This is a genomic window from Pseudomonas sp. GW823-FHT05G12 (assembly GCF_058795575.1).
Genome location: NZ_CM179501.1, coordinates 513,707 through 562,500, shown reverse-complemented (window position 1 = coordinate 562,500; position 48,794 = coordinate 513,707). Strand labels below are relative to the sequence as shown.

The 48,794-nt window shown below is 61.9% G+C and carries 46 protein-coding genes (2 of these 46 running past the window's edge); 24 read left to right on the top strand and 22 right to left on the bottom strand.

The features are described from left to right. On the bottom strand, positions 1-1,099 hold the 5' portion of the coding sequence (gene tyrS / locus AC3RCM_RS02500; RefSeq protein WP_104960687.1) for a tyrosine--tRNA ligase. It extends 101 nt beyond the left edge of the window; 1,099 of the gene's 1,200 nt are visible here — the first part of the coding sequence; the start codon lies at positions 1,097-1,099; its stop codon lies off the left edge, out of view. Between the two features lie 213 nt (positions 1,100-1,312). Between tyrS and AC3RCM_RS02495 the strand changes: the two genes are divergently transcribed. Beyond that, complete coding sequence (locus AC3RCM_RS02495) at positions 1,313-2,734, top strand: peptidoglycan DD-metalloendopeptidase family protein (protein ID WP_003255509.1); 1,422 nt, start codon at positions 1,313-1,315, stop codon at positions 2,732-2,734. Between the two features lie 3 nt (positions 2,735-2,737). After that, complete coding sequence (locus tag AC3RCM_RS02490; RefSeq protein WP_064491032.1) at positions 2,738-3,829, top strand: anhydro-N-acetylmuramic acid kinase; 1,092 nt, start codon at positions 2,738-2,740, stop codon at positions 3,827-3,829. A gap of 59 nt (positions 3,830-3,888) precedes the next feature. On the opposite strand, the gene erpA is transcribed toward AC3RCM_RS02490, so the two are convergent. Further along, the gene (gene erpA / locus AC3RCM_RS02485; protein WP_003255511.1) at positions 3,889-4,239 is read right to left on the bottom strand and encodes an iron-sulfur cluster insertion protein ErpA; all 351 of its coding nucleotides are present in this window, start codon (positions 4,237-4,239) and stop codon (positions 3,889-3,891) included. A gap of 147 nt (positions 4,240-4,386) precedes the next feature. Then, the gene (gene argC / locus AC3RCM_RS02480) at positions 4,387-5,421 is read right to left on the bottom strand and encodes an N-acetyl-gamma-glutamyl-phosphate reductase (RefSeq protein WP_019472953.1); all 1,035 of its coding nucleotides are present in this window, start codon (positions 5,419-5,421) and stop codon (positions 4,387-4,389) included. A 142-nt stretch (positions 5,422-5,563) separates the two neighbouring features. On the opposite strand from argC, the gene hemJ reads away from it, so the two are divergent. The 6 genes from hemJ to AC3RCM_RS02450 all read left to right on the top strand — a co-directional run bounded on the left by hemJ (position 5,564) and on the right by AC3RCM_RS02450 (position 9,990). Further along, positions 5,564-5,989, top strand: coding sequence for a protoporphyrinogen oxidase HemJ (gene hemJ, locus AC3RCM_RS02475; RefSeq protein WP_010951764.1), 426 nt, complete (start codon positions 5,564-5,566; stop codon positions 5,987-5,989). A 28-nt stretch (positions 5,990-6,017) separates the two neighbouring features. Continuing rightward, on the top strand, positions 6,018-6,974 hold the full coding sequence (locus tag AC3RCM_RS02470; protein WP_492629360.1) for an NAD(P)H-dependent flavin oxidoreductase: 957 nt from the start codon (positions 6,018-6,020) through the stop codon (positions 6,972-6,974). A gap of 67 nt (positions 6,975-7,041) precedes the next feature. Next, on the top strand, positions 7,042-7,824 hold the full coding sequence (locus AC3RCM_RS02465; protein WP_010951762.1) for an SDR family NAD(P)-dependent oxidoreductase: 783 nt from the start codon (positions 7,042-7,044) through the stop codon (positions 7,822-7,824). 63 nt (positions 7,825-7,887) lie between these two features. Next, entirely contained in the window at positions 7,888-8,226 is a 339-nt protein-coding gene (locus AC3RCM_RS02460) for a histidine triad nucleotide-binding protein (protein ID WP_003255518.1), read from the top strand. A 65-nt stretch (positions 8,227-8,291) separates the two neighbouring features. Then, positions 8,292-8,939: a 2-polyprenyl-3-methyl-6-methoxy-1,4-benzoquinone monooxygenase gene (gene coq7 / locus AC3RCM_RS02455; RefSeq protein ID WP_010951761.1), complete on the top strand. Its 648-nt coding sequence runs from the start codon at positions 8,292-8,294 to the stop codon at positions 8,937-8,939. A gap of 10 nt (positions 8,940-8,949) precedes the next feature. Beyond that, positions 8,950-9,990, top strand: a complete 1,041-nt coding sequence (locus tag AC3RCM_RS02450; protein WP_104886765.1) for a DUF2157 domain-containing protein — start codon at positions 8,950-8,952, stop codon at positions 9,988-9,990. 76 nt (positions 9,991-10,066) lie between these two features. Here the strand turns inward: AC3RCM_RS02450 and AC3RCM_RS02445 are convergent, their stop codons facing one another. Continuing rightward, positions 10,067-10,489 (bottom strand): OsmC family protein, encoded by a 423-nt coding sequence (locus AC3RCM_RS02445; protein ID WP_004376171.1) that lies wholly within the window; start codon positions 10,487-10,489, stop codon positions 10,067-10,069. Positions 10,490-10,680: 191 nt separating this feature from the next. Between AC3RCM_RS02445 and crp the strand changes: the two genes are divergently transcribed. Beyond that, positions 10,681-11,325: a cAMP-activated global transcriptional regulator CRP gene (gene crp / locus AC3RCM_RS02440; RefSeq protein WP_010951759.1), complete on the top strand. Its 645-nt coding sequence runs from the start codon at positions 10,681-10,683 to the stop codon at positions 11,323-11,325. Here the strand turns inward: crp and AC3RCM_RS02435 are convergent. The 4 genes from AC3RCM_RS02435 to AC3RCM_RS02420 form a co-directional block, all read right to left on the bottom strand. Continuing rightward, positions 11,322-12,026: a lipoate--protein ligase family protein gene (locus tag AC3RCM_RS02435; RefSeq protein ID WP_064491035.1), complete on the bottom strand. Its 705-nt coding sequence runs from the start codon at positions 12,024-12,026 to the stop codon at positions 11,322-11,324. The two genes, crp and AC3RCM_RS02435, sit on opposite strands and share 4 nt — an antisense overlap. 147 nt (positions 12,027-12,173) lie before the next feature. Beyond that, positions 12,174-13,007: an indole-3-glycerol phosphate synthase TrpC gene (gene trpC / locus AC3RCM_RS02430; protein WP_064491036.1), complete on the bottom strand. Its 834-nt coding sequence runs from the start codon at positions 13,005-13,007 to the stop codon at positions 12,174-12,176. Continuing rightward, a complete protein-coding gene (trpD, locus tag AC3RCM_RS02425; protein WP_003255529.1) occupies positions 13,004-14,053 on the bottom strand; it encodes an anthranilate phosphoribosyltransferase in 1,050 nt (349 codons plus the stop codon). Before trpD ends, trpC begins: the two co-directional genes overlap by 4 nt. Before the next feature lie 9 nt (positions 14,054-14,062). Further along, positions 14,063-14,656: an aminodeoxychorismate/anthranilate synthase component II gene (locus AC3RCM_RS02420; RefSeq protein ID WP_004574924.1), complete on the bottom strand. Its 594-nt coding sequence runs from the start codon at positions 14,654-14,656 to the stop codon at positions 14,063-14,065. 367 nt (positions 14,657-15,023) lie between these two features. Here AC3RCM_RS02420 and estP point away from each other — a divergent pair, with 367 nt between their 5' ends. Next, the gene (estP, locus tag AC3RCM_RS02415) at positions 15,024-16,913 is read left to right on the top strand and encodes an esterase EstP (protein WP_492629359.1); all 1,890 of its coding nucleotides are present in this window, start codon (positions 15,024-15,026) and stop codon (positions 16,911-16,913) included. A gap of 385 nt (positions 16,914-17,298) precedes the next feature. On the opposite strand, the gene trpE is transcribed toward estP, so the two are convergent. From trpE to AC3RCM_RS02370, 9 genes are all read right to left on the bottom strand, one after another. Next, entirely contained in the window at positions 17,299-18,780 is a 1,482-nt protein-coding gene (gene trpE, locus AC3RCM_RS02410; protein ID WP_104886767.1) for an anthranilate synthase component I, read from the bottom strand. 69 nt (positions 18,781-18,849) lie between these two features. After that, positions 18,850-19,668: a phosphoglycolate phosphatase gene (locus tag AC3RCM_RS02405; protein ID WP_014589455.1), complete on the bottom strand. Its 819-nt coding sequence runs from the start codon at positions 19,666-19,668 to the stop codon at positions 18,850-18,852. Continuing rightward, entirely contained in the window at positions 19,665-20,339 is a 675-nt protein-coding gene (gene rpe, locus AC3RCM_RS02400; RefSeq protein ID WP_003255539.1) for a ribulose-phosphate 3-epimerase, read from the bottom strand. Before rpe ends, AC3RCM_RS02405 begins: the two co-directional genes overlap by 4 nt. A gap of 152 nt (positions 20,340-20,491) precedes the next feature. Beyond that, complete coding sequence (locus tag AC3RCM_RS02395; protein ID WP_014589454.1) at positions 20,492-21,319, bottom strand: ABC transporter permease; 828 nt, start codon at positions 21,317-21,319, stop codon at positions 20,492-20,494. A 10-nt stretch (positions 21,320-21,329) separates the two neighbouring features. Then, complete coding sequence (locus AC3RCM_RS02390) at positions 21,330-22,577, bottom strand: ABC transporter permease (protein ID WP_010951751.1); 1,248 nt, start codon at positions 22,575-22,577, stop codon at positions 21,330-21,332. Positions 22,578-22,637: 60 nt separating this feature from the next. Then, on the bottom strand, positions 22,638-23,672 hold the full coding sequence (locus AC3RCM_RS02385) for an ABC transporter substrate-binding protein (protein ID WP_492629358.1): 1,035 nt from the start codon (positions 23,670-23,672) through the stop codon (positions 22,638-22,640). A gap of 40 nt (positions 23,673-23,712) precedes the next feature. Continuing rightward, positions 23,713-24,837 carry an ABC transporter ATP-binding protein gene (locus tag AC3RCM_RS02380; RefSeq protein WP_003255547.1) on the bottom strand — a complete coding sequence of 375 codons (1,125 nt, stop codon included), beginning with the start codon at positions 24,835-24,837 and terminating at the stop codon, positions 23,713-23,715. Between the two features lie 295 nt (positions 24,838-25,132). Beyond that, on the bottom strand, positions 25,133-25,765 hold the full coding sequence (locus AC3RCM_RS02375) for a response regulator (RefSeq protein ID WP_172830947.1): 633 nt from the start codon (positions 25,763-25,765) through the stop codon (positions 25,133-25,135). A 7-nt stretch (positions 25,766-25,772) separates the two neighbouring features. After that, entirely contained in the window at positions 25,773-28,160 is a 2,388-nt protein-coding gene (locus AC3RCM_RS02370; RefSeq protein WP_492629357.1) for a PAS domain-containing sensor histidine kinase, read from the bottom strand. Positions 28,161-28,255: 95 nt separating this feature from the next. Between AC3RCM_RS02370 and AC3RCM_RS02365 the strand changes: the two genes are divergently transcribed. Then, on the top strand, positions 28,256-29,254 hold the full coding sequence (locus tag AC3RCM_RS02365; protein WP_011953310.1) for an alpha/beta hydrolase family protein: 999 nt from the start codon (positions 28,256-28,258) through the stop codon (positions 29,252-29,254). Between the two features lie 27 nt (positions 29,255-29,281). On the opposite strand, the gene AC3RCM_RS02360 is transcribed toward AC3RCM_RS02365, so the two are convergent. From AC3RCM_RS02360 to AC3RCM_RS02350, 3 genes are read right to left on the bottom strand one after another with little or no spacing between them, the layout of a single operon-like run. Further along, positions 29,282-30,049 (bottom strand): TerB family tellurite resistance protein, encoded by a 768-nt coding sequence (locus AC3RCM_RS02360; RefSeq protein WP_010951746.1) that lies wholly within the window; start codon positions 30,047-30,049, stop codon positions 29,282-29,284. Between the two features lies 1 nt (position 30,050). Next, positions 30,051-30,722, bottom strand: coding sequence for an N-acetylmuramate alpha-1-phosphate uridylyltransferase MurU (gene murU, locus AC3RCM_RS02355; protein ID WP_010951745.1), 672 nt, complete (start codon positions 30,720-30,722; stop codon positions 30,051-30,053). Further along, on the bottom strand, positions 30,719-31,738 hold the full coding sequence (locus AC3RCM_RS02350) for an aminoglycoside phosphotransferase family protein (RefSeq protein WP_014755129.1): 1,020 nt from the start codon (positions 31,736-31,738) through the stop codon (positions 30,719-30,721). The genes murU and AC3RCM_RS02350 overlap by 4 nt, the downstream gene beginning before the upstream one ends. Before the next feature lie 130 nt (positions 31,739-31,868). On the opposite strand from AC3RCM_RS02350, the gene AC3RCM_RS02345 reads away from it, so the two are divergent. The 12 genes from AC3RCM_RS02345 (at position 31,869) to AC3RCM_RS02290 (ending at position 47,302) form a co-directional block, all read left to right on the top strand. Further along, positions 31,869-34,676 carry an LPS-assembly protein LptD gene (locus AC3RCM_RS02345; RefSeq protein WP_492629356.1) on the top strand — a complete coding sequence of 936 codons (2,808 nt, stop codon included), beginning with the start codon at positions 31,869-31,871 and terminating at the stop codon, positions 34,674-34,676. Continuing rightward, positions 34,657-35,976, top strand: coding sequence for a peptidylprolyl isomerase SurA (gene surA / locus AC3RCM_RS02340; RefSeq protein ID WP_011953306.1), 1,320 nt, complete (start codon positions 34,657-34,659; stop codon positions 35,974-35,976). Before AC3RCM_RS02345 ends, surA begins: the two co-directional genes overlap by 20 nt. Continuing rightward, a complete protein-coding gene (gene pdxA / locus AC3RCM_RS02335; RefSeq protein WP_409263123.1) occupies positions 35,973-36,962 on the top strand; it encodes a 4-hydroxythreonine-4-phosphate dehydrogenase PdxA in 990 nt (329 codons plus the stop codon). Before surA ends, pdxA begins: the two co-directional genes overlap by 4 nt. Next, a complete protein-coding gene (rsmA, locus tag AC3RCM_RS02330; protein ID WP_003255558.1) occupies positions 36,959-37,762 on the top strand; it encodes a 16S rRNA (adenine(1518)-N(6)/adenine(1519)-N(6))-dimethyltransferase RsmA in 804 nt (267 codons plus the stop codon). The genes pdxA and rsmA overlap by 4 nt, the downstream gene beginning before the upstream one ends. Positions 37,763-37,954: 192 nt before the next feature. Continuing rightward, complete coding sequence (gene apaG, locus AC3RCM_RS02325) at positions 37,955-38,335, top strand: Co2+/Mg2+ efflux protein ApaG (protein WP_064491652.1); 381 nt, start codon at positions 37,955-37,957, stop codon at positions 38,333-38,335. Continuing rightward, a complete protein-coding gene (locus tag AC3RCM_RS02320; RefSeq protein WP_004576191.1) occupies positions 38,335-39,201 on the top strand; it encodes a symmetrical bis(5'-nucleosyl)-tetraphosphatase in 867 nt (288 codons plus the stop codon). The genes apaG and AC3RCM_RS02320 overlap by 1 nt, the downstream gene beginning before the upstream one ends. A 14-nt stretch (positions 39,202-39,215) precedes the next feature. After that, a complete protein-coding gene (gene glpE, locus AC3RCM_RS02315) occupies positions 39,216-39,548 on the top strand; it encodes a thiosulfate sulfurtransferase GlpE (RefSeq protein WP_010951742.1) in 333 nt (110 codons plus the stop codon). A gap of 282 nt (positions 39,549-39,830) precedes the next feature. Further along, positions 39,831-41,753, top strand: coding sequence for a PrkA family serine protein kinase (locus AC3RCM_RS02310; RefSeq protein ID WP_003255563.1), 1,923 nt, complete (start codon positions 39,831-39,833; stop codon positions 41,751-41,753). A 155-nt stretch (positions 41,754-41,908) separates the two neighbouring features. Next, the gene (locus tag AC3RCM_RS02305) at positions 41,909-43,180 is read left to right on the top strand and encodes a YeaH/YhbH family protein (protein WP_003255564.1); all 1,272 of its coding nucleotides are present in this window, start codon (positions 41,909-41,911) and stop codon (positions 43,178-43,180) included. After that, positions 43,177-44,745: a SpoVR family protein gene (locus tag AC3RCM_RS02300; protein WP_003255566.1), complete on the top strand. Its 1,569-nt coding sequence runs from the start codon at positions 43,177-43,179 to the stop codon at positions 44,743-44,745. The genes AC3RCM_RS02305 and AC3RCM_RS02300 overlap by 4 nt, the downstream gene beginning before the upstream one ends. Before the next feature lie 55 nt (positions 44,746-44,800). Continuing rightward, on the top strand, positions 44,801-45,907 hold the full coding sequence (locus tag AC3RCM_RS02295; protein WP_492629355.1) for a multifunctional CCA addition/repair protein: 1,107 nt from the start codon (positions 44,801-44,803) through the stop codon (positions 45,905-45,907). Positions 45,908-46,243: 336 nt separating this feature from the next. Next, on the top strand, positions 46,244-47,302 hold the full coding sequence (locus AC3RCM_RS02290; RefSeq protein ID WP_098316384.1) for an IS110-like element ISPpu11 family transposase: 1,059 nt from the start codon (positions 46,244-46,246) through the stop codon (positions 47,300-47,302). Positions 47,303-47,731: 429 nt separating this feature from the next. On the opposite strand, the gene folK is transcribed toward AC3RCM_RS02290, so the two are convergent. Next, positions 47,732-48,241, bottom strand: coding sequence for a 2-amino-4-hydroxy-6-hydroxymethyldihydropteridine diphosphokinase (gene folK, locus AC3RCM_RS02285; protein WP_003255569.1), 510 nt, complete (start codon positions 48,239-48,241; stop codon positions 47,732-47,734). Continuing rightward, entirely contained in the window at positions 48,232-48,588 is a 357-nt protein-coding gene (gene folB, locus AC3RCM_RS02280) for a dihydroneopterin aldolase (protein WP_004576188.1), read from the bottom strand. Before folB ends, folK begins: the two co-directional genes overlap by 10 nt. Before the next feature lie 74 nt (positions 48,589-48,662). On the opposite strand from folB, the gene plsY reads away from it, so the two are divergent. Next, on the top strand, positions 48,663-48,794 hold the 5' end (the start) of the coding sequence (gene plsY / locus AC3RCM_RS02275; protein ID WP_014589441.1) for a glycerol-3-phosphate 1-O-acyltransferase PlsY. The gene runs 438 nt beyond the window's last position; the window shows 132 of its 570 coding nt (coding positions 1-132); the start codon lies at positions 48,663-48,665; its stop codon lies beyond the right edge, outside the window.

Genomic DNA, 48,794 nt, shown 5'->3' with positions numbered 1-48,794 from the left:
CATCAACTTTCACCGCGCCGCTATTCAGCAAGTCTCGCGCCTGTGCCGAGTTCTTGACCAGACCAGCCCGGTTCAGCACCGCAGCAATTGGCAGGTCTTCCGCCGCAGCCACTTCGATCTCCGGCAAGTCTTCCGGCAGCTCGCCTTCCTTCATACGGTTACCGGCAGCACGGTGAGCATTGGCCGCAGCCTCCTCACCATGGAAGCGCGCCACAATTTCTTCCGCCAGCTTGATCTTGATGTCACGTGGGTTGGCGCCATTGGCAACATCGGCCCGGAACTGCTCGATTTCTTCCATCGAACGGAAGCTCAGCAACTCGAAGTAACGCCACATCAGGGTATCCGGGATAGACACAAGCTTGCTGTACATCACCCCTGGCGCTTCCTGGATGCCGACATAGTTGCCCAGCGACTTCGACATCTTCTTCACGCCGTCGAGCCCTTCGAGCAGTGGCATGGTCACGATGTTCTGCGCTTCCTGGCCATAAGACCGCTGCAGTTCGCGCCCCATCAGCAGGTTGAACTTCTGGTCGGTACCGCCCAGCTCTACGTCCGCCTTCAGCGCTACCGAGTCGTACCCCTGCACCAGCGGATAGAGGAACTCGTGAATGGCAATCGGCTGGTTGGTGGTGTAACGCTTGTCGAAGTCATCACGCTCCAGCATGCGCGCGACGGTGTACTGCGAAGCCAGGCGAATGAAGTCGGCAGGGGTCAGCTTGTCCATCCACGTGGAGTTGAACGCGACCTCAGTCTTGGCCGGGTCAAGAATCTTGAAAACCTGCTGCTTGTACGTCTCGGCGTTCTCCAGCACCTGCTCGCGGGTCAGCGGCGGGCGCGTGGCGCTCTTGCCGCTCGGGTCGCCAATCATGCCGGTGAAGTCACCAATCAGGAAGATGACCTGGTGGCCCAGCTCCTGGAACTGACGCAGCTTGTTGATCAGCACCGTGTGACCCAGGTGCAGGTCAGGTGCGGTCGGGTCGAAGCCAGCCTTGATGCGCAGAGGTTGGCCGCGCTTGAGCTTCTCCACCAGTTCCGACTCGACCAGTACTTCTTCCGCACCGCGCTTGATAAGCGCCAGCTGCTCTTCAACCGACTTCATAGACAAACCCGCAAGGCTCAGATTCAGGGGGAGCCAACCATACAAGATCGGCCGTCAAATACAAGTTTCGCAAAGGAATGTGACCCGAACACAGGCTTGCGGCGTCTACGCGCCCTTGCGTGAAAATGGATTTGGTTATATTTTATACAGTTATTTCATCTTCATCATGTCATTCATCTTTTCCATTTCACTTTTTTCAAAGTCACCTTGCCCATGACCAACGAACCGCCTAAAGCGCCCCCGCTTTATCCGAAGAGCCATCTGTTGGCCGCCAGCGGCATCGCCGCCCTGCTCAGCCTGGCTTTGCTGGTATTTCCTTCCAGCGAAGTGGAAGCCAAGAAAACCACCCTCAACCTCGAGCTCGAAAGCCCTGCCGAGCAGTTGAAAGACGAATCCCGCGCCGCGCCACTGGTGCAAAGTGAAGGTGAGCAAGGCTCGCCTTTCGCCCAGATCGAAGAGGCTACCCCCGAAACCCAGAAGGCCGATCAGCAGGCCCCGGCCGCTGAGCCGGTTGCCGAGGCCGCCAAGGAGCCTGGCCACCGCGAAGTCACCGTGGCCCGCGGCGATACCCTGTCCACCCTGTTCGCCAAGGTCGGCCTGCCAGCCAATGCTGTGCATGATTTGCTGGCCAGCAACAAGCAGGCCAAGCAGTTCAGCCAGCTCAAGCACGGCCAGGTCTTGCAATTTGAGCTCGACAAGGATGGCCAGCTGGCCAGTCTGCACAGCAAAGTCAGCAACCTCGAAACCATTCGCCTGACCAAAACCGCCAAGGGCTACACCTTCAATCGTGAAATCAGCAAGCCGGTGATACGCACTGCCTATGCCCACGGCGTGATCAAGAGCTCGCTGTCTGCTTCCGCCCAGCGCGCCGGCCTGTCCCACAGCATGACCATGGACATGGCCCGCGTGCTGGGTTACGACATCGACTTCGCACAGGATATTCGCCCTGGGGACGAGTTCGACGTGGTCTACGAACAGAAGGTGATGGACGGCAAGGTCGTCGGCACCGGTAACATCCTCTCTGCGCGCTTCACCAACCGCGGCAAAACCTACACTGCCGTGCGCTACACCAACAAGCAGGGCAACACTACCTACTACACCGCCGACGGCAACAGCCTGCGCAAGGCCTTCATCCGTACGCCCGTCGACTTCGCCCGCATCAGCTCGCGCTTTTCCGCCGGTCGCAAGCACCCCATCCTGAACAAGATCCGCGCCCACAAAGGCGTCGACTACGCGGCCCCCCGCGGTACGCCGATCAAGGCAGCCGGTGACGGTCGCATCGAACTGGCCGGGCGCCGTGGTGGCTACGGCAATACCGTGATCATTCAGCATGGCAACCGCTACAAGACGCTGTATGGCCACATGCAGGGCTTTGCCAAAGGCATCAAGACCGGCAGCACGGTCAAACAGGGCCAGATCATTGGCTACATCGGCACTACCGGCCTGTCCACCGGCCCACACCTGCACTACGAGTTCCAGGTCAACGGCGTGCACGTCGACCCGCTGAGCCAGAAGGTGCCAATGGCTGACCCGATTGCCAAGAACGAGCGTCAGCGCTTCCTGCAGCAGAGCCAGCCGCTGATTGCCCGCATGGATCAGGAAAAGGCCACCCTGCTCGCAGCGAACAAGCGCTAAGCCATGGCGCTCTACCTGGGGGTGATGTCCGGTACCAGCCTCGATGGCCTGGATATCGCCCTGGTCGAACAAGGCGAGCAGCTTGAACTGCTCGCCACCCACTACCTGCCCATGCCCCCGGACCTGCGCCAGGACCTGCTGGCCCTGTGCAGCAGCGGCCCTGACGAGATTGCCCGTGCAGCACTGGCGGAAAACCGCTGGGCCAGCCTGGCCGGCGAAGGTATCCGCCAACTGCTGGCTCGCCAGGGACTGAAGCCCGAAGCCGTTCGCGCCATCGGCAGCCACGGCCAGACCATTCGCCATGAACCGGCCCGCGGCTTTACTGTGCAGATCGGTAACCCCGCACTGCTCGCCGAACTGACCGGCATCAGCGTGGTCGCCGACTTCCGCCGTCGCGATGTGGCTGCCGGCGGCCAAGGCGCGCCACTGGTACCGGCCTTCCACGAAACCCTGTTCAGCCAGCTTGGCCGACGCCTGGCAATCCTCAACGTAGGCGGCTTCAGCAACCTCAGCCTGATCGAGCAGGACAAGCCGGTTCATGGGTTCGATTGCGGCCCGGGGAACGTGTTGCTGGATGCCTGGATCGAGCGCGAGCACGGCCACGCCTATGATGCAGATGGCGCCTGGGCTGCCTCGGGTGTGGTTCAGCCCGGGTTGCTCAGCGCACTGATGGCTGACCCGTTCTTTGCCGGCAGCGGCCCGAAGAGTACCGGCCGCGAGGTGTTCAACCTGCCTTGGCTGGATCGCCACCTGGCCACCCTGCCGGCATACCGGGCCCAGGACGTGCAGGCGACACTGCTGGAACTGACCGCACGCAGCATCATCGATTCGCTTGGCAAAGCCCAGCAAGGCACCGAGGCGCTGTTGGTCTGTGGTGGAGGCGCCCGCAACGGCGCGCTGATGGCCCGTCTTGGCCAGCTGCTACCTGCGGCCCGTGTCGCAAGCACTGGCGCCTATGGCGTAGACCCGGACTGGGTCGAAGCCATGGCCTTCGCCTGGCTGGCTCACTGCTGCCTGGAGGGTATCGCCGCCAACCGCCCCAGCGTCACTGCCGCCAAGGGCCTGCGCGTACTGGGCGCAATCTACCCGGCATAGCCACTACGCCAGAAAGCAAAACGCCGCGCAATTGCGCGGCGTTTTCGTATGCCCAACCCTTAGATCGAAAACGACGACCCGCAACCGCAGGTGGTCGCGGCATTCGGGTTCTTGATCACGAAACGCGAACCTTCCAGGCCTTCCTGATAGTCCACTTCGGCACCCGCCAGGTACTGGAAGCTCATCGGGTCGACCACCAGGGAAACGCCCTCGCGCTCGACAATGGTGTCATCTTCGGCCACGTCTTCATCGAAGGTGAAGCCATACTGGAAGCCCGAGCAACCACCACCGGTCACGAACACCCGCAGTTTCAGACGTTCATTGCCTTCCTCATTGACCAGGTTTTTCACCTTCTGGGCTGCCCCATGGGTGAACTCCAGACCGGTAGGGGTGAAGGTTTCGACGCTCATGTTGATTCTCCCGGCGCGGTAGCCGCCATAAAACTCGATGACGCGCATTATCCGCTTTCCCGAGAAAATCGGTCAAGAATTGTGCGGCTTTAGTCGCGACCTGCAAAAAGGCCCGCACGACGCGGGCCTTTTCCACTGCTGGCGGCCTTACGGCAGCAAGCCGGCATGGGACAGGCCCATGCGCTCATCCAGACCGAACAGAATGTTGAGGTTCTGCACCGCCTGGCCGGAGGCACCCTTGACCAGGTTGTCGATCACCGAAAGCACCACCACCAGATCACCACCCTGCGGACGATGAACGGCAATGCGGCAGACGTTGGCACCACGCACGCTACGGGTTTCCGGATGGCTGCCTGCTGGCATTACGTCGACGAACGGTTCATCGGCGTAGCGTTTCTCGAACAGCGCCTGCAGGTCGACCGAGGTATCGACCACGTTCGCGTACAGGGTGGCGTGGATGCCACGGATCATCGGCGTCAGGTGCGGCACGAAAGTCAGGCCGATGTCCTTGCCCGCAGCCAGGCGCAGGCCCTGGCTGATCTCCGGCAAGTGGCGATGGCCCTTTACCGCGTAGGCTTTCATGCTTTCGCCGGCCTCGCAGAACAGCGAGCCCACTGCCGCACCACGACCAGCGCCGCTCACACCCGACTTGCAGTCGGCGATCAGGCGCGACGGGTCAGCCAGGCCCGCCTCCAGCAGCGGAAGGAAGCCCAGCTGGGTTGCAGTCGGGTAGCAACCCGGCACAGCGATGAGGCGTGCCTGGCGGATCTTCTCGCGGTTGACTTCGGGCAGGCCATAGACTGCGTCCTTGAGCAGCTCTGGCGCGCCATGGGGCTGACCGTACCACTTGCCCCACTCAGTGGCATCCTGCAGACGGAAGTCGGCCGACAGGTCGATCACCTTGGTGCCAGCCGCCAGCAGCTCACCGGCCAGGGCGTGGGCAACACCATGCGGCGTGGCGAAGAACACCACATCGCAGGCGGCCAGAGCCTTGCTGTCCGGCACGCTGAACGCCAAACCGTCATAGTGGCCGCGCAGGTTCGGGTACATGTCCGCCACCGCCACGCCCGCCTCGGAGCGCGAAGTGATGACCGCCACTTCGGCCTGTGGATGCTGTGCCAGCAGACGCAACAGTTCGACGCCGGTGTAACCCGTGCCGCCGACGATACCGACCTTGATCATAACGCTTGCCCCTTATCAACGAGCCGTCTGGAAAGCGCACGATAATAGGGGCGCAGGGCGCCTGTAACAACTCTTCGGGTGACCCTTCGGGCGCCTGACCACTACTATCTGACGACCGTGACTATCTGAAGGAACTCCCTCCATGCTTTACCTATGGATCAAAGCGCTGCATATCGTCAGCGTGGTCTGCTGGTTCGCCGGCCTGTTCTACCTGCCCAGGCTGTTCGTCTACCACGCCCAGAGCCAGGACAGCATCAGCCAGGAACGCTTCGTGACCATGGAGCGCAAGCTGTACCGCGGCATCATGAACCCGGCGATGATCGCCACCTACGTGTTTGGCGCCTGGATGCTGTACCTCACCCCCGGCTGGCTGAGCCAGGGGTGGCTGCATGCCAAGCTCACCCTGGTCATCCTGCTGACCGGCTACCATCACGTGTGCGGTGCCCAGCGCAAACGCTTCGCCAACGGCACCAACACCCGCAGCCACGTTTACTATCGCTGGTTCAACGAAGTGCCCGTGCTGATCCTGCTGGCTATCGTCATTCTGGTGGTGGTGAAACCGTTCTGACATAGCCACCCGCTCAAGGAGCCTTGCCATGTCGCTACCTGCTTCGCTCGAACAACGCCTGCGGCTGCCCGTGGTTGCCGCGCCGATGTTCCTCATCTCCAACCCCAAACTGGTGCTGGCCTGCTGCGCCAGCGGCGTGGTTGGCAGTTTCCCGGCCCTGAACCAACGCGACAGCGCTGGCTTCAAGGCCTGGCTGGAAGAGATCGAGGCTGGCCTGGCTCAACTGCAGGCGCCAGCGCCCTACGCCGTCAACCTGATCGTCCACCCGACCAACCCGCGCCTGCAGGCCGACTTGGCCTTGTGCGTCGAACACCGTGTACCAATCGTTATCACCAGCCTGGGGGCGGTAAAGGAAGTGGTCGATGCCGTACACGGCTACGGCGGCCTGGTGCTCCACGATGTCACCACCCGCCGGCATGCCGAAAAGGCCGCCGAAGCCGGTGTCGATGGCCTTATCGCCGTCGCCGCAGGCGCGGGCGGCCATGCCGGCACCTGGAGCCCGTTCGCCCTGGCCGCAGAAATTCGCCAGTTCTTCGACAAGACCCTGCTGCTGGCTGGTTGCATTAACCACGGCCACGAGATCCTGGCCGCACAACTGCTGGGGGCGGACCTGGCGTACATGGGCACGCGCTTCATCGCCACCACAGAAAGCCAGGCTCAGGGCGCCTACAAACAGATGCTGCTGGATGCCCATGCCGCCGACATCATCCACACACCCGTGGTGTCCGGCATCCCCGCCAGCTTCCTGCGCCAGAGCCTGGAGCAGGCCGGCTACGACATGAACGCCCTCAAAGCGGGGCAGGTGCAAGGCAAGCTCAAGCCGATCGATGACGAAGCCAAGGCCTGGAAGACCGTATGGTCAGCGGGCCAGGGCGTCGGTGCCATCCATGACCTGCCCAGCACCAGCGCATTGATCGAGCGCCTGCATGGCGAGTACCGGCAAGCCCTGGAGCACTGCCAGGTTCTGCGCGCCCGCGCCTTGTAGCAAAAGGCAACACCTTGCACGGGCAAGTTGTACACTAGGCGCCCTCTTCCGCCCCCAGGAGCCTTGCATGACCCGTTACGCCATGATCACTGGTGCTTCCAGCGGCCTGGGCCTGGCCTTGGCGGAAGCGCTGGCACGGCGCGGGCGCAATCTGATCCTGGTGGCACGCCAACGAGAAACGCTGGAGCCTGTTGCCATCGAGCTGACTCAGCGTTTCGGCGTCGAGGTGCTGTTCCGCGCCTGCGACCTCAGCCAGCCGCTGCGCCTTTCAGGCTTCGTGCTAGAGCTGGAAGAAGGCGAGCGGCGTATCGACTTGCTGGTCAACTGCGCGGGCTTGCGCACCTATGGGCCGTTCCTGGCCCATGAATGGGCCGACGAACAGGATCTGCTGGAAGTCAACGTGCTGGCCCTGAGCCGCCTGTGCCATGCCATCGGTAACCTGATGGCTGTACAGGGTGGCGGGCAGATTCTCAACGTCGCCGGCCTGGCCGGGGTGGCGCCTGGCCCATGGATGGCCGCCTATGCCGCCAGCAAGGCCTACGTGTTGAGCTTTTCCCAGGCCCTGCGCGAAGAACTCAAGCGCACCGGCATCAAGGTCTCGGTACTGTGCCCTGGCCCGGTACGTTCCGCACGCCGGCGCATTGCGCGGCTCGATGGCAAGCCGCGCTGCCTCAGCCCCGAGGAAGTGGCGCTGTACACCGTGCGGGCACTGGACAAGAACCGCGCACTGATCATGCCCGGCCGGCGCAACCGCTGGCTGGCGTTCGCACCGCGGCTGCTGCCGCGCTGGCTGGTGCGCAAGCTGGCCGGGGCCATCCACCGCCGCTATTGCCCCTCAGGCATGGAATAGCCACTGGGCGAGCGGCTCACGGCTGAGTACACTCGGCCCGACCCTCACCATGGAGCAAGTGCTGTGGACGATCTATTCCTCAAAATCATCAACCGGGAAATCCCGGCAGATATCATCTATGAAGACGACCAGATCCTGGCCTTCAAGGACATTGCACCCGCGGCACCGGTACATTTTCTGGTCATCCCGAAAAAGCACATTCGCACCCTCAATGACCTGACCGAAGAAGACAAGGCCCTGGCTGGCCACATCCTGTTCACCGCCCAGCGCCTGGCTGTCGAACAAGGCTGCGAGGAAGGTTTCCGTGTGGTCATGAACTGCAACCCCAAAGGCGGCCAGACCGTCTACCACATCCATATGCACGTGCTTGGCCAGCGCCAGATGAACTGGCCTCCGGGCTGACCCACGGCAAGCGACCCCGCCGCTATTGCGGTAAACTGTCGGGCACATTCTTGCGGAGGTGCCCGATGGCTACCGAACGTCACTACTCGCCGCTCGACCGCTTGTTGCTGCAGGCCGATACCGCCATGCGCACCTTGCTGCCCTTCAGCGGCCAACCCACCCGGCCATCGCCGGCCATCGTCCAGCCAGACGCTGACCTGGACGAGCAGCAGGCCCGTCATATTGCCGGGCTGATGCGCATCAACCATACCGGTGAAGTCTGCGCCCAGGCGTTGTACCAAGGCCAGGCCCTGACCGCCAAGCTGCCCGAAGTGCGCAAGGCCATGGAGCATGCCGCCGAGGAAGAAGTGGATCACCTGGCCTGGTGCGAACAGCGCATTCGCCAGCTGAACAGTCACCCCAGCGTGCTCAACCCTCTGTTCTACGGCATGTCGTTCGGCATTGGCGCACTGGCCGGGCTGGTCAGCGACAAGGTCAGCCTGGGCTTCGTCGCCGCTACCGAACATCAGGTGTGCAAGCACCTCGACGAGCACCTGGAGCAGCTCCCGCACGAAGATGAAAAATCCCGGGCCATTCTCGAGCAGATGCGCATCGACGAAGAACAGCACGCCGAGTCTGCACTGGAAGCCGGTGGTTATCGCTTCCCGGCCCCCGTCCGCTTTGGCATGAGCTTGCTGGCCAAGGTCATGACCAAGAGCACATACCGCATCTGAAGGCATCACCATGACGGATCGATTCGACGCCAAGGACCTGGCGCGCGCCGTGCAAGCAGGCATTCTCCAACCAGGCCAGGATCAAAGCCTGTTGGCATTCCTGCGCCAGCAACCCGCACCACGTGGCAGCTTTCAGCTGGCCCATGTTGCCTTCTACTTTGGCGCCATGCTGATCATGGCGGCCCTGGGCTGGTTGCTCACCGAGGCCTGGATGAGCCTCGGTGACGGCGCGCTGTTGATCATCGCCAGCCTCTATATCCTGTTGATCACCTTGTTCGCCCTCAATCTGCAACGCCGCGCCCAGCCCGTCGCCGCTGGCGTGCTGGCAGCAGTAGCAGTCAGCATCGTGCCGCTGGCGGTATTCGCTATCGAACGCATGCTCGGCTGGTGGCCACTGGACGATGCGCAGGCCGACTACCACCAGTACTACACCTACGTGCAGGGTGGCTGGTTGGCAATGGAAGCAGCCACGGTGCTTGCCGGGCTGCTGATGCTGCGGCTGATCCCCTACCCGTTCGTCGTCATGCCAATGGCCGTAGCCTTGTGGTTCATGTCGATGGACCTTAGCGAGTGGTTCTTCGGCTCCCCGTTCAGCTGGGAGCAGCGCCGCCAGGTATCCCTGTGGTTTGGCCTGGGCTTGCTGGTGGTGTTCCTCGTGATAGACGGTCGCACGCGTGAAGACTACGCCCGTTGGGGTTACCTCGCCGGGCTGGCAGCATTCTGGGGCGGGTTGACGCTGCTGGACAGCGGCAGTGAGTTGGGCAAGGCCATGTACTGCCTGATCAACATTGCGCTGATGGGCATGGCGGTGCTGCTGCGTCGGCCGGTGTTCATGGTGTTTGGTGCGCTGGGGGTGGCGGCTTATCTGGGATATCTGTCGTACGAGGTGTTTGCCCAGTCGCTGCTGTTCCCGGTGGTGCTGACCATGATCGGGCTGGGGGTTATCTGGCTTGGGCTGGTTTACCAGAAGCGCCGGGAGCGGTTGAGCCATGCGCTGAGAGGCAGTCTTCCGCAATGGTTGCGGATGGCCCTTCCGGCTCTGCGCAACTGAAACTCGCCCGGGCCGCGGGTGGGAGCGGGTTCACCCGCTTCCACAAGGGCTGCAAAGCGGCCCCGGAATCTCAGCCTTAACCCAGCTCTACGATTTCATACCCATGGGTAATCTCAACCCCGGCACGCTCGAGCATGATCGAAGCCGAGCAATACTTTTCCGCCGACAGCTCCACCGCCCGCTTGACCTGCGCTTCTTTCAGCCCACGCCCCTTCACCACAAAGTTCATGTGAATCTTGGTGAACACCTTCGGGTCTTCGCTGGCGCGCTCCGCCTCCAGAAATGCCTCGCAGCTTTCCACTGCCTGGCGCGACTTCTTCAGAATGCTCACCACGTCAAAGCTGCTGCAGCCACCCAGGCCCAGCAACAGCATTTCCATCGGTCGCACGCCCAGGTTGCGGCCGCCGGCCTCGGGCGGGCCGTCCATTACGACGACATGGCCGCTCCCCGATTCGCCGAGGAACATTGCCTCACCGGCCCACTGGATACGTGCCTTCATCTACCCGGACTCCTGATTTTCGGAAAAGGGTGTCAGCTTAGACCTTGTGCGGCTGTGGGAAAAGCACGAGATGTGTCGGTTTAGTACCGAAACATCTCGTAGTGTCTGATAAGCTGGCGCCAAATGACTGGCGCTCGCCGTCAGCCAACCTCTAAAAAAAGCCTATGCGTCATATCGAACAGGATTTCGTGATGGTTGCCTCCGCCCTACCCGCCAAGATAAAGAACATCGACAAGCTGCTGGTACACTGCCAGCGCCGCCGCTACACCGCCAAAAGCAATATCATCTGCGCCGGCGACCGGGCCGAGACACTGTCGTTCATCATCAAGGGTTCGGTCACCATCCTCATCGAGGACGACGACGGCCATGAAATGATCATCGCCTACCTCAACCATGGCGATTTTTTTGGCGAGCTAGGCCTGTTCGAGCCCGTTGATGGCGAGCAGCAGCGCAGTGCCTGGGTACGCGCCAAGACCGAATGCGAAGTGGCCGAAATCAGCTACGAGAAGTTTCGCGAGCTGGCGCGCCAGGACCCGGAAATCCTCTATGCCCTGGGTAGCCAGATGGCCCAGCGCCTGCGCAACACTACGCGCAAGGTTGGCGATTTGGCATTTTTCGACGTGACCGGGCGAGTTGCCCGTTGCCTGCTGGAACTGTGCAAGCAGCCCGACGCCATGACCCACCCCGATGGCATGCAAATCAAGATTACCCGTCAGGAAATCGGCCGAATCGTCGGTTGCTCTCGGGAAATGGTCGGCCGCGTTCTCAAGGACCTCGAGGAACGCAGCCTGGTGCAGGTCAAGGGCAAGACCATGGTGGTCCACGGTACCCGCTAGTCCTTGGGCAACTCGGCCAGCACCTTGGCGTAGGCCTGCGAAAGGCGCTCGAACCAGGGCGCTGCCGGCGCCACTTCGAGCAAGGCGATGTGCGCATCAGCGCGACAGCGTTGCTCCAGCTCACAGCACTCGTTGAAGCGGTTGACCGCCGCCACCATCGACTCACGCTCGTTGTCCAGCAGCAGCGCACCGTGCACCAGCACCACAGGGCGCTTGCCACCCAGGCCCTGACGCCAGCGCTGGGCGGTACCCACCAATTTGCGGCCATTGAGGTTGACGTTGTAGCGGCCATCGCAGAAGGCCCCGTCGATTTCCCCGACTGACGCTACGCCGCCCCACTCGCGCAGCACATCACACAGCGGCAGACACAGGCGCTCGTAGGCATTTTCGATACGGCCGTGGTCACCTTCACTGCGCGGTGCGGCGTAGACCAGTGCAACGTTCACCGTCGAATGCGACTGAGGCACCGGCTCGCCGCCGGTTTCTCGCAGCAGCACCGGCCAGCCAGCAATAGCCAATTCCGCGCAGGCGACCTCGAAGTTGCCCAGCCGGCTCATGCGCCGAGGCATGACCAGCGCGTGGTCGGTGGGGCGCCAGAACAGCACGCCACTTTCGCGTTCGCCACGGCAGACGGCGGCCAGCAGTTCCTGCTCGGCGTGCAGGCCTTGTTCGACGCTCAGGGCCAGGGGTTGATCGGTCATTGATCCACCTATGATGTTGATTTCACTGGCCTCTTCGCGGGTAAACCCGCTCCTACGACAGGGCGCGTATCCGTGTAGGAGCGGGCTTGCCCGCGAAGAGGCCATTACAGGTACAAAAAAGCCGGCAAAAACGCCGGCTTCATTTGATCAGTCCAGTTGCTGAACAGTCTTCTTCACCTGCTCGGGGAAGAACAGCCGCTGTAATTCCAGGCCAGGCTGCTCAGCGCGCATGAACGCCTCACCCACCAGGAACGAGTAAACCTCGTTGATTGCCATCAGCTCCACATCGGCCCGGTTGAGAATACCGCTTTCGGTAATCGCCAGACGGTCACGCGGAATGCGCGGCAGCAGGTCAAGGGTGGTTTCCAGGCTGACCTCGAAGGTGTGCAGGTTGCGGTTGTTCACCCCAACCAGCGGCGTATCCAGGGTTTTCAGCGCGCGCTCCAGTTCATCGCCATCGTGCACTTCCACCAGCACGTCGAGGCCGACGTCCTTGGCAGTGGCGGCCAGTTCAGCCATTTTCACGTCATCCAGCGCCGATACGATCAGCAGTACGCAATCTGCCCCCAGGGCCCGGGCTTCGACGATCTGGTAAGGGTCGACCATGAAGTCCTTGCGGATCACCGGCAGCGAAACAGCCGCGCGGGCCTGCTGCAAGTACTCATCGGCACCCTGGAAATAATCGACATCGGTCAACACCGACAGGCAGGTGGCCCCGCCCTTCTCGTAGCTGACCGCGATTTCCGCTGGCACGAAGTGCTCGCGGATCACGCCCTTGCTTGGCGAAGCCTTCTTGATTTCGGCAATCACCGCGGGCTGCTTGCGCTTGGCCTGCTCGATCAGCGCGTTGGCGAAGCCTCGCGGGGCGTCAGCGGCCTTGGCCAGGGCCTCCAGCTCGGCGAGGCTGACGCGCGCACTGCGCTCGGCCACTTCCTGAAACTTGCGGGCAATGATCCTTTCCAGCACCGTCGGCACACTCATGCTTCGTTCTCCACCTTGAATACTGCAGTAAAGGCCCCCAATTCCTGCAGCTTTTCCCAGGCCAAGCCGGTGTGCAGTACATCATGGGCCAGTTCTACACCGGCTTTCAGGCTCATGGCATGGTCAGCGGCATACAGCGCCGCGCCGGCATTAAGCACGATCATCTCGGCGGCCTTCTGACCGTCCTCGGTCTTGCGCCGGCCCAGCGCATCGCGGATCAACTCCAGCGAAGCCTGAGGGCTCTCGACAGCCAGGCCATGAAGGCTCTGGCTCTTCATGCCGAGGTCTTCCGGCTCTACCCAATATTCAGTGATTTCGCCGTTTTTCAGTTCGGCAACGAAGGTGGGCGCAGCCAGGCTGAACTCGTCCAGACCATCCTTCGAGTGCACGACCAGCACATGCTTGCTCCCCAGGCGCTGCAGCACCTCAGCCAGCGGGCGGCAAAGGGTTTGTGCGAACACACCGACCACCTGGTGCTTCACTCCGGCCGGATTCGTAAGCGGGCCGAGCATATTGAACAGGGTGCGCAACCCCAGTTCTCGACGTGGGCCAGCGGCATGTTTCATGGCCGAGTGGTGACTTTGCGCGAACATGAAGCCGATGCCCAGGCTGTCGATGCAGCGTGCCACTTGAGTCGGCGTCAGGTTCAGGTAGATGCCGGCAGCTTCCAGCAGGTCGGCACTGCCGCTCTTGCCCGATACTGCGCGGTTACCATGCTTGGCCACGGGGCAACCCGCCGCCGCCAGGACGAAAGACGAAGCGGTGGACACGTTGAAGATGTTGGCGCCATCACCGCCGGTCCCGACAATATCGACGACACCATCGAGGCTTTGCAGCTCGACCTTTTCGGCCAGCTCACGCATCACCGACACCGCACCGACGATTTCGTCGATGCTTTCGCTTTTCATGCGCATGCCCATCAGGAAAGCGCCTATCTGCGCCTCGCTGCACTGACCGGTCATGATCTGGCGCATGACCTCGCGCATTTCTTCGGTAGTAAGGTCCAACTGGCCGACGATACGGCTCAACGCACTCTTGATATCCATGTTCGATCCTTAACGGCGGCCGCCGGTCTGCTTGAGGAAGTTGGCGAACAGTTCGTGGCCCTGCTCGGTCAGGATCGACTCAGGGTGGAATTGCACCCCTTCGATATTCAGCGTCTTGTGGCGCAGGCCCATGATCTCATCGACCGAACCGTCGGCATGGGAGGTCCAGGCGGTCACTTCCAGGCAGTCGGGTAAGGTTTCACGCTTTACCACCAGCGAGTGGTAACGGGTCACGGTCAGCGGGTTGTTAAGGCTGGCGAACACGCCCAGGTCGCGGTGATATACCGGGCTGGTCTTGCCGTGCATGACCTGGCGTGCACGTACAACGTCGCCGCCAAAGGCCTGCCCGATTGACTGGTGGCCCAGGCATACGCCGAGGATTGGCAACTTCCCGGCGAAATGCAGGATGGCCTCGATGGACACGCCCGCCTCGCTTGGGGTGCATGGGCCCGGGGATACGACGATGCGCTCAGGGTTGAGGGCCTCGATCTGAGCGATGGTCAATTCGTCATTGCGAATGACCTTGACCTCGGCACCCAGCTCGCCAAGGTACTGAACGACGTTGTAAGTGAATGAGTCGTAATTGTCGATCATCAGTAACATGGTGTTAAACCTCTTGAATCTACTGACTTCATGATTCGAACCTTCCTGCACCAGCCACAGGCGCGGCTTTGCCACAACAGGCGGTAAACGAGAAGGCAAACGGGGACGGGCCGGGCGGGCCGGCAGGAGATAAAGTCAGGCGCGCCAACGCCAACGGGCGTGGGCCTTGATTACGCGCATCAAGAGTTTGCTGACGATCAACACAGGATAGGTCTCGCTCATACGTCCCGGCACAGTAGCCTACCGGGGCGACGGGCGCAATATGCCTGTAAACACGGGGAAACGAATGGACTTGGGAGCGAAGCACGACGATTTGCTAAGGTCGATGGGCTTGTCCTGATAAAAACAAAGAAAAGGATGTTCCCCGATGCGAAAAGCCCCGTTATTGCGCTTTACCCTCGCTTCACTGGCCCTGGCCTGCAGCCAGGCGTTGGCCGGCCCTTCGCCCTATTCAACCCTGATCGTGTTTGGCGACAGCCTCGCCGATGCCGGGCAGTTTCCCGATCTTGTTGGAGGTACCCCAGGCGCGCGTTTCACCAACCGTGACGCCGACGGCAACTTCGCCCCGGTGTCGCCGATGATCCTCGGTGGCCGCCTGGGCGTTGCGCCAGGCGACCTTAACCCGTCGACATCCGTAGGCATCCAGCCCGATGGTAATAACTGGGCAGTCGGCGGGTACACCACCCAGCAGATCCTGGACTCGATCACGACAACGTCCGAGACCGTCATCCCACCAGGAAACCCCAATGCCGGGTTGGTGCTGCGCGAGCGCCCCGGCTACCTGGCCAACGGCCTGCGCGCCGACCCCAATGCCTTGTACTACCTGACAGGCGGCGGCAACGACTTCCTTCAGGGCCTGGTGAATAGCCCGGCCGACGCCGTAGCCGCCGGCGCCCGCCTGGCTGCCAGCGCCCAAGCGCTTCAGCAAGGAGGCGCGCGCTACATCATGGTCTGGCTGCTACCTGACCTCGGCCAAACGCCCAATTTCAGCGGCACGCCACAGCAAAACCCACTGTCACTGCTCTCCGCTGCGTTCAACCAGTCACTGATCAGCCAGCTAGAGCAGATCGATGCCCAGATCATTCCACTGAACATCCCTGTGCTGTTGAGCGAGGCGCTGGCCAGCCCCAGTCAGTTCGGCCTGGCCAGCGACCAGAACCTGGTCGGCACCTGCTACAGCGGCGATAGCTGCGTGGAAAACCCGGTGTACGGGATCAACGGCACAACGCCAGACCCGACCAAACTGCTGTTCAACGACTCGGTCCACCCGACCATCGCGGGTCAGCAGCTGATTGCCGATTACGCCTACTCGATCCTCGCGGCCCCCTGGGAACTGACCCTGCTACCGGAAATGGCTCACGCCAGCCTGCGGGCTCACCAGGATGAGTTGCGTAATCAGTGGCAGACGCCTTGGCAAGCAGTTGGCCAATGGCAAGCCTTTGTCGCCAGCGGCGCTCAGGACCTGGACTTCGACGGCCAGCGCAGCGCGGCCAGCGGTGACGGCCGCGGCTACAACCTGACCGTGGGCGGCAGCTATCGCCTGAACGACGCCTGGCGCCTGGGCCTGGCCGGCGGTGCGTACCGGCAGAAGCTGGAAGCTGGTGAACAGGACTCGGACTACAAGCTGAACAGCTATATGGCCAGTGCCTTTGCCCAATACCGCCAGGACCGCTGGTGGGCCGACGCGGCGCTGACCGCCGGGCACCTGGACTACAGCGACCTCAAGCGTACCTTCGCCCTGGGCGTGAATGACCGCAGTGAGAAGGGCGACACCGACGGCGAGGCCTGGGCAATGTCAGGGCGGTTGGGCTACAACCTGGCGGCCGACACCAGCAACTGGCAGTTGGCACCTTTCATCAGTGCCGACTATGCGCGGGTGAAGGTGGATGGCTACGACGAGAAGAGCGGACGCTCGACGGCGCTTGCCTTCGATGACCAGGAGCGCACGTCACGCCGCCTGGGCGTGGGGGTGCTGGGCAGTGTGCAGGTACTGCCAAGTACCCGGCTTTTCGCCGAGGTGGCGCAGGAGCATGAGTTCGAGGACGACGAGCAGGATGTGACGATGCACCTGACCAGCTTGCCGGCGAATGACTTCACCCTGACCGGGTATACGCCGCACAGCGACCTGACCCGGGCGAGCCTGGGTGTGAGCCATGAACTGGTGGCAGGGGTGCATTTGCGCGGGAACTACAATTGGCGCAAGAGTGATGAGTTGACGCAGCAGGGCGTTAGCGTGGGGGTTAGCGTGGACTTCTGAATTGCTGGGGGCCGCTTTGCGGCCCATTCGCGGGTAAACCCGCTCCTACGACGGCCCCGTATACCTGAGGCTTGCGCAACCCTTGTAGGAGCGGGTTTACCCGCGAATACGGTGGCGGCGGCAACGGTGATCCGCGGGTGGAGATTGGCCAGCAGGCCCGACCCATTCGCGGGTGAACCCGCTCCCACGACGGCCCCGTATACCTGAGGCTTGCGCATCCCTTGTAGGAGCGGGTTTACCCGCGAATACGATAGCGGCGGCAACGGTGAACGGCAGGTAGAAATTGGCCAGCAGGCCCGGCCCTTTCGCGGGTGAACCCGCTCCTACACAACCTTGTAGGAGCGTGGTTTACCCGCGAATGGGCTGCGCAGCAGCCCCAATCAATTTATCTGGCGGAAGTCTGCTCTGCCAACGCCACTGCACGGAACATCGCCCGGCGCTTGTTGATGGTTTCTTCCCATTCCAGCGCCGGCACCGAGTCGGCAACGATGCCGCCACCGGCCTGCACATGCAGCTCGCCATCCTTGATCACCGCAGTACGAATGGCAATTGCGGTATCCATGTTGCCGTTCCAGGCAAAATAGCCGACAGCACCGCCGTAAACCCCACGCTTGACCGGTTCCAGCTCGTCGATAATCTCCATCGCGCGGATCTTGGGCGCACCCGACAAGGTGCCAGCCGGCAGAATCGCCCGCAGTGCATCCATCGCCGTCAGGCCTTCACGCAGCTGGCCGGTAACGTTGGAAACAATGTGCATCACGTTGGAGTAACGCTCGATCACCATCTTCTCGGTCAGGCGCACACTGCCGGTCGAAGACACACGACCGACATCGTTGCGACCCAGATCGATCAGCATCAGGTGCTCGGCAATTTCCTTGTCGTCCGACAGCAGGTCGTCTTCCAGCGCACGATCGGCCTCTTCGGTCGCACCACGCGGACGGGTACCGGCAATCGGGCGCACGGTGACCAGGTTGTCCTCGACACGTACCAGCACTTCGGGCGAGCTGCCGACCACATGGAAGTCACCGAAGTTGAAGAAGTACATGTATGGCGTCGGGTTGAAGCAGCGTAGCGCGCGATACAGGTCGATAGGCGCAGCCTTGAAGTCGATCGACATGCGCTGCGACGGCACCACCTGCATACAGTCCCCGGCCAGGATGTATTCCTTGATACGACCGACGGCGTTTTCGTAATCCTCGCGGGTGTAGCTGGAGCGGAACGCCGGTTCGGCCGCCTGCGGCCCGCTCAGGTCCAGGCCGCGGCGCGGGGTGATTGGCTGGCGCAAGGTTTCCAGCAAACCTTGCAGGCGTGCCTGGCCCTGTTCGAAGGCCTGATCTTCAGCTGGGTCGACCAACACGATGGCGTGCATCTTGCCCGCCAGGTTGTCGAACACCACCACCGCGTCGGACACCATCAGCAGGATATCCGGTACGCCCAGCGGGTCCGGGTTGGGGCTGGCCCCCAGGCGCTTTTCAACATAACGCACGCAGTCGTAGCCAAAGTAGCCGACCAGGCCGCCATTGAAACGCGGCAGGCCGGGGATATCGGCAACTTTGTAGCGGTCCTTGAAGGTTTCAACGAATGCCAGCGGGTCTTCGACCTCGCAGCTTTCCACCTCGACGTCATCGTGCAGGATGCTGACACGGTAGCCATGCACACGCATCACGGTGCGCGATGGCAAGCCGATCATCGAGTAACGGCCCCACTTCTCGCCGCCCTGCACCGATTCGAGCAGGTACGAGTTGGGCTGGTCAGCCAGTTTCAGGTAGATCGACAGCGGCGTGTCGAAGTCGGCCAAGGTTTCACAGGCCAAGGGAATACGGTTGTAGCCGGCAGCGGCCAGGCGCAGGAATTCTTCGCGGTTCATGAGTAGTCTCGTGGCAAGCAGCAATAGGTCAGGCAAACGGACGGGCCGGCACACGCCGGCAGGCTGAAGTCAGGCGCGCCAACGCCAACGGGCCAAGGCCTTGATGACTTTCATCCAGAATTTGCCAGTAACCGCCACGGTGGACTCTCTGTCTTGTGAGGCTTGAAGGTCCGCCAACGTTATCCCAGTGGCCGGGTCTGCGCAACCGGGCAGCAATGCGCGCAGGTCGTCGATTACCAGGCTGGGGGATTCGTCGTCGATCGGCCGGCCATGGTTATAGCCGTAGGTCAGGCCCACGCATTGCACGCCAGCCGCCTTCGCCGCCTGCACGTCACTGCGCGAATCACCGACAAACAGGGACTGCTGCGGGGTAACACCGGCCATCTGCATGACGAATAGCAACGCCGCCGGGTCGGGCTTTTTCTGCGGCAGGGTGTCGCCACCAATGATCCAGCGGAAGAAATTACCGATCTTCATCTGGTCCAGCAGCGGGCCAACAAAGCGCTCAGGCTTGTTGGTAATCAGCGCCATCTCCACGCCCTGCTTGCGCAGCCAGCGCAGGGTGTCGCGCACGCCGGGGTAGACCACGGTAAGTTCATGGCTTTCGGCATAAGCGTCCATGAACAGCGCCAGCGCCTGTTCTGCCAGCGCATCGTCCACGTCGGCATGGTCGATGCCGCCCGCCAACGCGCGGCGCACCAGCACCTGGGCGCCATTGCCAACCCAGTGGCGCACGGCCTCAAGGCCAGCAGGCGGGCGCCCCAGTTCGAGCAGCATGCGGTCCACGGCGGCGGCCAGGTCAGGCACGGAATCGATCAGGGTACCGTCCAGATCGAACATCACCAGCCTTGGCAGCGTTCCCGGGAACAGCTGCTCGAAGCCACTCATGGGCGGGCCAGGGCCAGTTCGGCGCGCATCTTGGCGATCACTTCCTGATAGTCCGGGGCGTTGAAGATCGCCGAGCCGGCCACGAAGGTGTCGGCGCCAGCGGCAGCGATCTCGCGGATGTTGTTGACGTTCACGCCACCATCGATCTCCAGACGGATATCACGGCCACTGGCGTCGATCAGCGCACGCGCTTCGCGCAGCTTGTCGAGGGTGCCGGGGATGAACTTCTGCCCGCCGAAGCCTGGGTTGACGCTCATCAGCAGCACCATGTCGATCTTGTCCATCACATACTTCAGGGCGTCCAGGCTGGTGGCCGGGTTGAACACCAGGCCGGCTTTGCAGCCACCATCCTTGATCAGCTGAAGCGAACGGTCGATGTGCTGCGTGGCTTCAGGGTGGAAGGTGATGTAGGTGGCGCCCGCTTCGATAAAGTCGCCAATGATGCGGTCAACCGGGCTGACCATCAGGTGCACGTCGATCGGCGCAGTAACGCCGTACTTGCGCAGAGCGGTACAGACCATCGGACCGATGGTCAGGTTGGGGACATAGTGATTGTCCATGACATCGAAGTGGACGATGTCTGCACCCGCAGCCAATACCTTGTCGACGTCCTCACCCAGGCGGGCAAAATCGGCAGAGAGAATGGAGGGGGCAATAGCGTAGGGCTGCATGGCGCACCTGTTGGCAGAGTCACGGTGGCGCGCATTGTAACTCAGGGAAAGCGATGAAGGCTGATTGGTATCAATTGCTGTCGACCAGCGCAACCTGTGCCGGCCTCTTCGCAGCTTTAGCCGCGAAGAGGCCGACACAGGCAACCCCCTCATCAGGCCGGCTGCTGGGTCCTCAGCTTCTCACTACGCCCACGCAACCATTCCAGGGTCAGCAGCAACACCACCGAGAACGCAATCAACAAGGTCGCCGCCGCGGCAATGGTCGGGCTCAGGTTCTCGCGAATACCGCTGAACATCTGCCGCGGCAGGGTTGCCTGCTCCGGCCCGGCGAGGAACAGCGTCACCACCACCTCGTCAAACGAGGTGGCAAAGGCAAACAGGGCGCCCGAGATGACGCCGGGTGCGATCAGCGGCAGGGTCACCCGGCGGAAAGCCAGCAGAGGCGAAGCTCCCAGGCTGGCCGCCGCACGCACCAGATTGTAGTTGAACCCCTGCAGCGTCGCCGACACGGTGATGATGACGAACGGCACACCCAGTACCGCATGCACCAGAATCAGCGAGGTGAAACTGTTGCCCATACCCAGAGGGGCGAAGAACAGGTAACTGGCCACCCCGATGATCACTACCGGCACCACCATGGGCGAGATCACCAGCGCCATCACCAGCGACTTGCCGGGGAAATCGCCCCGGGTCAGGCCGATGGCCGCCAAGGTGCCGAACACCATGGCCAGCACTGTGGCCGCCGGGGCAACGATGATGCTGTTTTTCAATGCCCGCATCCATTCGGCCGAGCCGAAGAAGTCCTGATACCACTGCAGCGAGAAGCCCTGCAGCGGGTACACCAGAAAGCTGCCACTGTTGAACGACAGCGGCACGATCACCAGCACTGGCAAGATCAGAAACAGCAGGATCAAGCCGCAGAGAATACGCAGGCTGTAGAACCAGACCCGCTCCACGGGCGACATGTATGGGCTCAGCATGACAGGCTCCTCAGCTCAGGCGCAGACGGCTGGCGCCGACCAGCCAGCTATAGATCAGGTACAACAGCACGGTCGCCAGCAGCAACAGCCCGCCCAGTGCGGTGGCCATGCCCCAGTTGATGCTGGTGTTGGTATAGAAGGCGACGAAGTAGCTGACCATCTGGTCGTTGGGGCTACCCAGCAGCGCCGGGGTGATGTAGTAACCGATGGCTAGGATGAACACCAGCAGGCAACCGGCGCCAACACCGGCGTAAGTCTGCGGGAAGTACACCCGCCAGAAACTGGCGAACGGATGGCAGCCCAGCGAGATCGCCGCGCGCATGTAGCTCGGGGAAATACCCTTCATCACGCTGTACAGCGGCAGGATCATGAACGGCAGCAGGATGTGCACCATCGAGATGTAGACGCCTGTGCGGTTGAACACCAGCTCCAGCGGCTGGTCGATGATGCCCATGGCCATCAGCGCGCTGTTGATCAGCCCGCCCGACTGCAGCAGCACGATCCAGGCCGCCACCCGCACCAGGATCGATGTCCAGAAAGGCAACAGCACCAGAATCATCAGCAGGTTGCTCTGCCGGGTCGGCAGGTTGGCCAACAAGTAGGCCAGTGGGTAGGCCAGTACCAGGCAGATAGTGGTAATCACCACGCCCATCCACAGGGTACGGACAAAAATGTCCAGGTAAATGGCCTGGTCCGGGGTGGCCTTGGCCAGCTCACCAAGGTCATCGATGCGATGGTCCACCGAGGCCAGCAGGTAGAAAGAGGTCACCGAACTGGTATTGCGGCGTATCGCCTGCCAATAAGCCGGGTCGCCCCAACGCTCGTCGACAGCCTGCAACGCCTCTTTATAAGAGGCAGGCTCAGCCTTGAAGGGCAGCGCACGGGCAGTCTTGGTCAACAAGCTGCGGTAACCGGCCAGCTCCATGTTCAAGCGTTTGGAAAGGTCACCAAGGGTCTGGTTCTTGCGCGACTCGGCCAAATCCTGGCTCAGCGCCTTGTAAACGTCCTCGCCTGGCAGGCTCTTGCCATCCCACTGGCTGATGATTTCCACCGTGCGCGGCAGGCCGCCGACCACTTCAGGGTTGCCGACGCTCTTGTACAGCAGCGCCGCAATCGGCACCAGGAACACCAGCAGAAGAAACAGCGCCAGCGGCGCGATCAACGCCTGCGCCTTCCAGCGGTTGACCCGCTCGGCGTGTTTGAGGCGCTGCTTGAGACTTGGACCTGCGCCTTCGTTGAGGGGCACTGCAATGGCCATGGCGAACTCCGCAATACAGGCTGAATTGGGGGCCGCTTTGCGGCCCCACACACTGGACGTTTACTTCTTCGCCGCCCAGGCGTTGAAGCGTTGCTCCAGCTGCTCGCTGTTGTCGGCCCAGAACGCCACGTCGATCTGCACCTGGTTGGCAATGTTCTCTGGCGTGGTCGGCATGTCTTTCTTCACTTCGTTCGACAGCAGGCTCACGGCCTTGGAGTTGGCCGGGCCATAGGCGATGTTTTCGGAGTAGATCTTCTGCTGCTCGGGCTTGACGCTGTAGGCGATGAACTTCTTCGCCTCTTCGACGTTTTTGGCGCCTTTGGGAATTGCCCATGCGTCGAAGTCATAGATGCCGCCGTTCCACACCACCTTGAGGTTGCTTTCTTTCTGCACAGCGGCAATACGGCCGTTGTAGGCAGAGCTCATGACCACGTCGCCAGAGGCCAGGAACTGCGGTGGCTGTGCACCCGCTTCCCACCACTGGATGCTGGGCTTGAGTTCGTCGAGTTTCTTGAAGGCGCGGTCCTGGCCTTCCTTGGTTGCCAGCACTTTGTAGACGTCCTTGGGCGCAACACCGTCGGCCATCAGTGCAAATTCCATCGTGTACTTGGCGCCCTTGCGCAGGCCGCGCTTGCCCGGGAACTGCTTGGTGTCCCAGAAATCGGCCCAGCTGGTGGGGGCGGTCTTGAGCTTGTCGGCGTTGTAGGCCATGACCGTGGACCAGACGAAGAAGCCCACACCGCAAGGCTGAATGGCACCAGGCACGTAGTCTTCCTCGTTGCCGAACAGGGCCGGGTCGAGCTCTTCGAACATGCCTTCGTCGCAACCGCGCGCCAGCTCTGGCGACTCAACCTCTACCAGGTTCCACGACACACTCTTGGTGTCGACCATTGCCTTGACCTTGGCCATTTCGCCGTTGTACTCACCCGCGACAATCTTGCCATTACCCGCTTTTTCCCAGGGTTCGTAGAACGCTTTGACCTGGGCAGCCTTGTTGGCGCCACCGAACGAGATCACGGTGAGGTCTGCGGCCATGGCCTGGCCAGCGGTGAACAGCCCCAAAGCCAGGGCGGTCAGTTTCAACTGCTTGCGCATTATTATTCTCTCCACAGTACAGGGTTGGTGAAGCAATCCATCAATGGGCTTCGGCAATCGGATCGAGCGCGCGGGCGTGCTCCACCTCCCAGCCCAGCGGTACTACATCGCCCACGGCCAACGCCGGGTCGAGCTCGGCAATAGGCTGCTTCACGAAGAAGTCGCCTTTGCCGCAAACCTCCAGACGCACCCGCACGTGGTCGCCCAGGTAAATGAATTCGGCCACCCGGCCAGAGAACCGGTTGACGCAGCTTTCACTGTGGCCGTTCAGGCGCACGCGCTCCGGGCGTATCGACAGGGTCACCGGCTCGCCGGCCTGGCCGACATTCACCGCCAGCGCCTCGACCCGCTCGCCGCGAGGCAACTGCACCTGGCAACGTTTGCCATCGCTGGCCAGCAGGGTGCCGCTGATGCGGTTGTTCTCGCCGATGAAGTTGGCGACGAAGGTGTTGCAGGGCTCTTCGTACAGCGTGCGCGGGTCGGCGATCTGCTGGATTTCGCCCTGGTGGAACACCGCCACGCGGTCGGACATGGTCAGCGCTTCGCCCTGGTCGTGGGTCACGTACACCACGGTCACACCAAGACGTTGGTGAATGTGCTTGATCTCCATCTGCATGTGTTCGCGCAGCTGCTTGTCCAGCGCGCCAAGTGGCTCGTCCATCAGCACCAGCTGAGGCTCGAACACCAATGCCCGGGCCAGCGCCACCCGCTGCTGCTGGCCACCGGACAACTGGCCGGGGTAGCGTTTGGCGAAAGCGTCGAGCTGCACCATGTTCAGCACACGTTTGACCCGCTCGCTGATGTCGGTCTTGCTCAGGTTGCGCACGGTCAGCGGAAAGGCCAGGTTCTCGGCCACGGTCATGTGCGGAAACAGCGCGTAGTTCTGGAACACCATGCCGATATCACGCTTGTGCGGCGGCACGTTGTTGATCGAGCGCCCGCCAAGCTGGATTTCACCGGCGGTGGGGGTTTCGAAGCCCGCCAGCATCATCAGGCTGGTGGTCTTGCCCGAGCCGGACGGGCCAAGCAGGGTGAGGAACTCGCCCTTGCGGATATCCAGGTTGAGGTCTTTGACGATCAGCGACTCGCCGTCGTAGCTCTTCTGCACACCACGGAAGCTGACCAGCGTTTCGCCGGTTGCAGCGTTCGACTTCGCCTCGCTCATGCCTGCACCTTCTTGTTGGATGACTGCGTAGGCAAAAGAGTAGAAGAGACGCAAGCGCCCGAAAATCGGGGGCACTGAGAGAATGCCATCATCCGGATGGAAGATTTGTTGTAGGGATCGCCCTACAAGGATGGCGGGATTGGAATGCCCTTGCGAGCCAACCACGAAACCTGTGGGAGCGGGCATGCCCGCGAAGAGGCCGGCTCAGCCATAGAGATCAGCAGGCCAGGCCCGTTCGCGGGCATGCCCGCTCCCACAGAGGCTTCGGCAAGTTTCGGGCACCCGTATGTCGCAATCAGATCAGCTTGTGCTCCATGGCGTACTTCACCAGCTCCGCCAGCGAGTTCACTTTCAGCTTTTGCATCAAACGCGCCTTGTGGGTGCTGATGGTCTTGCTCGACAGCGCCAACTGCTGGGCGATGTCGTTGACGTTGGCGCCCTGGGCCAGGCGCTCGAACACCGAAAACTCCCGCTCCGAGAGCAGTGTGTGCAACGGCCGGGATTCGGTGAGGCCTACTTCGAACACCATGCGGTCGGCCAGCGACGGGTCGATATAACGCCCGCCACCGGCCACCCGACGAATCGCCGTCAACAACAGCGCGGGGTCACTGTCTTTGGTGGCATAGCCCGCCGCACCGGCCTTCAACGCCCGCGCCGCCATCTGTGCCTCATCGTGCATCGACAACATCAGGATCGCTGGAGCATCGTGCAACGCACGGATACGCGGGATCGCCTCCAGGCCGTTCACACCCGGCATCGAGATGTCCAGCAGTACCACCTCGCACGGTGTGTGGCGCAGGGTTTCGAGCAACTGCTCGCCATTACCGGCCTCCCCCGCCACTTGCATGTCCTTGGCCAGGCCAATCAACTGCTTGATGCCTTCACGGACAATGGTGTGGTCTTCGGCCACCAGAACTCGAATCACGATTGCTCTCCTACTCCAACGGAATGGCCACGCTCAGGCTGGTGCCTTCGCCCGGCTCGCTTTCCAGCGTCATGCTCCCCCCCAGCATCAGCACCCGCTCGCGCACACCCACCAGGCCAAACGAGGTGGGCCGCGTCTGCTCGCGGCAAAAGCCTTGGCCATCATCACTGACCGTCATGCGCAACTGTCCGCCCTCACGTACCAGCTCAATCTCTACGCTGTGCGCCTGGGCGTGACGCATCACATTGGTCAGCGCCTCCTGGAGGATACGAAACAGCCCGGTGGCCTTGGCATCACTCAATGCTGGCAGATTATCGGGTACTTGCACCAGACAGGGGATTTGCGTACGTGCCTCGAAACGCCGCGCCTGCCATTCGATGGCCGAGGCAATGCCGGCATCGAGGATCGGCGGACGCAAGGCAGTGGCGACATCGCGCACCAACTGGAATAACTGGGCGATCAGGCGTTTCATGCTCGCCAGGCGATCATTCAGGCCAGGGTCTAGCTCGGCATAGGCCAGCTCGCACATCGACACTTCCAGCTTGAGCACGGTCAGCATCTGCCCCAGTTCATCATGCACTTCCCGGGCGATACGAGCTTTCTCTTCTTCACGCACGCTCTCCAGGTGGGCCGAGAGTTCGCGCAACTGCTCCTGGGACTTCGCCAACGCCAGCTCGGCCCGCTTGCCCTGTGTGATGTCCCAGACTACACCGTCCCACACCACCTGGCCGTTGCCCAGATGCCGGGCGCTGGCCTTGATATCGGCCCAGCGCTGTTCGCCCTGCCGGGTGAGGATGCGCCCCTGCCAGGACCAGTCCTGGTCGCTGGCCAGGGCCAGGTCCTGCACCCTGTGATAATCAGCACGGTCCTCGGGGTGCACCAGGTTGCGCAGGCCCATCTGCGGGTGCTGGATCTCGCTGGGTGCATAACCCACCAAAGCCTCGCTACCCTCACTGATATAGGGGAACTCCAGATCGCCCTCGGCCGGGTCACGCTCCAGGCGAAACACCAACCCTGGTACGTTGCCAGCAATGCCCTTGAGCCGCGCCTCGCTTTCGCGAAGGGCCGCCAAGGCACGGTGGCGCTCGGTGACATCGGCGAGGTAGACCACCAGATATTCGGAATCACGAAAGCGCAGAAAGCTCAGCGACAGCTCCACGGGTAGCAAGCTTTGATCAGCCCGCCGGCATTGCGTCTCAAATTGACCGACACCCCCCGCCCCCGTACGCGCCCCCTTCCACAGCTCTAGCCACCGGTCCATGTTCAGGCTCGGCTCGAAGTCGCTCAGCGGCCGCTCCAGCAACGCCCCTTCGCTGTAGCCCAACATGCGCTCGGCGGCATGGTTGGCGTAACGCACATGGCTGTCCCAGTTGACCCAGAGGATACCTACGGTGCTCTGGTCGATGGCGAACTGGCTCAGGCGCAACGCCTCTTCGCGCACCTGGCGCTCAACAAGGCTTTCTCGCGCGGCCAGCAGGCTGCGCTCCAGCTGGCGCTGCTGACGGCGTTGCCACACCAGCGTGGCCAAGGCACACAACAGCAACAGACCGAACAGCAAGGCCATGTTCTGCCAGAAGCCCGGCGACTCGCTCAGGCGCGGGTACTTCGGCTGCAACCAGCGCTGATGCAGTTGTTCCAGCTCCTTGGCCGGCACTGCCTGCAAGCCACGTTCAAGTACATCGGCCAGCAGCGGCCAGTCGCGCCGCGAACCGATACGCAACAGTTGCGGCAGGCCGATATCGCCGACCACCGCCAGCTCACCGAACTCGCTCTCGCGCGACAGGCGGCTGAGCTGCGCTTCATCCAGCACGGCGAAACTGGCCTGGCCACCTACCACCAGTTGCAAGGCCTCACGATCGTCGGGCACCCCCTGCAGGTTGAGGTTGCCGTAGTTGCCGCGCAGGTAATCCGCCAGCGGGCTGGGCATGCGCACCGCGACGCGTTGCTCGGCTTCAAGCTTTTCCAGTTCCACGGCCATGGCCCCGGTGCGCGGCCCCACCACCAGCTGTGGCACGCGCATGTACGGGTCGCTGAATAGCCACAGGCGCAGGCTGGCCGGCGTCTGGGTAAGGCCAGGGGCGAAGTCGATTTCGCCGCTCTGCAGGGCATGTTCCAAACTGGCCTGGTCAGTGAAGTTACGCCAGGTGAGGTCCAGCCGCAGCGCCTGCGCCAGGCTGTTCACCAGCTCCACATTGGCCCCGTACAGTTGCTGCAGACGCCGGTCGAACTGGGCGTAGGGCGCCTGCAACACCAGGCCGACACGCAGGCTGCGGTGGGTGTCCAGCCACTGCTGCTGGTCAGGCTCCAGCACCACAGAGGGCAGCGCCTCGGGCTTGGCCCAGGCAATCAAGGGCAGCCACAAGCAGCCGATAACCAACAGGCGACGCACTCGCTTCATCTATACGCTCGACTTGGCAAAGACGGCCATGCAGCATGGCCGTCACGGGCAAATACTATTAGGCTGCCGGTTTCATTCTGGCCTTGGGTTGACTCATGTCCACACTTTATCGCACGACGCTGGCAATGTGCTGCCTGGCCTCGGTCCTTCCACTCGGCGCCCTGGCCGCCGATGCCGAAAAACCACCTGCAAATACCATGGCACCGGCTGCCGAGGCCCCACGCCCACCTTTGCTGGAACGCAGCCAGGAGGATGCCCTGGCGCTGGAGCGGCTGCTGCCCAAGGCTGAGCAGCAGACCCTGCAGGCCGGTACCGACAGCTTCCTGGCCCTGTGGAAGCCGGCAAACGACAACGATCCGCAAGGGGCAGTGATCATTGTCCCCGGTGCAGGCGAAACGGCCGACTGGCCAAATGCAGTCGGCCCACTGCGGCAAAAATTCCCTGATATCGGCTGGCACAGCCTGAGCATCAGCCTGCCCGACCTGCTCGCAGACAGCCCGCAAGCACGGGTCGAAGCCACACCACCGGCAGCGCCTGCGCCAGAAAAAGGCGAAAGCGCACCGGTCAAGGACGTGCCGGCCGACGCCAACGCCAACGTGGCCCAAGCCACCGCGGCCGATGCCGACACAGCAGAAAGCACCGATGCCGAACAAGCCAGCGAGCAGGCCGACCCGGCAGATGCCGAACGCATCTTCGCCCGCCTGGATGCCGCCGTGGCGTTCGCCCAACAACACAATGCCCGCAGCATCGTACTGATCGGCCATGGTAGCGGTGCATATTGGGCGGCGCGCTACCTGAGCGAGAAACAGCCACCGCAGGTACAAAAACTGGTGATGGTCGCTGCACAGACCCCTGCACGGGTGGAGCAGGACCTGGAAAGCCTGGCCCCAACCTTGAAGGTACCCACGGCCGATATCTACTACGCCACCCGCAGCGCTGACCGCAACGCAGCCCAGCAACGGCTGCAGGCCAGCAAGCGGCAGAAGGATAGCCAGTACCGACAATTGTCATTGATTGCCATGCCAGCAAACAAAGCGGCGGAACAAGAGCAATTGTTCCGCCGGGTGCGGGGGTGGATGAGCCCTCAGGGCTGAGTCAGGCTTGATCCTTGTGGCGGGGCGTCAAAGGCCGCGCCGCTTGCGGATCATGGCATAGGCCTGGTGCAACTCACGGGTGCGCGCGGTCGCTTCACGCACCTGCGCCTCGCTGGCACCAGTACCCGCCAGCTTGTCCGGGTGATGCCGACTGACAAGCCGACGATACGCCTGCTTGACCTTATCGGTGTCGGTGTCTGCGTCCACCGCCAGCAAGCGCAACGCTGCCGCGTAGGTCATGGGCACGCTTTCTGCCCCCGTGGCCTTGCGCGGCTCGTACTCCAGGGACATGGCCTGCACCTGGCGCCGGCTCATGCCCAGCTTCTGCCCCCAGTCCAGCAGCAACTCACGCTCCTTGTTGCCCATCTTGCCGTCAGCCCAGACCATGCGCCAACAGGCCCGCAAGGTACCTTCCGCCGCGTGGGGCTGCTGACTGATGCGCCGCAGGTGCCCGCCAAGCCGGTCCTTGCCCGCCTTGCCACGGTTGAACGCATTGATGGCGCGCAACCGGGCTGCCTCGGCCAGGTCCAGGCGCACCATCTCCTGACGCGCCTGCTGGATATGCTGCTCGGCTACCCGTCCATCGCACTTGGCCAGGCGCCCGAGCATCACGAACAACAACTCGTCGTCGCGTAATGCAGGGCGCCCACCCAGGCGTTCGCGCATGTCTTCCCAGCCTTGCAAGCGCAGCCGGCGGTCGATGGCCTGCCCAAGCAACGCACCGAGCAAGGCACCCGGTATGCTCGCAACGGCAAAGCCGGCACCCACACCTATCACCGTGCCTGGCCACCACATGTCAGGCGCGCTCGCCAATCAGAGACTCAGCCTCGGCCAGGCGTTCAAGCGTGCCAACATCCACCCAGTGCCCACGGTAGTGTTCGCCAGATACCTTGCCGGCCGCCATCGCCTGGCGCAGCAACGGTGCCAGCTTGAAGGCACCCGCCTGGCAACCTTCGAACAGCGCCGGGTGCAGCACGGAAATGCCGCTGAAGGTCAGCGTGCCGGGCGCGTCATCGCCGTCAACGACCTGCTCGCCCACCAGGCGGAAGTCACCACGGCCGTGATGGCCAGGGTTGTCGACCAGTACCAGGTGAGCCAGGCCTTGCAGGGGAGCCTGCAATCGCGCGAAGTCGTAGTCGGTCCACACATCGCCATTCACCAGCAGGAACGGCGCATCACCCAACAAAGGCAGGGCCTTGAAGATGCCGCCGCCGGTTTCCAGCGGTTCACCTTCAGGTGAATAGCGAATGCTCAGGCCGAAGCGGCTACCGTCGCCCAGATGGTCTTCGATCTGCTGGCCAAGCCAGGCATGGTTGATCACCACTTCGGTCACGCCCGCTGCCGCCAGGGCGCGCAGGTGGTACTCGATCAGCGGCTGGCCGGCGACCGGGACCAACGGTTTTGGGGTGTGCAGGGTCAGCGGGCGCATGCGCTCGCCCTTCCCCGCAGCCAGGATCATGGCCTTCATGCACGCGCTCCGGCCTGCAACTCGGCAATCAGCTCACCCAGCTCCGCCAATTCGGGCCGGCGACCGATCACTTCATTTATATAGGCGAAGAAACGCGGCACGTCGCCCAGGTAACGCGGCTTGCCGTCGCGGTGGCAGATACGGGCGAAGATGCCGATCACCTTCAGGTGCCGCTGCACGCCCATCAGGTCACTGGCGCGGTGGAAGGCTTCGAACTCGGCGTGCACCGGGATGCCGGCCGCCTGCGCCTGCTGCCAGTAGTCGCTCAGCCAACCTTCGACCCGCGCCTGCGGCCAGCTGACAAAGGCGTCCTTGAACAGGCAGGTAATGTCGTAGGTGACCGGGCCGTATACCGCATCCTGAAAGTCCAGCACACCAGGGTTGGGGGTGCTCTGCATCAGGTTGCGCGGCATGTAGTCACGGTGTACCAGCACCTTGGGCTGCGCCAGGGCGCTGTCGATCAGCAACTGGCTGACGCGCTGCCAGGTGGCCTTCTGTGCATCGGTGAAGGTCAGGCCCAGCTCACGCCCCACGTACCATTCGGGGAACAGTTCCACTTCACGGCGCAGCAGGGCGTCGTCGTAGCTGGGCAGCGGCGCGTCCATTGGCAAACGCTGGAACTTCAGAAGGGCATCGATGGCGTCGGCGAACAGGCCATCGGCGTTGTCTGCATTGATGATGTCAAGGTATGTCTGAGTGCCCAGATCCCCAAGCAGCAAAAAGCCGCGTTCCAGGTCCTGAGCGTGGATCAGCGGCACATGTACGTCAGCGCTGGCCAGCAGGTGGTCGATGGCGACGAACGGTCGGCAGTTTTCCTGCGGGGGGGGCGCATCCATGATCACGAAACTGTGGCCAGCGCCCTGCCAGCGGAAATAGCGGCGGAAGCTGGCGTCGCTGCTGGCAGCGGTCAGGCTGCCTGCAGGCACCTCGCCCCAGGCGTTGTCACGGAAAAGATCATTGAGCTGCTCATCGAGCCAGACCGTCAGTTGTTGCAGGCGTACATCGTGTTCAGGCATTGCAAGGGTCTCCGACGGCCCTAGCCGTCAAGCGGGTCATGCTTTATTATCCAGCATCTTTTTCAGACCATCGAGAGGCGTGCGGCCCCACACGCGGGCAGATGGCACGCAGGAAGCCCGGACTAATAAGATGGCATTGAAATCCCCCGCGTTTCGTAGAAAGTTTCCGTTGCTGGTAACCGGCGGTCTGCTGGCCCTGCAACCTCTGGCCACCTCATACGTAGTGGCAGCCGAACAGTTCGACTGCCAAGTGTCCGCCGCCGGTGGTTGGGACTGCAAGCCCAAAACCCCAGTCAACAACTTGCCGCCGCGCCCGGTGCACGAAGGTGCAGCCGTCAGCTCCGGCACCGAAGCGGCGGGCGAAGCCGAAACTGCGGACCGGCCCGTGCTGGTTACCGAGGCCAAGGGCCGTGGTCTGAAGTCGCGCAGCGAAGACTACAGCCACCTGGACTGGGTTCCGCGTGAAAAGCTCACCGCCGCGCAGCTGGCTGAAACCGGCCCGTACTGCGGTGGCGCGTATATCGAGCCAACCCGCCCGGGCATGGCCGACACCACGCCGAAGGACGAGTCGCCGACCTACATCAATGCCAAGGTATCCAAGTACCAGCAGGAGCAGCAGATCGCTACCCTCGCCGGTGACGTGGTGATGCGCCAGGGCAGCATGCAGGCCGAAGCCGACGAGGCCAACCTCTACCAGGCCGAAAACCGTGGCGAGCTCAAGGGCAACGTCAAGATCCGTGACAACGGTTCGCTGGTGGTCGGTGACGAGGCCCAGATCCAGCTCGACACTGGCGAAGCCCAGGTCGACAACGCCGAATACGTGATGCACAAGTCGCACATCCGCGGCAGTGCCCTGTACGCCAAGCGTGGCGAAAACGCCATCATCCGCCTCAAGGACGGTACGTACACCACCTGCGAACCGGGCAGCAACGCCTGGCAGCTGAAAGGCAACAACATCACCCTGAACCCGGCCACCGGTTTCGGTACTGCGACCAACGTTACGCTTCGGGTCAAGGATTTCCCGGTGTTCTATACACCGTACATCTACTTCCCGATTGACGACCGTCGCCAGTCCGGCTTCCTGCCGCCGTCGTTCAGCACCAGCAGCGACACCGGCTTCATGCTGGTCACGCCGTACTACTTCAACCTGGCGCCTAACTACGACGCCACGTTGTACCCGCGTTACATGGCCAAGCGCGGCCTGCTGATGGAAGGCGAGTTCCGCTACCTGACACCTTCCAGCGAAGGGCAGTTCGGCGGCGCCTACCTGAACGACAAGAACGACGACCGCAAAGATCAGACGGATTACAAAGATCAGCGCTGGATGGTCAACTGGCAGCACAAGGGTGGCCTGGACGAACGCCTGATGGCCGAGGTGGACTACACCGACATCAGCGACCCGTTCTACTTCCAGGACCTGGAATCCGACCAGATTGGCGTGGAAAGCCGCGACCTGCTGAACCAGCAGGGTGCGTTGACCTACCGAGGCGACAGCTACACCGCGCGGTTGAATGTGCATGCCTACGAGATGGCGACCATCTCGCAGATCACGCCGTATGATCGCCTGCCGCAGCTGACCCTGAACGGTACGCTGCCGTTCCAGCCTGGCGGTTTGAACCTTGGGTACGAGACTGAAGCTGTTCGCTTTGATCGTGACCTGAAGGACGATTTCGTTCTGGACGAAGATGGCAATCCAGACGCCAGCGCCGGCGTACCCGGTCGTCGTCTTGACGAAAACATCTTCGGTGTAGCGCGTGCCAACGGTACCCGCCTGAACGTCGCCCCGTCCATCAGCCTGCCGATGGAAGCCAGCTACGGCTACATCACGCCGAAGCTGAAGTACATGTATACCCATTACGACCTTGACCTGGATAGCAAGGGCAAGAGCGACATTGCTGCCGCGAACGCAGACACACTGGACGTGTTCGGCGACTACAAAAGCAACCTGAACCGCGATATCCCGATTTTCAGCGTCGACAGCGGCCTGTATTTCGACCGCAACACCTCGTTGTTCGGCACCAACTACCGCCAGACCCTCGAACCGCGCATGTTCTACCTCTATGTCCCGTACAAGGACCAGATGGACATCCCGCTGTTCGACACGGGTGAAACCCTGTTCAGCTACGACTCGCTGTTCCGTGACAACCGTTTCAGTGGTACCGACCGCATCGGCGACGAGAACAAGTTGTCGCTGGGCGTGACCACCCGCTGGATCGAGGAGAACGGCTTCGAGCGCCAGAACTTCAGCATCGGCCAGGCCTACTACTTCAAGGACCGCAAGGTCCAGCTGCCAGGCATCGACTACCGCACCCGCAAGGACGCGCAGTCCGATGTATCGCCATACGCCCTGATGTACAACTACTACTTCAACCGCGACTGGCGCTTCAATTCGGACTTCAACTGGGACCCGGACAGCCGCAGCACCCGCTCGGGCAGCGCGATGTTCCACTACCAGCCTGAAGACAACCCGAACAAGATCGTCAACCTCGGTTATCGCTACCGTAACGACACCATTGCCTACGACTCGACCACGGGTACCTGGAAAGTGGGCGGCGGTGACTATGGCACCCCGGGCGATCCGAACTACATCAAGGATTACTACAAGATCCAGCAGCACGACTTCTCGGTCATCTGGCCGATCGTGCCGCAGTGGAACGTAATCGCTCGCTGGCAGCATGACTACAACCGCAACCGTACCCTGGAAGCCATGGGTGGTTTCGAATACGACAACTGCTGCTGGAAGCTGCGCCTGATCAACCGTTACTGGATCGACTACGACGATTTCAGCCAGGCCCTTCCACAGAACGAAAAAGGCGACCACGGTGTCTTCCTTCAGATCGTCCTGAAAGGCCTCGGCGGCGTAGTTGGCAACAAGGTCGAGTCTTTCCTCGACCAAGGCATTCAAGGTTACCGTGAACGTGAAGACCAAGCTTATTGATCGTCTGCGCCCAGTGTTGCTGGGCGTCGCTTTGCTGAGTGGCGCGGTGCATGCCGCGGTGCAACCTCTTGATCGCGTGGTGGCTATCGTCGACAACGACGTGGTCATGCAAAGCCAGCTGGACCAGCGTGTCCATGAGGTCCAGCAAACCATCGCCAAGCGCGGCGGCGGCGTGCCGCCGACCAGCGCCCTGGAACAGCAGGTGCTGGAACGCCTGATCGTCGAGAACCTGCAGCTGCAGATCGGCGAGCGCTCTGGTATCCGCATCACCGACGAAGAGCTGAACCAGGCCATTGGCACCATTGCCCAGCGCAATGGCATGTCGCTGGACCAGTTCCGCGCGGCGCTGGCCCGTGACGGCCTGTCGTTCGACGACGCTCGCGAGCAGGTCAAGCGCGAGATGATCATCAGCCGCGTGCGCCAACGCCGCGTTGCCGAACGCATTCAGGTGTCTGAGCAGGAAGTGAAGAACTTCCTGGCCTCGGACCTGGGCAAGATGCAGATGTCGGAAGAGTACCGCCTGGCCAACATCCTCATCCCGACCCCGGAAGCCGCCAACTCGGACGATATCCAGAAGGCTGCGCGCAAGGTCGGTGACGTGTACCAGCAACTGCGCCAGGGTGCTGACTTCGGCCAGATGGCGATTGCCAACTCGGCCAGCGAAAACGCCCTGGAAGGCGGCGAAATGGGCTGGCGTAAAGCCGGTCAGCTGCCACCCGACTTCGCCAAGATGCTCAGCAGCATGCCGGTGGGCGAAATTACCCAGCCTATTCGCATCCCCAACGGCTTCATCATCCTCAAGCTCGAGGAGAAGCGCGGCGGCAGCGAGAACGTGCTGCGCGACGAAGTGCATGTACGCCACATCCTGATCAAGCCAAGCGAGATCCGCAGCGAGGCGGCCACCCAGCAACTGGCCGAGCGCCTGTACGATCGGATCAAGAACGGCGAAGACTTCGGCGAACTGGCCAAGAGCTTCTCGGAAGACCCGGGTTCGGCACTCAACGGCGGCGACCTCAACTGGGTCGATCCGAACAGCCTGGTACCGGAGTTCCGTGAACAGATGGCCAATGCCCAGCAAGGCGTAGTGACCAAACCGTTCAAGACCCAGTACGGCTGGCACGTTCTGGAAGTGCTGGGCCGCCGCGCCACCGACAGCACCGAGCAAGCTCGCGAACAGCAGGCCCTGAGCGTACTGCGCAACCGCAAGTATGACGAAGAGCTGCAAACCTGGCTGCGCCAAATCCGCGACGAAGCCTACGTTGAAATCAAGCTGCCTGGCGCTGACCAGGCCGCCCAGTGAAGCCCCTGCGCTTCGCCGTCACCCCCGGCGAGCCGGCCGGCATAGGTCCCGACCTGTGCCTGCTGCTCGCCGCAGACGCCCAGCCTCACCCCCTGATCGCCATCACCAGCCGTGACCTGCTCTCCGAGCGGGCCACGCAGCTGGGGCTGGCCGTCAGCCTGCTGCCGGTAGCCCCGGGCCAATGGCCTGACCTCCCGGCACCCGCAGGTAGCCTGTACGTCTGGGATACCCCCTTGGCGGCTCCGGTGGTGCCAGGCCAGCTGGACAAGGCCAACGCAGCGTTCGTGCTGGAAACCCTGACCCGCGCTGGGCAAGGCTGCCTGGACGGGCACTTCGCCGGGATGATCACGGCCCCGGTTCACAAGGGAGTGATCAACGAAAGCGGTATCGCCTTTTCCGGGCATACCGAATTCCTTGCCGAACTGACCCGCACCGCACAAGTGGTAATGATGCTGGCCACCCGCGGCCTGCGCGTGGCCCTGGTGACCACGCACCTGCCACTGCGTGATGTTGCCGACGCTATCACTGCAGAGCGCGTCGAACGTGTAACCCGTATCCTGCATGCCGACATGCGCGACAAGTTCGGCATTGCCAACCCGCGTATCCTGGTGTGTGGCCTCAACCCGCACGCGGGCGAGGGCGGCCACCTGGGCCGCGAAGAAATCGACATCATCGAGCCGACCCTGGCCCGCCTGCGCACCGAAGGCATGGACCTGCGCGGGCCGCTGCCGGCCGATACCCTGTTTACCCCCAAATATCTGGAGCACTGCGATGCGGTGCTGGCGATGTACCACGACCAGGGCCTTCCCGTACTCAAGTACAAAGGCTTCGGCGCAGCAGTGAACGTGACCTTGGGCCTGCCAATCATCCGCACGTCGGTTGACCACGGCACCGCCCTGGACCTGGCCGGCACTGGCAAAGTCGACACCGGCAGCCTGCGCGTCGCACTGGAAACCGCCTACCAGATGGCCGAGAACCGACCATGAACGAGCAATACCAACACCGGGCGCGCAAGCGCTTCGGCCAGAACTTCCTGCACGACGCCGGTATCATCGACCGCATCCTGCGTGCCATCAACGCCAAGGCCGGCGAACACCTGCTGGAAATCGGCCCGGGCCAAGGCGCCCTGACCGAAGGCCTGCTGGGCAGTGGCGCACAGCTGGACGTGGTGGAGCTGGACAAAGACCTGGTGCCGATCCTGCAGCACAAGTTCGCTGATCGCAGCAACTTCCGCCTGCACCAGGGCGACGCCCTGAAGTTCGACTTCAACCAGCTGGGCGTGCCGCCGCGCAGCCTCAAGGTGGTTGGCAACCTGCCCTACAACATCTCCACCCCGCTGATCTTCCACCTGCTCAGCCACGCCGGGCTGATCCGCGACATGCATTTCATGCTGCAGAAGGAAGTGGTCGAGCGCATGGCCGCCGGCCCTGGCGGCGGTGACTGGGGGCGCTTGTCGATCATGGTGCAGTACCACTGCCGCGTGGAGCACCTGTTCAATGTCGGCCCTGGTGCCTTCAACCCACCTCCGAAAGTGGATTCGGCAATCGTCCGCCTGGTGCCGCACGAAGTGCTGCCGTTCCCGGCCAAGGACCACCTGCTGCTGGAGCGTGTCGTTCGCGAAGCGTTCAACCAGCGCCGCAAGACCCTGCGCAACACCATGAAAGGCCTGCTGGACAGCGCCGCCATCGAGGCTGCTGGCGTTGATGGCAGCCTGCGTCCTGAACAGCTCGACCTGGCAGCCTTCGTGCGCCTGGCTGACCAACTGGCTGATCAGCAACAAGCCTGATTTAGCCCGTTCCGGCCTCTTCACGGGCCACAAGGGATCGCACAACCCTCAAATCCTGTGCGACCCCTTGTAGGAGCGGGTTTACCCGCGAAGAGGCCGACACAGCCCCCCCCCAAGCCCGATCACCGCTGGCCCTCCCCCCTCCCAATGGCCTAGACTGCATTATTGCGTCAGTTCGCCCAAGGCCCTTGCATGTCCGACCCCCGCTATCAAATCGACGTCAGCGTCGTGACCCGCTACCTGAAAGAACAATCCGACCCCGAAAACAGTCGCTTCGCTTTCGCCTACACCATTACCGTGCAGAACAACGGCTTGCTCAGTGCCAAGTTGCTGTCGCGCCACTGGCTGATCACCAACGGTGACGGCGAGGTAGAGGAAGTACGCGGCGCCGGCGTGGTCGGCCAGCAACCCAACATCGACCCTGGCCAGAGCCACACTTACAGCAGTGGTGCCGTCATCAGCACCCGCGTTGGCACCATGCAGGGCAGCTACCAGATGTTCGCCGAAGACGGTAAGCGCTTCGACGCCGAGATTGCCCCCTTTCGGCTGGCAGTGCCCGGGGCGCTGCACTGATGGCCACCTACGCCGTCGGTGACCTGCAGGGCTGCCTGCAGCCACTCAAATGCCTGCTCGATCGCGTCAGTTTCAACCCCGCCGTCGACCGCCTGTGGCTGGTCGGCGACCTGGTCAACCGCGGCCCCGAGTCACTGGAAACCCTGCGCTTCCTGTACTCGATCCGTCATTCACTGGTCTGCGTGCTGGGCAACCATGACCTGCACCTGCTGGCCGCCTGGCACAACGTCGAGCGCCTCAAGAAAAGCGACACACTGCGCGAGATCATCGAAGCGCCGGACGCCGACCAGCTGTTCGACTGGCTGCGCCAGCAGAAGCTGCTGCATTACGACGAGCCCCGCGGCATCGCCCTGGTTCATGCCGGCATACCGCCACAATGGACCCTTGGCAAAGCCCTGGAGCTCGCTGCCGAGGTCGAGGAAGTGCTGCGTGACGACACCCGCCTGCAGCTGTACCTCGACGGCATGTATGGCAACGAGCCGAACAAGTGGAGCAAGAACCTCGCCGGCGTCGAACGCCTGCGGGTCATCACCAACTACTTCACCCGCATGCGCTTCTGCACGGCCGATGGCAAACTCGACCTCAAGAGCAAGGAAGGCCTGGGTAGCGCGCCCAAAGGCTACAAAGCCTGGTACGCGCACAAGGACCGCCGCTCACGCCACGTGAAGATCATCTTTGGCCATTGGGCCGCTCTGCAGGGTGAGGTCACCGAGCCCGACGTCATCGCCCTGGACACTGGCTGCGTATGGGGTGGCGCCATGACCCTGTACAACGTCGACAGCGGCGAATACCACCGCTGCGACTGCGCCGACGACGGCACCCTGCGCCAGCCGGCACAACCCACTACACTCAACGACCACACCTGAAGGAAGTAGTACCCATGAGCGAATTCAAGCGCATCCCTCCTGAGCAGGCCTTGGAGCTTCGCAAGAAAGAAGGTGCGGTCGTCGTCGACATTCGCGACCCGCAGGCCTTCGCCGCCGGCCACATCACCGGCGCCCGGCACCTGGATAACCACTCGGTCGCTGACTTCATCCGCAACGCCGACCTCGACGCGCCAACCCTGGTGGTCTGCTATCACGGCAATTCCAGCCAAAGTGCTGCCGCCTACCTGGTAGGCCAGGGTTTCTCCGACGTGTACAGCGTGGACGGCGGCTTCGAACTGTGGCGCGCGACCTACCCGGCCGAGACCGCCCAGGGCAACGCTGAATAATTTTTTATTTTCCCCTGCAGCCCGTGCGCCGCGCGGGCTTGCGGCTTATCTGACGAACGGTCGTTCGTAACTTCTGCCTTTCTCACCCCTTTACCTTGCAGATAACCAACTACGCTTAAGCTCAGGCCATCCAAAAAGGGGAGAGCCGGTACACCGGCGTGCGGGTCATCGGTAGCGTTACAGGGTGTTCTGGGGGGTATACAGCAATCGGCCAACCCGGTTGCATGCCAGCATCAGCTGACTGATCCGGCGTCGTCTCCACGTATCGAGCGAGGTGACGTCATGAGTATTTTTAGCCACTTCCAACAACGTTTCGAGTCTACGCGCCAGGAAGAACTCTCGCTGCAGGAGTACCTCGAGCTGTGCAAAGAGGATCGCAGTGCCTACGCATCGGCGGCCGAACGGCTGTTGCTGGCCATCGGTGAGCCAGAGCTGATCGACACCTCTACCAACTCCAGGCTGTCGCGCATCTTCTCCAACAAGGTTATCCGCCGCTATCCGGCCTTTGCCGACTTCCATGGCATGGAAGAGTGCATCGACCAGATCGTGTCGTACTTCCGCCACGCCGCCCAAGGCCTGGAAGAGAAGAAACAGATCCTCTATCTGCTGGGCCCGGTAGGCGGCGGCAAGTCCTCGCTGGCGGAAAAACTCAAGCAGCTGATGGAAAAGGTGCCGTTCTACGCGATCAAGGGCTCGCCGGTATTCGAGTCACCTCTGGGCTTGTTCAATGCCACCGAAGATGGGGCCATTCTCGAGGAAGAGTTCGGCATCCCACGGCGCTACCTCAACACCATCATGTCGCCTTGGGCCACCAAGCGCCTGCAGGAATTTGGTGGTGACATCTCCAAGTTCAAGGTGGTGAAGCTGTACCCGTCGATTCTTAACCAGATCGCCATTGCCAAGACCGAACCCGGCGATGAAAACAACCAGGACATCTCGGCCCTGGTCGGCAAGGTCGATATCCGCAAACTTGAGGAATACCCACAGAACGACGCCGACGCCTATAGCTACTCGGGCGCGCTGTGCCGGGCCAACCAGGGCCTGATGGAATTCGTCGAAATGTTCAAGGCGCCGATCAAGGTCCTGCACCCCTTGCTCACCGCCACACAGGAAGGCAACTACAACAGTACCGAAGGCCTTGGGGCGATCCCCTATACCGGTATTCTGCTGGCGCACTCCAACGAATCGGAGTGGCACACCTTCCGTAACAACAAGAACAACGAAGCGTTCATCGACAGGATCTATATCGTCAAGGTGCCGTACTGCCTGCGGGTCAGCGATGAAATCAAGATCTACGACAAACTGCTGGTCAACAGCTCGCTGTCCAAGGCCCACTGTGCGCCAGATACGCTCAAGATGCTGGCTCAGTTCACAGTGCTTTCGCGTCTGAAAGAGCCCGAGAACTCCAATATCTATTCCAAGATGCGCGTTTACGACGGGGAAAACCTCAAGGACACCGATCCAAAGGCCAAGTCGATCCAGGAATACCGGGACTCTGCGGGTGTCGACGAAGGCATGAACGGCCTGTCGACTCGCTTCGCCTTCAAGATCCTGTCCAAGGTGTTCAACTTCGACCCACACGAAATTGCCGCCAACCCGGTGCACCTGCTCTATGTCCTCGAACAGCAGATCGAACAGGAGCAATTCCCGGCTGAAGTGCGCGAACGCTATCTGCGCTACCTGAAGGAATACCTGGCACCGCGCTACATCGAGTTTATCGGCAAGGAAATCCAGACTGCCTACCTGGAGTCCTACAGCGAATACGGCCAGAACATCTTCGACCGCTACGTGCTGTATGCAGACTTCTGGATCCAGGATCAGGAATACCGCGACCCGGAAACCGGCGAAATTCTCAACCGCATTGCGCTCAACGAGGAACTGGAGAAGATCGAGAAACCGGCCGGCATCAGCAACCCGAAAGACTTCCGCAACGAGATCGTCAACTTCGTACTGCGCGCACGCGCCAACAACAATGGCAAGAATCCAAGCTGGCTGAGTTATGAAAAGCTGCGGGTCGTGATCGAGAAGAAAATGTTCTCCAACACCGAAGACCTGCTGCCGGTCATCAGCTTCAACGCCAAGGCCAGCAAAGAGGACCAGAAGAAACACAACGACTTCGTCACCCGGATGGTGGAGCGTGGCTATACCGACAAACAGGTGCGCCTGCTGTCGGAATGGTACCTGCGGGTCAGGAAATCGCAATAAAGCGGCAAGCTACGAGCCGCAAGCTGCAAGCTGTCTGGCGTTGGCATTGCTGCCCGCGTCACAGCTTGCAGCGGCGGTGGCTGCTCTTTCTTGCAGCTTGAAGCTTGTGGCTTGCAGCTTGTGGGTTGCAGCTGCATCCAGTCACCGGAGGGACCATGAGCTACGTTATAGACCGACGCCTGAACGGCAAGAACAAGAGCACGGTCAACCGCCAGCGCTTCCTGCGGCGGTACCGCGAACATATCAAGAAGGCCGTCGAAGAGGCGGTGAGCCGCCGTTCCATCATGGATATGGAACACGGCGAGCAGATCAGTATTCCCGGGCGCGACATCGACGAACCCGTCTTGCATCATGGTCGCGGGGGCAAACAGACCATCGTGCATCCTGGCAACAAAGAATTCACTGCCGGTGAACACATCCCACGGCCGCAAGGCGGTGGAGGTGGCGGCGGTCGCGGCAAGGCCGGCAATTCCGGCGAGGGCATGGACGAGTTCGTCTTCCAGATCACCCAGGAAGAATTTCTCGAATTCATGTTCGAAGACCTTGAGCTACCCAACCTGGTCAAACGTCACCTGACTGGCGCCGATACCTTCAAGACTGTTCGCGCCGGCATCGCCAACGAAGGCAACCCGTCACGCATCAACATCGTGCGCACCCTGCGCTCGGCCCATGCCCGGCGTATCGCCCTGACCGGCAGCAGCCGCGCCCTGCTGCGCGAAGCACAAAAGGAACTTGATCGCCTGCGGGTCGAAGAGCCGGACAATTTCACCGATATCCAGGAAGTCGAACAGGAAATCGAGCGCCTGAAGGCACGTATCAACCGCCTGCCCTTCCTCGACACCTTCGACCTCAAGTACAACCTGCTGGTCAAGCAACCCAACCCCAGCTCGAAGGCAGTGATGTTCTGCCTGATGGACGTATCCGGATCGATGACCCAGGCCACCAAGGACATCGCAAAGCGCTTCTTCATCCTGCTGTACCTGTTCCTCAAGCGTAACTACGAGCGCATCGAAGTCGTGTTCATTCGCCACCACACCAGTGCCCGGGAAGTCGATGAAGAAGAGTTCTTCTATTCGCGGGAAACCGGCGGCACCATCGTCTCCAGTGCCCTCAAGCTGATGCAGGAGATCATGGCCGAGCGTTACCCGGCCAGCGACTGGAACATCTATGCCGCGCAGGCTTCTGATGGCGACAACTGGAACGACGACTCGCCCATCTGCCGCGACATCCTTTCCAAACAGATCATGCCGCATGTGCAGTACTACACTTACGTTGAGATCACCCCCCGTGAACACCAGGCGCTGTGGTATGAATACGAGCGTATCGGAGATGCTTTCCCCGACACGTTCGCCCAGCAGCAGTTGGTATCGGCCGGCGACATCTACCCGGTCTTCCGTGAACTCTTCCAGCGCAGGTTAGCCACATGACCGCCAGAGCACAGAGACGCCAACCCATTTCCACTGGGTCCGAGTGGACGTTCGAGCTGATCCAGACCTACGACCGGGAAATCAGCCGCTTGGCCGAGCGTTACGCCCTGGACACCTACCCCAACCAGATCGAGGTCATCACTGCCGAACAGATGATGGACGCCTACGCCTCGGTCGGCATGCCGCTGGGCTACCACCACTGGTCCTACGGCAAGCAGTTCCTCAGTACGGAAAAGTCCTACAGCCGCGGCCAGATGGGCCTGGCCTACGAGATCGTGATCAACTCCGACCCTTGTATCGCCTACCTGATGGAAGAAAACACCATGTGCATGCAGGCACTGGTGATTGCGCACGCGTGCTACGGCCATAACAGTTTTTTCAAAGGCAATTACCTGTTCCGCACCTGGACTGACGCCAGTTCGATCATCGACTATCTGGTGTTCGCCAAGCAGTACATCGCCCAGTGCGAGGAGCGCCACGGTATCGATGCTGTGGAGGACTTGATCGACTCCTGCCATGCCCTGATGAACTACGGTGTCGACCGCTACAAGCGGCCTTACCCTATTTCTGCCGAAGAAGAGCGGCGCCGGCAACAGGAGCGCGAAGAGCACCTTCAGCGTCAGATCAACGACCTTTGGCGGACAATTCCGAAAAACGCCGAAAAGGGTAACGACCGCGATGAGGGGCGCTTCCCCGCCGAACCGCAGGAAAACATCCTGTATTTCATCGAGAAGAACGCCCCGCTGCTTGAACCCTGGCAGCGTGAAGTAGTGCGCATCGTGCGCAAGATCGCCCAGTACTTCTACCCGCAGCGCCAGACCCAGGTGATGAACGAAGGCTGGGCAACCTTCTGGCACTACACCCTGATGAACGACCTGTACGACGAGGGGCTGATTACCGAAGGCTTCATGATGGAGTTCTTGCAGTCGCACACCAGCGTGGTGTTCCAGCCCGGCTTCGACAGCCCGTACTACAGCGGCATCAACCCCTACGCGCTGGGCTTTGCGATGTACACCGACATCCGCCGCATGTGCGAAAACCCCACCGAAGAAGATCGCCACTGGTTCCCCGACATTGCGGGCAGTGACTGGCTTTCTACCATCAAGTTCGCCATGAGCAGCTTCAAGGACGAGAGCTTCATCCTGCAGTATCTGTCGCCCAAGGTGATGCGCGACCTCAAGTTGTTCAGCATCCTCGATGACGACCAGCGCGACGACCTGCTGGTGCCCGCCATCCATGATGAGGCCGGCTACCGGGTGATTCGGGAGCAGTTGGCAGCGCAGTACAACCTGGGCAACCGTGAACCGAACGTACAGATCTGGAGCGTCGACCGCCGCGGAGACCGCTCACTGACCCTGCGACACCAGCAACACAACCGCAAACCGCTGGGCGACTCGACCGACGAAGTGCTCAAGCACCTGCATCGCCTGTGGGGCTTCGATATCCACCTGGAGACCGTGCAAGGCGAGCAAGTGATGAGTACTCACCACATGCCGCCACGCGGCGAACATAGCGAAAGCGCCGACTACGGCCGTATGGACCTGGCTGTTATCCACCACCTCTGATGCGACCCCATGACCGCCGACGGGTTATCCTGTCGGCAGTTATGGAGAGCTGCACATGCACATCTACAAAGTTGGCGGCGCCGTGCGCGACCGTTTGCTCGGCCGCCCTGTCAGCGATATCGACTGGCTGGTGGTGGGCGCCACCGTCGAAGAAATGCTAGCCAAGGGCTATCGGCCGGTGGGAGCCGATTTCCCGGTGTTCCTGCACCCGAAAACCGGTGAGGAATACGCCCTGGCTCGCACCGAGCGCAAGAGTGGGCGAGGCTACGGCGGGTTCACTTTTCACGCCAGCCCCGACGTAAGCCTGGAAGAGGACCTGATCCGTCGCGACCTCACCATCAATGCGATGGCCGAGGATGAGGCGGGCACGGTCTACGACCCCTACCAAGGCAAGAACGATCTGGATCAACGCCTGCTACGCCATGTTTCCCCGGCATTCGCCGAAGATCCTTTGCGCGTGCTGCGTGTTGCACGCTTTGCTGCCCGTTACGCACCACTGGGGTTCCGGGTTGCCGATGAAACCTTGGCGCTGATGCGCCAGATCAGCGCCTCGGGCGAACTGCAGGCACTCACTGCCGAGCGCAGCTGGAAGGAAATCGAGCGCGCGCTGATGGAAGTGCAACCGCAGGTATTCTTCAAAGTGCTGAGCGCGTGTGGGGCCCTGCAGGAGCTGCTGCCTGAGCTCGATGACGGCTCCCGGACGTTGGCGGCGCTGGAGCAGGCGGCGGTGCACGAACAACCGCTGCACGTGCGCTGGGCCTGCCTGTTGCGAGGGTTGCCACCGACATCGATCAAAGCCGTCAACCAGCGCCTGAAGGCACCGCGTGAGTGCCAGGAACTGGCCATGCTGACAGGGGAATGCCTGGCGCAGGGCAATCAGGCGCTCGAACTGCCTGCCACGGCACTGCTGGAGCTGTTGCAGAAGTTCGATGTTTACCGACGGCCGCAGCGATTTGAGGATTTTCTGACCGTTTGTGAGATGGCGGCGCGGGGCGATGGCGAGCAGGGTTACCCACAGGCCGATTACCTGCGAGGCGCAGCAGCGGCGGCGCGAGCGGTGGATGTGAAGCCGTTGGTGCAAGCCGGGCTGACCGGTCAGGCACTTGGCGAAGCACTCAAAGGTGAACGGCTGAAAGCGCTCGAGGCTTACCAGCGCGGTTAGACCTACCGGCCTCTTCGCGGGTAAACCCGCTCCTACAGGGGCACCCATTGAGGTTTGGGCACAGCCCGTCGTAGGAGCGGGTTTACCCGCGAAAGGGCCGGGCCTGCTGGCCAATTTCCACCCGCTGTTCACCGTCGCAGCCACCACCGTATTCGCGGGTAAACCCGCTCCTACAGGGGGCACACATCAGAGGTTGGGCTCAGCCCGTTGTAATCGATGGACTCGCCCCCGCCGAGGCATCACAGTGCCACGGTGGTGTTCGAAGAAGCCAACGGCAGCGAGGGCGAGACCATGAAAAAGCATAGTTCGAAACACGATTCCCTGTCTTCCACTGATGTGGAGCTTTGCACAACCATCTGCGTAGACCTGGCCAAACAGGTCTTCCAATTAGCAGGCGAGGACGCTACTGGTCGGGTGATCTACGAAGATCGCATCAAATCCCGCCAAGCGTTCCACGATTTCCTGCTCAGGCTGCCAACGACCGTGGCCGTCTTGATGGAGTGCGGTCCAGGTGCACAAGCCTGGGCCAGACTGCTGCAGGCCAAAGGTAATCCGGTTCGCATCCTGCCGGCGCAACGTGTCGCCGAACATCGCAGCGGTGCTAAGAACGATCGTAACGACTGCTATGCCATTTTGCGTGCCGGTCGCGATACGAGCATCGCTTCGATACCGATCAAGAGCACCACAGCACTGGCTATTCAAGCGCTGCACCGTATCCGGCGCGGTAACATCAAGCGACATACCGCGCTGGGTAATCAGATCCGTGGTTTGCTACTCGAGCATGGCGTATCCATGCCCCAGGGCGATGCCGCGATCAATAAGCATGTGCCTCAGGCGCTTGAGGATGCTTCCTTGCCTCTACCCGACCTGTTGCGCGAGTTGCTCGATGAGTTGCTGATGGACTGGTTGTCTCTAGGTGAACGCATAGCGGCGCTGAGCCGCCGGCTCGAAGCGACTGCCCAAGAGGATAAAGTCGCTCAGCGACTGATCACCATTCGCGGCGTCGGCCCTATCATTGCCACGGCGATCGTGGCGAAACAGACCGACCCCAGCCGCTTCGCCAGTGGCCGAATGTATTCCGCCTTCTTCGGTATCGTGCCCGATCAGCACAGCAGCGGAAACAAAATCAGATTGGGCAAGATGAGCAAGCGCGGTGACGGCTACATACGCAGCCTGATGATCCAGGGCGCGCATGCTGTCTTGAGTCAGTTAAGGCCTGATTCCGATCAGCCAGATGATCGCCGCCTCTTGCGCTGGCTATCCCGCCTTGGGCGCAAGGAGGCGGCGATCAGGCTGGCTAATCGAAATCTGCGGATTATCTGGGCCCTGTTACAGAGCGATCAGGTTTACCAACGCAAACCGAACGAAAAACCGGAGGCGGCTATGAGCCTCTGACCAACCGGGTAATGCCACCGGGGCGCTAGGCGCTCCAACCCCTGCTAGTGAACATTGACCCTAGGTAAGACCGTCGCAGACCGATGCCTCCGCTCCTACAGGCCTGATAGTGGCCTCCATGTAAACGGCACACTGCGAGCTCACCACGATGTTGGCCAGAAGCAAAAAGCTTCCTCGAACAGGCCTGATACATAGATGCAACCGGGTTCCTATGTTCAAAAAAGCAGCTAGACAGTGTGGGCGAGTCCATACATAGGAGCGGGTTTACCCGCGAAAGGGCCGGGCCTGCTGGCCAATTTCCACCCGCTGTTCACCGTCGCAGCCGCCACCGTATTCGCGGGTAAACCCGCTCCTACAGGGGACACACATCAGAGGTTGGGCTCAGCCCGTTGTAGGAGCGGGTTTACCCGCGAAGAGGCCGATACAGGCTTATGCGGGCGTCAACTGCAACCCGCGCCACTCAAAGGCCACCGGGGCCAGTACCTGATCGATCTGCGCTTCCTGCCACAGCTGCGCCATGCGCTTGCCCACCCCCGGATGCACCAGGTCGGGCGCCAGCAACGACAGCGGCCACAGCACAAAAGCGTTCTTCAGAATCTCGGCCCGGGGCAGTACCAGCCCATCGAAGGTACCGTGCAAATCGTCATACATCAGCACGTCGATATCCAGCGGCAGCCCCTTGCGGTCAGGTGCATAGCGGCCATTGTCGGCCTCGATGAACTTCAGCCGGCGGTCCAGCTCGATCAACGGCAACGCGGTTTGCCCGGTCACCACGAAGTTGATGAACGGCCCGCTCTTGATGCCCACCGCCTGGCTTTCGAAGGCCGGCGAACAGCGCATGTCAGTCAGGATGCCAGCCAACGCATCGAGCCCGGCGCACAAATGCGCCTCACGGTCGATGTTGCTGCCCAGGCCCAGGTAAACCGTGCTCAGAGACATCCGCGCTCGATCTCCACGCCAACACCACCACGGGCCGCCGGCACCGCGCCCGGCTTGGTCAGCTTCAAGCGCACCCAAGGGATGTGGAACTCGTCCATCAGGGTTGCCACCAGGCGCTCGGCAAATGTCTCAACCAGTTCGAAACGGGCCTGTTCGGCAAACGCCTGGATGCGCGCCGACACACTGGCGTAATCCAGCGCCAGGTTCAGGTCGTCTCCGGCGGCGGCCGGGCGGTTGTCCCAGGCAAAGCTCAGGTCCAGGCGCAAGCACTGGCGAATATCCCGCTCCCAGTCATAGGCACCGATGACGGTATCGACTTCCAGGCCTTCGATGAACACTCTGTCCAAGCACTTCTCTCCACAGCACGACAAGGGCGACTGGCGCCGTTAGAATCAGGGCGTCCTCGCCCGGAATAGTTAGCATGTTTTGGTTACTGGCGTTGCTCGCCTACCTGCTCGGCTCGCTGTCCTTCGCCATTGTTCTCAGCCGCCTCTCGGGCAGCCCGGACCCGCGTTCCAGCGGCTCAGGCAATGCCGGCGCCACCAACATGCTA

Bases quoted from the DNA above. Each gene is read 5' to 3' on its own strand.
- AC3RCM_RS02300 (WP_003255566.1), top strand. From the start codon at position 43,177: ATGACCGCCAGAGCACAGAGACGCCAACCCATTTCCACTGGGTCCGAG.
- apaG (WP_064491652.1), top strand. From the start codon at position 37,955: ATGTCCGACCCCCGCTATCAAATCGACGTCAGCGTCGTGACCCGCTAC.
- estP (WP_492629359.1), top strand. From the start codon at position 15,024: ATGCGAAAAGCCCCGTTATTGCGCTTTACCCTCGCTTCACTGGCCCTG.
- AC3RCM_RS02450 (WP_104886765.1), top strand. From the start codon at position 8,950: ATGACGGATCGATTCGACGCCAAGGACCTGGCGCGCGCCGTGCAAGCA.
- AC3RCM_RS02435 (WP_064491035.1), bottom strand. From the start codon at position 12,026: ATGACCGATCAACCCCTGGCCCTGAGCGTCGAACAAGGCCTGCACGCC.
- AC3RCM_RS02365 (WP_011953310.1), top strand. From the start codon at position 28,256: ATGTCCACACTTTATCGCACGACGCTGGCAATGTGCTGCCTGGCCTCG.
- AC3RCM_RS02385 (WP_492629358.1), bottom strand. From the start codon at position 23,672: ATGCGCAAGCAGTTGAAACTGACCGCCCTGGCTTTGGGGCTGTTCACC.
- AC3RCM_RS02495 (WP_003255509.1), top strand. From the start codon at position 1,313: ATGACCAACGAACCGCCTAAAGCGCCCCCGCTTTATCCGAAGAGCCAT.
- AC3RCM_RS02395 (WP_014589454.1), bottom strand. From the start codon at position 21,319: ATGCTGAGCCCATACATGTCGCCCGTGGAGCGGGTCTGGTTCTACAGC.
- AC3RCM_RS02405 (WP_014589455.1), bottom strand. From the start codon at position 19,668: ATGAGTGGCTTCGAGCAGCTGTTCCCGGGAACGCTGCCAAGGCTGGTG.
- murU (WP_010951745.1), bottom strand. From the start codon at position 30,722: ATGAAGGCCATGATCCTGGCTGCGGGGAAGGGCGAGCGCATGCGCCCG.
- crp (WP_010951759.1), top strand. From the start codon at position 10,681: ATGGTTGCCTCCGCCCTACCCGCCAAGATAAAGAACATCGACAAGCTG.
- AC3RCM_RS02350 (WP_014755129.1), bottom strand. From the start codon at position 31,738: ATGCCTGAACACGATGTACGCCTGCAACAACTGACGGTCTGGCTCGAT.
- AC3RCM_RS02490 (WP_064491032.1), top strand. From the start codon at position 2,738: ATGGCGCTCTACCTGGGGGTGATGTCCGGTACCAGCCTCGATGGCCTG.
- AC3RCM_RS02380 (WP_003255547.1), bottom strand. From the start codon at position 24,837: ATGAGCGAGGCGAAGTCGAACGCTGCAACCGGCGAAACGCTGGTCAGC.
- coq7 (WP_010951761.1), top strand. From the start codon at position 8,292: ATGGCTACCGAACGTCACTACTCGCCGCTCGACCGCTTGTTGCTGCAG.
- trpE (WP_104886767.1), bottom strand. From the start codon at position 18,780: ATGAACCGCGAAGAATTCCTGCGCCTGGCCGCTGCCGGCTACAACCGT.
- AC3RCM_RS02465 (WP_010951762.1), top strand. From the start codon at position 7,042: ATGACCCGTTACGCCATGATCACTGGTGCTTCCAGCGGCCTGGGCCTG.
- hemJ (WP_010951764.1), top strand. From the start codon at position 5,564: ATGCTTTACCTATGGATCAAAGCGCTGCATATCGTCAGCGTGGTCTGC.
- glpE (WP_010951742.1), top strand. From the start codon at position 39,216: ATGAGCGAATTCAAGCGCATCCCTCCTGAGCAGGCCTTGGAGCTTCGC.
- AC3RCM_RS02345 (WP_492629356.1), top strand. From the start codon at position 31,869: ATGGCATTGAAATCCCCCGCGTTTCGTAGAAAGTTTCCGTTGCTGGTA.
- rpe (WP_003255539.1), bottom strand. From the start codon at position 20,339: ATGCAGCCCTACGCTATTGCCCCCTCCATTCTCTCTGCCGATTTTGCC.
- AC3RCM_RS02445 (WP_004376171.1), bottom strand. From the start codon at position 10,489: ATGAAGGCACGTATCCAGTGGGCCGGTGAGGCAATGTTCCTCGGCGAA.
- AC3RCM_RS02295 (WP_492629355.1), top strand. From the start codon at position 44,801: ATGCACATCTACAAAGTTGGCGGCGCCGTGCGCGACCGTTTGCTCGGC.
- AC3RCM_RS02360 (WP_010951746.1), bottom strand. From the start codon at position 30,049: ATGTGGTGGCCAGGCACGGTGATAGGTGTGGGTGCCGGCTTTGCCGTT.
- AC3RCM_RS02390 (WP_010951751.1), bottom strand. From the start codon at position 22,577: ATGGCCATTGCAGTGCCCCTCAACGAAGGCGCAGGTCCAAGTCTCAAG.
- erpA (WP_003255511.1), bottom strand. From the start codon at position 4,239: ATGAGCGTCGAAACCTTCACCCCTACCGGTCTGGAGTTCACCCATGGG.
- AC3RCM_RS02420 (WP_004574924.1), bottom strand. From the start codon at position 14,656: ATGTTACTGATGATCGACAATTACGACTCATTCACTTACAACGTCGTT.
- argC (WP_019472953.1), bottom strand. From the start codon at position 5,421: ATGATCAAGGTCGGTATCGTCGGCGGCACGGGTTACACCGGCGTCGAA.
- trpD (WP_003255529.1), bottom strand. From the start codon at position 14,053: ATGGATATCAAGAGTGCGTTGAGCCGTATCGTCGGCCAGTTGGACCTT.
- AC3RCM_RS02470 (WP_492629360.1), top strand. From the start codon at position 6,018: ATGTCGCTACCTGCTTCGCTCGAACAACGCCTGCGGCTGCCCGTGGTT.
- trpC (WP_064491036.1), bottom strand. From the start codon at position 13,007: ATGAGTGTGCCGACGGTGCTGGAAAGGATCATTGCCCGCAAGTTTCAG.
- rsmA (WP_003255558.1), top strand. From the start codon at position 36,959: ATGAACGAGCAATACCAACACCGGGCGCGCAAGCGCTTCGGCCAGAAC.
- AC3RCM_RS02310 (WP_003255563.1), top strand. From the start codon at position 39,831: ATGAGTATTTTTAGCCACTTCCAACAACGTTTCGAGTCTACGCGCCAG.
- AC3RCM_RS02370 (WP_492629357.1), bottom strand. From the start codon at position 28,160: ATGAAGCGAGTGCGTCGCCTGTTGGTTATCGGCTGCTTGTGGCTGCCC.
- AC3RCM_RS02305 (WP_003255564.1), top strand. From the start codon at position 41,909: ATGAGCTACGTTATAGACCGACGCCTGAACGGCAAGAACAAGAGCACG.
- AC3RCM_RS02320 (WP_004576191.1), top strand. From the start codon at position 38,335: ATGGCCACCTACGCCGTCGGTGACCTGCAGGGCTGCCTGCAGCCACTC.
- folK (WP_003255569.1), bottom strand. From the start codon at position 48,241: ATGTCTCTGAGCACGGTTTACCTGGGCCTGGGCAGCAACATCGACCGT.